Below are 57,671 nucleotides of genomic sequence, written 5' to 3'. Positions count from 1 at the left end.
CCACGGCCGGGATCGGCCATGTTGCCTTTGGAATGAAATTTTTTGGGAGACTGCCGTGAGCAAACGGCTTGAAGGCAAGGTCGCGCTGGTCACCGGAGGCACTTCGGGCATCGGCGCGGGCACGGTCGAGCGGCTTGCCGCCGAAGGTGCAAAGGTCATTTTCACCGGTTCGAACGAGGCCGCCGCGCAGAAACTCTGCGCTGCCACCGGCGCGCGGTTCGAAAAGCACAACGTGACCGACGCTGCGGCCTGGGGACCTCTGATCGACCGCATCCTCGAGGAGCATGGCCGACTGGACATCGCATTCGCCAATGCCGGGATCGAGGCGGGCGACGGAAGCGTCGAGGACATCACCATCGAGGCCTGGAACAACATCATGGGCGTGAACCTGACCGGAGCCATGCTCACGGTGCAGCACGCCATGCGCGCCATGGCCAGGAATCCCGATGGCCCGACCGGCTCGATCATCGTCAATTCCTCGATGAACGCGCACCGGGCGATGGGCAATTTCGTGGCCTATTCGGTTTCCAAGTCAGCAGTTCTCGCGCTGGTAAAGTCCTCGGCCGTTCACGCAGGCAACCAGAAATACAAGATCCGCGTCAACGCCGTCCTGCCGGGCGTGGTCGAAACCGCGATGATCAAGAACCTGATCGACAAGTCGGGCGACCCGGAAGCCACGCGTGCCGCTTATGAGGGCCTCTCTCCGATGGGTCGCATGGCCACGGTCGAGGAAATCGCCGGGCTCGTCGCCTGGCTGGCGTCCGACGAGGCCCGCTTCTCCTCGGGCAGCGAATTCACCATGGACGGTGCCAGCACTGCAGGGATGAACGGCGTATGAGCGATCTGGGTTCACAACGCCTGCAAGGCCGCGTCGCCCTCGTTTCCGGCGGCCTGCGCGGCATCGGCCTCGCCTGCGTCGAACGCTTCCTGGCCGAAGGCGCGGAAGTCGTCATTACCGACCTCGATGCGCCCGACAGCGAACTTGCCACCTCGACCGTCGAACGGCTCGGACAGGCGGCCAGCTACGTCCAGGCCAATGTCACCAAAAGCGAGGATTGGGAACGCGCGCGCGCCACTGTCGCCGAGCGCCACGGGAAGCTGCACATCCTGGTCAACAATGCCGGCACCGACCTGACCGGTCCGGTCGAAAGCCTGACCGACGGGGACTGGCGGCGCATCATGTCGATCAACGTCGACGGTGTCTTCATGGGCACCCGCGCCTTCGTCCCGATGATGGCCGAAAGCGGCAAGGACTTCAAAGGCGGCGCATCGATCATCAACGTCAGCTCGATCATGGGCCTTGTCGGCATGAGCGAGGTTTCCGCCTACAATGCCACCAAAGGCGCCGTGCGCATGTTCACCAAGGGCATCGCCGTCGAATTCGCGGAAAAGAAGATGCCGATCCGCGCCAACTCGCTCCACCCGGGTTTCGTGGTCACCCCCCTGCTTGCGCAAGGCTTTCAGCGCTGGGTTGACAGCGGCGTTGCCGAAAAGGCGCAGGACCTCGTCGACATGGTCGCCGGCAAGACGCCGATCGGCCGCCTGGCGGATCCTTCGGAACTGGCCAGCGCGGTATATTTCCTCGCCAGCGAGGACAGTTCCTACATGACCGGCGCCGAACTCGTCGTCGACGGCGGCTGGACCGCCCAGTAACCTCAACAAGGGGAGAGATAAGACCATGACCATCGCCCTTCCCGGCGTCGTCGCCGTCGTCACCGGCGCGGCCGGCGGCATCGGCCGTGAAATCGTCAAGGCCATGAAGGCCGCCGGCGCAACCGTGATCGCCACCGACTTGCGCGACAGTGCAGAGATCGAGGGCGCGGACCATTACCTCAGGCACGACGTCACCAGCGAGGCCGACTGGCGCGCGGTGGAAGCACTGGTGCGCGAGAACTATGGCCGTCTCGACGCGCTGGTGAACAATGCGGGCTTCTCCATCGTGACGAAGTTCGAGGACACGCCGCTGTCCGAATTCCACAAGGTCAACGCGATCAACGTGGATTCCGCGATCATCGGCACGCAGATCATGCTCGACCTGCTCAAGGCTGGCGGCAAGGCCCGCAAGGCCGGCGCGTCGGTCATCAATTTCTCGAGCGTGGGCGGCCTGCGCGGCGCGCCGTTCAACGCCGCCTATTGCACCAGCAAGGCCGCGATCAAGATGCTGACCAAGTGCCTTGGCGCCGAGTTCGGCGCGCTGGGCTACAACATCCGGGTGAACTCGGTGCACCCCGGCGGCATCGACACGCCGATGCTCGGTTCGATCATGGACCGCTACGTCGAAATGGGCGCCGTACCCTCGCGCGAAGTCGCGATGCAGGGCATTCTCGCCAATCATCCGATCGGCAGGATGGGTCGGCCCGATGAAATGGCCGGCGGCGTGGTGTTCCTCGCCAGCGAGGCCTCCAGCTTCATGACCTGCGACGAACTCGTGATGGACGGAGGCTTCAGCCAGGTCTGACCCCGGATCGCGATGCAACGGGAGCCGCCTGCACCATCGGCTCCCGCCCTGCAATGCCAAGTGAAGGATCCCGCGCAATGTCCCGCAAGCTGCCCGGCGTAATCGGCGTCCACCATATCGGCGTGTCGGTTCCCGACCTCGACAAGGCTCGCGAGTTCTATTTCGATATTCTCGGCGCAGTGGAAGAAGTCGAGCCGCTGAGTTGGGCCGACAATCCCTTCATCGACAGGATCGTGGGCCTCGAAGGCAGCGCCGCAAGGCAGTTCTTCTGCCGCCTCGGCAACGTCCAGATCGAAGTCTTCGAATACAGTGCCCCAAGGCAAGCCCCGCTCGCCCCCGGCCGCGGGGTCAACGAATATGGCTACACGCACTTTGCGATACAGGTAGAGGATCTGGAAGCCGTGCACGAACGCATCGTCGCGGCGGGCCTGCCGGTCCATGCGCCGCCCGACATGTCATCGATCACCGTCGATGCCGACGGGACCAAACACGGCTATTCGGGAACCTACTGCCGCGACTTCTTCGGCAACGTGTTCGAGATCCTGGAAATCCACGAGACGCCGGAAATCCTGCCGATCTAAAGCGACGAGCCCCCGTCGATGACGAATTCCGCGCCAGTGGCAAAGGCGCTCTCGTCGCTGGCGAGATAAAGGCACAGGGCTGCCACTTCCTCGGGCTTGCCGATGCGGCCGATCGGATGGCCGGCTACCCATTCGGCATAGAGGGCGTCGGGATTGTCCGACTGCGCCAGCACCTTGTCGAGGATCGGCGTATGGATTACGCCGGGGTGCACCGAATTGCAGCGCATGCCGTACTTCTCGCGGGCATAGTGCAGTGCGATCGACTTGGTCATGTGCGTAACGCCCGCCTTCGCCGCGTTGTAGGCGGCTAGGTAGTGCGCGGCACGAATGCTCGCCATCGAGGCGATGTTGATGACCGACCCGCCGGTGCGCTTCATCAGCGCGATGACGTGCTTGCAGCCCAGGAATACGCCGGCAAGATCCACGTCCAGCTCGTGCCGGAAGGCATCGAGCGCGAGGTCCTCGACCGAACCGATGGTGGTGATCCCCGCGCAATTGACCAGCACGTCGATCCGGCCATGAAGCGCCTCGACGCGTTCGAAGGCGGCGATCCACTGTGGCTCGCTCGTGACGTCGAGGCTGACGAACGCCGCCGCCCTGCCCAGATCATCGGCCAGCGCCTGACCGCCTGCCTCGTCGATGTCGGCCAGCACGACATGCGCGCCTTCCCGAACGAAACGACGGACAATCGCCTCGCCGAGACCGGAGGCCGCCCCGGTGACCAGTGCGACCTTTCCGGCAATCCTGGCCGTCCCGGACACGATCATGCCTCGATCGGAATGAGGAAGTCCATCGTGTAGCGCGTGGCCTTCCAGCCCGCATCGGTGCGCTTGACGTCGAAGTAGTAGCGGCCGTTCACGGTGATCCCGCCGCCCGCCTTGTATTTGCCCATGCCGATCACATAGGCACGGATCGACGCGGTATCGCCGTCATAGGCGGTGATCGCGAAGTTGGTCAGGTAATGGGCATGGGCGGACATCGCCTCGAAAGTGTCCTCGAAGAACCCGCGGATCTCTCCATGCCCGTTGAGGCTGGGGAAGTTGATGCCCGAAAGGTCGAACACCGCATCCTCCACGAAGACATCGAGAATGCCGTCGATGTCGTGCAGGCTGTCCACCGCGTGAGCGTAGGAGACCAGCAGGTCCTGAATGGCAAGGCGGTCCTCGATCGGGCAAGCGGTCATCTGCAGCAATCCTCTCAGGTTTGGTATCTTGAAAAGAGGGGCCGGAAACCCGTTCGGCGGCCGACCCCAAGGGGAATGTCAGGCGATCAGCGGCGCCCTTCGAGGTAATCGTTGATGACCTCGTGGAAGCGACTGATGCGGGTTTCCTGTTCGGCCAGGTAGGCCCGGTCGAAGCCCATCGATTGCAGGCCCTTCTGCTGGGTCACGGCCAGCGACAGGTCCTGCGACAGGAAATCGCCCTGCGCGATCGCGGCCTTCTTCTCACCGAACAGCGCGGTCTCGTGCTCGGCTTCCTCGTAGGGACGCATGCCATAGAGCGTGGCGACTTCGTCGGCGCCCTCGATCTCGGGGACCATGTACCAGTAGTCGAATGTCGACCAGTTGGGGTCTTCCGGATCGGGTTCGGTGCGGAACATGTGCAGGCCCTCGGGCGTCCCGGTCAGCGTGAGGTTGGGGAAGCAGGTGTGATGGAACTGGTCGGTCAGTTCATCGTCGCTCATCTTCGCGAAGTGATGATGCCCCCGCGCAGGCCCGAGCCGGCGCCGCGCTTCCTGCAGGGCCTTGCGCGCTTCCTGCGCCTTGCCTTCGAATTCGGCCGGGTCGAGATCCCACTCCTTCAGCACGTCGGCCCACAGCGGCATGACGTTGACCGAAGTCTCGTAGCGGCTGGAGGGCTGCAGTTTCTCGATCATGCGGTTGTGCCCCTGAGGGTACATCTCGAAGATCGTCGTCGAATAGTGGTCGTCGATCATCGGCTGGAACTGAGGATGCACGGCCGGGATGTGATAGGACTCGTTGAAGTTGTCCGAGGCGAACTTCCAGTTTGTGTTCACGCGCAGGGTCAGCCAGACGACGCGCTTCCAGTTCGCCAGATCGCGGTTGGCAAGCAGTTGCGGCACCGGATCGAGGTATTCCTGCAGCGGCAGCGCATTGGGATCGAAGCTGTAGAAGACGAAGCCGCCCCAGGTTTCGCAGGGCACTTCCTTCATCCGCAGCTTCTCGCAAGGGTTGCCCTGGGGAAAGTCCTCAGGGTCCTGCACTTCGTCGAGCGCGCCGTTAATGTTCCATTTCCAGTTGTGGTACGGACAGGTCAGGTGCTTGGCGACGCCGCCTTCCTCGACATTGACCAGTCGGTTGCCGCGATGCTGGCAGACGTTGAAGAAGGCGCGGATCGAGCCGTCTTCCTGCCGGATCATGATCACCGATTCATGGCGGAAGTTGTGCGTGATGAAATCGCCGGGCTCCTCGAGCTGGCTTTCGCGCCCGCCCACGTGCCAAACCCGCTTCCACATGTGCTCCCATTCGCGGTCTGCGAATTCCCGGGAGTAATAGCGGTCGCCGGTAATCGCATCCCCGCGCGCCCTGGGAAACTGGGCGGAAGGGTGCGTGGGATAAGTAGCGGCCTTTTCTGGGACTTCGAGGTATCTTGTCATGGCAGACTTTCCTTCTGTCCCGGTCTTCTCCGCTACGCACCGGGTCGGGTTTTCTTGTGTTTTGTTCTGGTTATTGCGCCTCGGCAGGAAATCCGGGGCGGATAGGATCGTTCACGCCGTCCCAGCCATCTGCGGCTGCGGCAACGCGCTCGAAGAAATCGGTCTGGATCGGGTTCTCTTCGATCAGCTCGATCATGCAGCCAATCGACTTGCTGGTATCGATGTAGCTGAAACGGAAGCCGCCGAACTCGCCGTCGACCGCAGTCACGAAGCCCTGGTCGATGTAGCTGGCGTAAACCGCGTCGTAATCGTCGGTATAGATGGCGAGATGGTGAAAGCCCCCCTCGCCTTTCGCGATGGTGTCGCGATAGGCGGAGGGGCTGTCGCAATGCTGCTGCACCAGCTCGATCTGCACACCGCCCGATTGGGCGATGGCGACCGAGAAATCGAGGCCCGCGGCTTTCTTGCCGCGATAGGCGTATTCGGAGACCTCGATGTGCGGGACGACGAGGAACGGCCCGATCCCGGTAGTCTGGGTCCAGCGCGTGCAGGCGGTCTCAATATCGTCGACCATCAGCGCCACCTGCATCACATGGCGCCCCGGGACACCGGGAGCGGGCAGTTTCATCGGATCAGTCCTTGTTCTGGACCATGTCGTTCAGCAGTTCGTGGAACCGCTGCACGCGCTTTTCCTGACCCGGCAGAATGCAGCCTTTGAAGCCGCGCGAATTGAGGCCCTGCTGCTGGCTGGTGCCGATCGACAGATCCTGGTCGGCGACATAGCCAAGGCTCACGCCATCGCCATAGACCGAGTGGCGGGCCTCGGCGTCATGCCGAAACGGCAACCTGCCGATCGGTGTATCGACTTCCTTCATGCCTTCGACCGGCGGATAGAGGCACCAGTGCTGGAACACGCACTTTTCCGGATCGGTGGGATGCGGTTCGGTGCGCAGGATCTGGCACTGCTCGGGGCTCATCGTGATCGTGAGGTTCGGGAACAGCGTGCAGTGGAAATAGTCCACCAGTTGCTGGTCGGTCATATCGTCGTAGTTCTTGTAGCCACGGCCCGGCCCGAGCTTGCGCTTGGCCTCGATGATCGCCTGACGCAGGTCGCCGGTGTGACCGTTGTACTCGGCCGGGTCGATGCCCCAGGCGGCCGCGATCTCGTCGAGCGGGGCGGGAACCTCGGTGGTGTGGAAGTCCTGCCGCGTGGTCGCCTGATGGCCCTTCATCCACATCGAGTTGTGGCCCGACGGGTACATTTCGAACAGTGTGTCGGGAAGGCCGTCGTTGATGAAGGTCGACAGTTCCGGGTGGATCGTCGGCAGGTGGTAGGATTCGTTGAAGTTGTCGCGGATGATCTTCCAGTTGAACTCGCAGTCTGCCGACAGGTTGAGCACGCGCACCCAGTTGTCGAGGCCGTAACCCTTCAGGCGCTCGGGGAACGGCGAGAGCCATTCCAGCAGCGGCGGGACGTCATCGTCCATGCACCAGAACACGAACGGTCCCCAGGTCTCGCAGCGAAGCTCGGACAGGTGCACCTGGCCGCAGGGGCTGCCGCCCTCGAAGTCGTCCGGATCCTGCACTTTGGCCAGGGTCCCGTCGAGATCGAAGGTCCAGTTGTGGTAGCCGCATACGATGCGCGGAACGCTGGCGGCATCGCCAAGGACGAGGCGGTTGCCGCGGTGCGGGCAGGAATTGTAGAAAGCACGGATCGAGCCGTCCTCCTGCTTCACCATGATCACCGATTCCTTGGCGAAGTTGTGGCGGATGATGTCGCCCGGCTCTTCCAGTTCGGCAAGGACACCGCCCAGGTGCCAGACCTTGGGCCAGAGGTGCTTCATCTCCTTGTCCATCCACTCCTTGGAGATGTAGCGGTCGGCGGTGATCGTATCGCCCCGAACCGGCTGATCGAATTCCTTGGAATAGCGTGAGATATTGGCCTGAACGTTCATGATCTGGGTCCTTCTCGATTCCCGGGGGCTGGCCAGCGGCATTGCGGGCCGAAATCGGGTTTGCGGCAAGCGGCAAGGTCGCGGATTTGCGCGACGGGGTCGAAGCCCGATGATTGCGTCTTATCGAGCAACCTTGCCTCTCCCATTTTCAGAAGCTGTAGCGGAAGGTCGCGCCATATTCGCGCGGCGTTCCGAGCGAGGCCAGCGTACCGATGCCGGCCAGACTCAGCTTCTGGTTGAAATATTTCTCGTCGAACAGGTTACGACCGTAGAGGCCGATCTTCCAGCCGGCATCGTCCGGCCCCCAGTTCAGGCTGGCATTGACCAACTCGACCGGTCCGACACGTTCCACAGGCAGGTTCGTGTAGCTGGTGAACTTGGAGCTGGAATAGGTGTACTGGCCGTTCGCGGTCAGTGTACCATTTCCAAGCGCCATCTGCCAGTTGGCCCCGAACGACGCGTTCCATTTGGGCGAGTTCATCAGGCTGTTTCCCGCATAGGAAGCGGGAACGAGACCACCCGTCGCCGGGTCCAGTATCTGGGTGTCGTATTCCTTGTACTTGGCATCGAGGTAGGCCAGTGCGCCGGTCAGGGTCAGGCCGTTGACCGGGGCCGCGGTGACTTCCAGTTCGAAGCCCTTGGTCTCGGCCTTGCCCGCGTTGGCGATCGAGGCCGAGTTCGCACCCGAAGGGTAGGTGATGTTCTGCACCACCTGCATGTTCTTGTAGAAGTTGTAGAACGCGGCAAGGTTCACGCGCAGGTGACGGTCAAGCAGGTCGGCCTTGAAACCGGCCTCGATCGTGTCGAGCTTTTCCGGATCGAACGGACCGATGTCCTCGGCCACGACGATGCGTCCGGTAAAGCCGCCCGACTTGAAGCCGCGCGCATAGTAGCTGTAGAGCATGACGTCGGGCGTGACCTTGTAGTCGAGCCCGACCTTCCAGCCGACGTTGTTCCATGCCTTCTTGCCGCTCGCGACGATCAGCGAGCCCGGGATCAGCGGATCGTCGAAAGTCGCGACGCCGTCCGGATTGATCGTATTGGCCGTCGTGGAGACCGCATCGGTCTTTTCGTGGCTATAGCGAATGCCGGCCTGCAGACGAAGGTCGGGCGTAATGTCCTGGTAAAGCTGGGCAAAGCCGGAGATCGACCAGTTGGTCTGCTCCTGCGTCTGCGGCTGGCCAAGGCCCGGCAGGAAGCCGTCGAGCTTGCCCTGCTGGTCCAGCGTGTAGTGCTGGCGGAAGTAATAGCCGCCCACGATGAGGCGCGTGGTGTCGGTGATATTGACCAGGTCGCGCAGCTCCTGGCTGAACTGGTGATGCTTGATCCGGCGATGCGTCTGCAGCAGCACCAACGTGGTCGCATCGTCATCCGAGTAGAGATCGTTGTCGTAATCGCGATAGCTGGTGATCGACGTCCAGTCGCCGATGCCGGTCGACAGGTTCTGCGTCAGCGTGACCGTATAGGTATTACGGTCGTTCGCGTCAGGCTGATCGTAGCTGAGGCCGCGCTTGAAATCGAAAGCCTTTTCGGTCTCACCGGGAACATAGAACAGTTCACCCGGGCCGGCGAGCAGGATGCCCGTCTGCGAGCCATTGCGGCTGCGCACGTATTCGCCGATCAGGGTCGCATCGTAATTGCCCTCGGCATACTTGAGGTAGCCGCGCAGCGAGGTGATGTTGCGCTCGCCGATGCGGCGATTGTCCGCGTAGTTGCGGAAGTAGCCGTCCATCGAATTGTGCAGGACGCTGATCTTGCCCGAAAGATTATCGGTGATCGGGAAGTTCAGCGCGGCATTGAGCTCAAGATGGTTGTAGTTGCCGTACACGGCTTCGAATTCGCCGCCCAGTTCGCCCGTCGGCTGCTTGGTCACGACGTTGATGACGCCGCCTGTCGTATTGGCGCCGAACAGCGTGCCCTGCGGTCCGCGCAGCACTTCGACCCGGTCGATGTCGAACAGCGAAAGCAGCGCTGCGGTGTTGACGCCGACGACGACCCCATCGACCACCACCGAAACCGTCGTGCCGACATAAGGATCGGCATCGTTCACACCGACACCGCGAATGGTAAAGACAGCCGAATCCGGAGAGTTGGAGAACGTGTTGATCTGCACGTTCGGAATCGAATTGGCCAGGTCGGAGACGTTGTTGACTTGCGCTGCGGCAAGGGTCTCGCCCGTGACCGCAGTCACCGAAATCGGAACGTCCTGCTGGCTTTGCGCCTGCTTTTGCGCGGTAACGACGATTTCTTTCAGACCGCCGGTGGAATCTTCGCTCTGTTGTGCATGGGCCGGCGCCTGCACGATGGCGGCGCAGCAGGTTCCCAGCAACAGATATGATAATGCCTTCTTCATGCCTCTCACTCCCCTCTCGTTCTTCCGCCCACACTTGTGATGCGTGGATTCGGAAATTCGGGGTGACCGAAAATAAACCGGCTCCCCTGCCGGTTTTTATGCTATACCTTGCGACGTCTGCTAACCTGCGACTTTGATTAGGTGCTGCTAGCAGGCCCTGCCTGGGCAAAATCCGGCGCAAAATTCGGGGGTGAGAATGACGATCGAAGCATTGCAGGACCGTATGTTGAGCGCCCTGCGACCGGATCACGTGTCCGAGCCGCCGACGAAATGGCAGCAGCGCAAGAGCGCCAAGATGCGGGAACGCCTCGTTTCGACCGCCGTCGATTGCCTCCTCGAGCACGGCTATACCGGCCTCACCACCGCCGCCGTCGCCACCCGCAGCGGCGTTTCACGCGGGGCCATGCACCACCATTTCCAGACGCGCATGGAACTGGTGAGCGCAGTCGTCGAACACGTCGTCTTCGAACGGATGCGCGCCTACCTGTCGGACTATTTCGACATCCTAGCCAACCGCCAGGGCGAAGCGATCATCGAACTGGCCTGCGAAGCGCACTGGCGCTCGGCACAAAGCCGGGAGTACGCGGCCTATCTGGAACTCACGGTCGCCGCGCGCACCGACGCAGAACTTGCGGCCATCTTCAATCCCGCCTCGCGCCGCCTCGACGAAGTCTGGACCGGCGAGATGATCGAGGCCTTCCCGCAATGGAAGGATCACTGGGACATGCTGAAACTGTCGCACGATTTCATCAGCGCGATGCACATGGGCATGGTCCTGCACAAACCGATCTACGACGGCACCGGGCGCATGGAAGTGCTGCGCCGCTTTGCTTCGCACACCATTCAGGAGCTTTACGACAGGCGCTAGGAGATCGATCGAAGCGCCCATTTTCTGCCTCGCTTGAAAAAACCGGCACCTCGACCCGCTTTCTCTCACATATGACAGGTGTCGCAAGGCTCAGTCCTCTTCCAGACTTCGAAGCATAACGAATCGAATTGGGAGAGAGGTCCCATGAACAAGCCGGCCGACTTCGAAGCCCCGCTCGACGGGCGCGATCCATCCAACCTGCGCGGCGATCCCATCACCGGCGATCGCTACTATTCGCACGAATTCATGCAGCGCGAATGGGGCATGATGTGGACGCGCATCTGGCACATCGCCGGACGTACCGCGGACATTCCCGAGGCCGGCGATTTCGTCGTCCATGACTTCATGAAGGAATCGGTGATCGCCGTCCGGCAGGAAGACGGCTCGGTTCGCGCCTTCTACAATTCCTGCGCGCATCGCGGGATGCGCATGGTCAAGGGCATGTCCTCGGTCGATGCGATTTCCTGCCCCTATCACGGCTGGCGCTATGGCATCGACGGCAAGCTGATCCACGCCCAGGACAGCGATATCGATTTCCCGCAGGGCAATCCTTGCGGGAAGCTCGGCCTCAAGGAACTGCGCTGCGAGATCTGGGGCGGCTTCGTGTGGTACACGATGGCCAAGGAAGGCCCCTCGCTCTACGAATACCTCGCGCCGATGCCCGAGGTGTACAAGAACTATCCGATGGACACCGCCGTGCGCGTTGCCTGGTATCGCATCGCGCTCAACGCGAACTGGAAGTTCGTCACCGACAATTTTTCCGAGAGCTATCACACCCGTACCGCGCATCCGCAGGTGCCGCCATGGATCGATCAGGACGTCGACACCGCCAGGCATGAGATGTGGCCCAACGGCCATGGCCGCACGGTGCAGCCGATGCGCCCGTCCCTGTCCGACCGACTGCCGGCAGACCAGCCGCACCCCTACAAGATGATCCTGCAGGCCTGGGGCATCGATCCCGAAGGCTACGCCTCTTATGAGGAAATGGCGATGCAGGGATGGCTCGATCTCAAGGCGGCCAAGCAGCGCGAATGGAAAGAGCGCGGCTATGTGCACTATGAGCACATGGACGACGAGGAGATCACCGACAGTCCTCACACGGTGATCTTCCCTAATGTGACGATCAGTTTCCTGCCCGACAACCTCGTCTTCTTTCGCAGCGAACCGCACCCCGAAGACCCGGAAAAGTGCTACTTCGACCTGTGGTGCATGGCCTTCCCGGTCGAAGGACAGGAAATGGTGGAATCGGTCATGGCCGGCCCCAAGCCGCTGCGCGAAGTCGCCGAGTGCGAACACCGCGATTTCGACAACGGCAAGGGCATCCCCGAATTAACCGGACAGATCGTCTTTCAGGACATGGAACTTGCCGAAGGCATGCAGGCCGGCATGCATTCGCGCGGCTATACCGACGCGTACCTGCCGGCCCAGGAAACGCGCGTGCGCTTCTTTCATGAAGTGCTCAATGACTGGCTCGAAGGAAGGAAACCCTGATGGCAAATGTGGCAATGACCGGAGCGGGTCGAGGCATCGCCCTCGAACTCGTCAAACAGCATTACGCGAAAGGCGACCGCGTCTTCGCGCTGGTGCGCAACCCGGCAGGGGCAAGCGAGCTGAACGCTCTGGCCGAAAGCTCCGGCGGACAGGTCACCGTGCATGAAATGGACGTCGGCAACGACGCTTCGGTCGCGGCCGGCGCTGCCTCCACCGGGGATACCCCGATCGACATTCTCTACAATGTTGCCGGTGTCCTTGGCGAACCCTCCCCGCAGCTCGAAGCCATGGACTGGAAGGACTTCGACGACACTATCGAAATCATGCTCAAGGGACCGATGCGGGTGATGCTCGCCTTCCTGCCGCGCATGAGCGAAGGTTCGAAAGTCATCAACTTCTCGAGCCAGCTCGCCGCGTCGACTTGGCCATATGGCGGATATTATCCTTATGTCGCAGCAAAGGCCGGCCTCAACCGGATGATGCGCTCGGCAGCCATCGACCTCAAGGACCGTGGCATCGTCATCGGCCTGCTTCACCCCGGCTACGTCCAGACCGATATGGGTGGCCCCAATGCCGAAATCAGTCCTGAAGAAAGCGCGAGCCAGATTATCGCCCTCGCCGAAGGCTGGACGCTCGACAAGTCGGGCGACTTCTACAAGTGGAACGGCGAACAACACGCCTGGTAAGGGGAACCGAAGCAATGGCCTTTACCGGCAATTTCGAAGACCGCGTCCTCATTCGTGAGACTATCGAGACTTATGCCCACGGCGTCATGACCAAGGACGCCGAGACCTGGGCTGCGACCTGGGCCGACGACGCTTACTGGGCCCTGCCCGAGTATCCCGACCTTGGCGGCTTCACCGGCAAGGAGGCGATCGTTGCGGGCTGGGTCGAGTCCATGAAGCACTACGGCCTCGACAACTGCACCAAGCCGATGATCTACGTCGCCCATCCCGGCGAGATCGACGTCGAGGGCGATCGTGCGAAATCGATCTCCTATACTTCGGAAATCTTCGAGGATCCGGCAACGAAGAAGACGCTTCGCGTGCGGGGCCGGTATGTCGACGAACTCGCGAAGATCGATGGCAAATGGCTGTTCACCCGCCGCGAATATACGACGATGCACACCGCCGAAGACTGATCGGCATCACCGATCCGGGCTTTCAGCCGACGGGAGGCAGGTCCGAGGCCGCTTCCGTCACGCTGAAGGTCCGGATGCGGGAGCGGTCGAAGAGCCTTTCCTCGTCCTCGACGATCATCGCGATCGTTTCCGGATCGCTCATCGCGGCAAAACAGGCATCGCGCGTGGCCTCGTCGGGAAAATCGATCTCCATCACCACATCGGCATCGCAGGTCTGGTCCACCCCGTCCGTGGGCGCAAGGAAGCGGCGGACATAGCGGGTCGCGTATCCAGCCAGCACCTTCTCGCCGATATGGCGATGGCTGTTCTCGTAATAGGCGCGAAAATCCTCACGGCTCATGCCCTCGCGGCGCTTGAGCAGGGTGATGACGGTCACGGTCATGCCAGCGTCTCCAGAAAACTGCGCGTCGCGTCGGCCACCGCTTTTGCCCGCAATGCCGGGTGGGAAAACGCCTCGCGCAGAGCCGCAGAGCGCAACTCGATCGACAGGGGGATCTGCGGCGGCAGTGCTTCCAGCATGGCCGCCAGTGGCAACACGCCCTCCCCGCATTGCTCGCGCAGATCGATGGCATCGATGATCACGGCATCGAAATCGTTGGGATCGGGCCGTACTGCCCGCGCATCGCACAACTGGGCATAGGGAAGTAACGCCCGGTCGATCGCAGCGATCTCGGCCACGGTGGTTCCCGAACGATCGACATGGATCGGATCGATCAGCACGGCACGCAACGGATGGGCCACCCGGTCGAGAATTCCCAGCGCCTGGGCCAGGTTCTTCACTTCGGTGAAGATCCCGAATTCCAGCGCCACGCGCATTCCCGTGCCCTCGGCATGGCGGCACAACGCCGCTAGATGCTCCACCGTCGCCGCGGCATCGGGATGAGAGGAAACGCAAAGGACGTTCTTCGCTCCCAGTTCCATGCCCACATCGAGTACGCGCTTGTGAACGTCGAGCGACGTGTCCGGCTTGATCCAGACAACCTCGACATCGAGCACGGGCAGGCCCGTCGCAGCCAGCGCAGCGCGGGTATCCCGCGTGGTCTGCTCGGTCCATTCGCCCGGCTCGACCCAGATGCCGACTTCGTCGAAGCCGGCTGCGCTGGCCGCCTCCACGACGTCGACCGGGCCGAACTCGGGAAGCACCCCCGAGGCAAGTGAAATACGGTGCATGAAATCCTCTCCCCGGTGGCCTTGCGCCCCACTGTTTACATCTGCGGTTCGGGAAGCGTCTCGTCGTCTTCGAGATACCAGTTCAGCCATTCATGGAAGAACTGGTTGCCGCGTTCGTTGCGGCCGAACGTGATGTCGTCATGCGCCCCGCTTTCGAGCCCCTTCTGGATCTCCAGACCGATCACGTAGTCTTCCTCGTACGTGACGTCGCGGAAGAAGTTCATCGCCGCCTCGACCTTTTCGCGGTCGGCCTCGTCCTGCACCGGCTCGCGGCGCAGATAGTTGAGGACGGTGCGGTTGCGATCCGGCGTCGGCCCGGGGAACAGCTGGGCAACCTGGGTGATTTCCGGCGCGACGAAGATCGAGACGTTGGGGAAGAAGATGCGCACGAAGTCGTAGCCGTTGTTCTCGCACTCGCCCCACTTGTCGCGCGGGACGTCCTTGAGCTGATCGGCGATCGAATGCTGCGGGAAGCCGATGCGCATGTTCGGGCCGAAGCCTTCGTAATGCATCGTGTTCGACGGCGTGCGCGGAAAGATCGTTTCCGGGTGCAGCGACTGAAAGTGATAGCCTTCAAGATACCCGTCGAAAGCGATCTTCCAGTTTGCGCCCTCGATCGTGCGGTTGCCCAGGTACGTCCAGTTGGCGAAGTCGAGCGCTTCGAAATCCTCGAGGTAACCGCGGAAGTAATTGTCGAGGTCCATCGGCGCATTGGGCGTCAGGCACACGAAGATCATACCGGCGCGTTCTTCGCAGGGCAGGACGCGCAGGCCCATCTGCGACTTGTCGACATCGCCAAAGGTGCTCGCCTCGGAAATCCCGATCAGGCGCCCGTCGGCACCGTAGGTCCAGGCGTGGTACTTGCAGGTGAAGCGCGAACAGTTGCCCTTGCCCTGGTCGGCGACCGGCGCCCCGCGGTGCGAACAGACATTGAGGAAGGCGTGCACCTGCCCCTGCTTGTCGCGATTGATCAGGACCGGAACGCCCATCGCGTCCATCGCCTTGTAATCGCCGGGATTGGGCAGTTCGGCCGTGAACGCCAGCATCAGCGGTACGCGCTTGAAGATCAACTCGATTTCAGCGTCGAACTGGTCCTTGTCAGTGTAGCTGCTCGACGGGACCTTCAGCGTCTTGTCGGTCATGAAGGTCTTCTTGTTCTCGACGTAATCGAGCATGATTTCGGCGACGTCGCCAAGGCGCTGGACGCGGTCCAAAGCTGTTCTCCCAATTTGATTCAACGCGATCCTGTGCGAGACGCCGATCCCGAACAAGCTGCTAGAGTTGCTAGGCCATGGGAAATAATGGCCCGATCGCTTGTCCGGCCCGGATCGCCGCTGCCGCAATCTTCTCTTGCTTCGTTCCCTTGCCTTTTGGACAGTTGGCCGCAAGGCGCAGCAAGGGCAGTCAGGTTTCATGGTTGAGAGGAAGAGCCCTCCCTGGGCATGGCTAGAGATCCCCCCACCCCACCTTGCCGCTTACGCCGGCACGGGGGTCTGGGACGAACATACCATCGCGCAGCAGGCGACGGCGCTGGCCGAAGCAGATCCCGACTTCGTCGCACTGCTCGACGGCGACGTCTCGATGACGCGGGCAGAAGCGGTTGCCGAAGCCGAGGCGCTCTCGGCCGCCATGCACGCGCGGGGCCTGAGGCCCGGAGACGTGATCGCCTTCCAGGTGCCGAACTGGCGCGAAGCGATGGTCATCAACCTCGCCGCCGCGATGTCCGGCCTCGTCATCAATCCGATCGTACCGATCTACCGCGATCACGAAGTGTCGATCATGCTGGGGGATTGCGGGGCGCGCGCGTTCTTCGTCGCTTCCTCGTTCCGCAAGTACGACTTTGCCGCAATGGCGCGCCGCATCAAGGGCAGCCTGCCCGAACTGCAGCACATCTTCACCGTGCGCGGAGAAGGCGCGGACGACTACGCCTCCCTGGTCGAGGAAGGCCGCGCCTTGCGCTTTGCCCGGCCGCAAGTCGATCCGCTCGGCGTCAAGATGGTGCTCTATACCTCGGGCACCACCGGCCGTCCCAAGGGCGTGCTGCACAGCCACGTATCCATAGCCCGAATCTTGCGGGAAAGTGCTGCATACTGGGGCCTCGTCGGAGGCGAAGCGACGCTTATGCCTTCGCCCGTCACCCATGTCTCGGGCTACGCCAACGGCCTCGAGGCGCCGTTCATCTGCGGCACGCGAACCGTGCTGATGGAAGCCTGGAACGCGCAGGAAGCGCTTGCGCTGATCGACCGCCACCAATTGGTCGGAACGGTCGCGGCAACACCCTTCCTCGTCGAATTGGCTGCCGCGGCACGGGCCAGCGGCAACCGCCTGCCCAGCTTCCGCTTCTTCGCGTGCGGCGGCGCTGCCGTACCGAACGACCTGATCCCGGCCGCCAATGCCGCCTTCGCCAATTGCCGCGCCTTCCGCGTCTTCGGCGCTTCCGAAGTGCCGCTCGTCACCTTCGGCTGGCCCAACGTGGAAAGCCTTGCGGCAACCACCGATGGCGCCATCGTCGATTACGAAGTGCGGATCGTCGATCATGAGGACAAGGACCTTCCGGACGGCAGCGAAGGCGAAATCCTTGCCCGCGGCCCCGCCATGATGCTGGGCTATGCCGACGAAACCCAGACCCGCGAGGCGATCACTACCGACGGCTATTTCCGCACCGGCGACCTCGGCGTGCGTTCCGATGAAGGCGCGATCACCATTACCGGGCGCAAGAAGGACCTGATCATCCGCGGCGGCGAGAACATCTCCGCCAAGGAGATCGAGGACGTGCTGCACGGCCATGCCCTTGTCCGCGAGGCCGCCGTGGTGGCGATGCCGCACGACCGGCTCGGCGAAGGCGTGTGCGCCTACATCATCGCCGAGGGCAGCGTTCCGACGTCCGACGATCTTGTGGCGCATGTGCTCGCCAGCGGGCTGGCCAAGCAGAAAATTCCCGAACGCTTCGAATTCCGCGAGGACTTCCCCCGCACCGCCTCGGGCAAAGTGCGCAAGGACATCCTGCGTGCCGACGTGAAGGAACGCATCGCGGCCCCTTCGGAAAATTGAGCCGGGGGCCGACGCGCCCGAGCGTCTGGATCGCTCCGCCAGGGACCTTGGCGTTGAACGCAACCCTTCCGTCGTCCCGGCGCAGGCTGGAACCGCGCGTGTTGCCCACAACCACACGAAAAAGGCTGGCCCCGGATCGAGTCCGGGGCAACGGCAAGAGTCTCAGTATCAGCCCCAGTTCGCCCCCGCCGCGTGGCGTCCGGCGCGGCGGCCGAAATAGCTGCCCGGACCAAGGCTCAGACCGCTCGCATAGGCCTTGCCGGTGCGCGGAATGTGCGCTGCACTCGCGCCTACCACGTAGAGGCCGGGGATGGCATTGGAGCGCAGGTCCAGCGCCCTGCCCTGCTCGTCGGTCTTGATCCCGCCGAGCGTGATGAACAGGTAGGTCGACTTGTCGAAACTGATGTCGAACGCGGCATAGGGCCCGGCGGTCAGCGGCTTGAGCCAGTCGGGATGCTTGTGGAAGCGACGGTCTTCCCCTTTCGCCGCGTCCTCGCTGTATTCGGCCATGGTCCTGACCAGCGATCCGGTCGGCAGGTTCAGCCCCGCCTCCATCTCTCCGACCGTTTCCCAGCCGTCGACGAGCTGGTGCTTGGCAAAGGGGTTTTCCGGGTAGGCGAAGACCTCGCTGTCGAGGATCAGGTACGCGGTCTGCCCCGGCTGTTCCATCACGAAATTGCCGAGCCGGCCGTGATAAACGTCCTCGGCCACGAAGCGCTCGCCGTTGCGGTTGACGATGATGCCATTGATCAGCTGGCCCGGCGGGTAGATCGAGCCGGTCGGGATCAGTCCGTCCATCGAAACCGCATAGCCGCCTGCCGACATGCCCAGCCTGACGCCCGCACCGTCATTGCTGGGGATCGCCAGCGGCTCGGAGGTCTCGGTCAGGAGCGGCAGGTGCTCGTCCAGCAGTTCCTTGCACAGGTTGTGGCTGCCGCAGGCGATGACCACTCCTCGCCGCGCCTTGACGAAGAACGTGCCGGTCGACTGCTTGACCTGCACGCCCATGACGCGCCTGTCCGCGTCCTGCACCAGCGCAATCACGGCGCTGTCGTAGATCGCCGGGATGGCCTCGTCGATGCAGCGCTGGAGCAGCGGCTTCATGCCTTCGGAGCCGGCATTCTCGCCCTGTCCTGCCACCTTGTGACCGCGAGGTGCGGGCTTGGCGACCTCTCGGTAGGGCCACGTCTTTTCATTGCCGGTCCACATCAGGCAGGTGGTGTCGAGCAGATAGACTGCCTTGCCCGGGAAATAGGTTCGCTCGAAGGGAACGCCCTGCTCTTCCAGCCAGTCGAAATGGTCCTTGCTGTCGCGGCAGAACGCCAGTGTCGCATTGGGATCGAGCGGATCGCAGCTTGCCATGAGGAAACGCGCCATGTCCTCGGCGCTGTCCTCGTAGCCGGCGGCATCCTGCACCGCTGTCCCACCGCCGAGATAGAAGATGCCCGAGGACATCGCACTGGCGCCCCCGCCACCCGAAGCGCGTTCGACGATCAGCACTTCGGCCCCGGCGCGATGCGCTTCCAGAGCCGCGCAAGTTCCCGCAACGCCCTGCCCGACGATGACGACGTCGACCTCGTGCTCCCAGGCGTCGACCGCATCGGGAGCGACCGTCGCGGGAATCTGCACTTCGCTCACTTGGCCGCCTGAGCCGCGGCCACCACCGCAGCCTCGATCTCGCTGTTCATCGGATTGCGCCGCAAGGTCAGGCCGCCGTTCACCTGCAGATTTTCGCCGGTCATGAAGCACTCGTCACTGGCGAGCCAAACGGCCGCGGCGGCAATATCGTCCGAAGTGCCGATCCGACCAAGCGGATATCCGGCCAGGAAGGCGTCGAACACGCCGGGGACTTCCTTGGCATGTGCGGTCATCGGCGTGTCGGTAAGTCCCGGCGAGATCGAATTGGCGCGCACGCCCTCGCTGCCGAATTCGTGGGCCACGCAGCGGATCACATGGTCCGTGCCCGCCTTGGTTCCCATGTAGGCGGCATGGTCGTTGAGCATGATCGTGGCAGTCGCCGAGCTGATCTGGATGATCGAGCCGCCCCCGCCGCCATTGCTGCGCATCATCTTGCGCAGCATCGCCTGACAGAAATGGAAAGGACCGATGTACTGAAGGTCAGTCATCGCCACCAGGTCCTCGTGCGTCGTGTCGAGGAACGGCTTGAGCAGGCCCCAGCCGGTCGCGTTGACGGCAATGTCGATACCGCCAAGCTTCGCCTGCGCGGCATCGGCCAGGGCATTGACGCTGGCCTCGTCGGTCAGGTCGCAAGGCACCCATTCGCAGCCGGTCTCTTCGGCAAACTGCTTGAGCACGTCTTCCTTGCGCCCGGAAACGAGCACGCTCGCACCTTCCTTCATGAAGCGGCGGGCAATGTGCTGACCCATGTTGTCGGGGCTGCTGGCGCCCAGGATGACCGCTCTCTTGCCTTGCAGTCGTGCCATGGCTCTCTCCTTGATCGTCTTGTCCAGCAGAGAGCTAGCACGCGCGCCGGACCTGCATTCCTGATCAAAAGTGTAGTGGCCCCCATGATCTCCAGCGGCGAAAGGAAGCATTCGCGAAGAAGCCGGGCACGCATGTCCGGCATTGGCAGAGGAGCTGATCACATGGATCTCGGACTGAAGGGCAAGAAGGCCATCCTGCTGGGCGCCAATGGCGGCATCGGCCGCGTCGTCGCCAGAACACTGGCTGCCGAAGGATGCGACGTCGCCATCTGCGGTCGTTCGCAGGGCAAGGTCGACAACGTAATCGGCGAGATCCAGTCGCATGGCGTCAATGCGTACGGCGAAGCGCTTGACGTGACCGATCCGGCCGCCGTGCCTGCTTTTGTCGAGAAGGCAGCCGACACCCTGGGCGGCTGCGACATCTTCATCAGCTTCACCTCGGCCAACCCCGGGCAGGACACCGACGAAGGCTGGCAGACCATCCTGAATGCCGACATCCTGCCGATGCGCCGCGGCATCGCTGCTGCACGTCCGTTCCTCGCCAAGTCCGAAGACGGCTCGATCGTGTGCATCAGCTCGACCGGCGCGGTCGAGGAATTCATGGGCGTGCAGCCCTATAACTCGATCAAGGCCGCTGTGATGAACTACTGCGCCGCCATGTCCCAGTCCTTCGCGGCAGAAGGCATCCGGGCGAACTGCATCACACCCGGCCCGGTCTGGACCGAAGACGGCCCCTGGGCGCACATCAAGGACGCCATGCCCGACTTCTACAACCAGATCGTCGGCGCCATTCCCGCTGGCCGCATGACGACCGGGGAAGAGCTCGCCAATGCAATCGTCTTCACCGCATCGCCTGCCTGCAAGGCGATGACCGGCGCCAACATCGTGATCGACGGCGGCTTCACCAAGCGCGTCCAGTTCTGATCGATAATCCTCCCTAACCGGATACTTACGGCGGGCTCCCTTTCGGAGCCCGTTTTTTTGGTCCTGAAAAATCCGGCAGTCTTGCCGGTAAATCGATGAAATCGCCCGTTTTGAGCGACTCCCTAGCAAAAAGAACAGGCCCGTCCAGCGCCCGTTCTTGACCTGAATCAAGCGCGGCGGTGCCCGATTATGGGATCTGTCTCTCCAAGACATGCGGAGAGGCACCAATGGCAGATTTCGATTCTCGCGAAAGTTTCAACAAGGCGCGTTGCCCAGGCCCCGGCTGGGAGGACATCCTGGCCGCAGACGATGTGGCCCCGCCCGCCTTCGTCGCGCAGGACCAATACCGATACCTCGGCTCCGAAGCCATCGACGCATCGCGCTACTACGACCCGGAATTCTTTCGTGCGGAGACGGAAAGGATGTGGCCGCGCGTGTGGCAATTCGCCGCGCGCGAGGAAGACCTGCCCGAGCCGGGCGACTATGTGACCTACGAGAACGCCGGTCGTTCCTACCTGATCGTGCGTCAGGAAGACGGCAGCGTCAAAGCGTTCCACAACGTCTGCCTCCACCGGGGCCGCAAGCTCAAGACCCACAGCGGCAGCGTCGAACAGTTCGTCTGCCCGTTCCACGGCTTTTCATGGAACACCGACGGCAGTCTGCGCAACATTCCCTGCCGCTGGGACTTCGGCCATCTGACCGACGAGAAGATGCAACTGCCCAAGGCCCACATTGGCCAGTGGGGCGGCTACATCTTCGTGCGCGAAAGCGATGAAGGGCCCAGCCTCGAGGAGTTCCTCGAGCCGCTGCCCGAGTTCTTCAAGCGCTGGCGCCACGAGGAATGCGTGACGGTCGCCTGGGTGGGCAAGGTCGTGAAGGCGAACTGGAAGATCACCATGGAAGCCTTCATGGAAAGCTATCACGCCTACGTCACGCACCCCCAGCTCATGCCTTTCACAGGCGACGCCAACGCCGCCTACCATGTGCTCTCGCCTCACGTGAACGTGAACTACACGCCCTTCGGCGTGGTGAGCCCGCATGTGTCCGACATGAAGCTTTCCGAACAGTGGATCGTCGACGAGTTTCGCAAGTTCAACGGACGCTCGGCCGACAACTACGAGGAGAACAAGGACGGCCACGCGATCGACCTGCCCGAAGGCAGGACCGCCCGTCAGGCGCTGGGCGACGCGATGCGCCAGACTTCCGAGAAGATGTTCGGCGGCGACTACTCGCAGGTTTCCGAAAGCGAGCTGCTCGACGCCCTGGTCTACAACGTCTTCCCCAACTTCGCGCCCTGGGGCGGGTTCATGCCGAACATCGTCTACCGCTGGCGGCCCTGGCCCGATCAGGACCGCTGCCTGATGGAAGTGCGCGTGATCGCCCGCGTGCCCCAGGGCCAGCCGCGCCCGGCCGGGGTGCCGATGCACATGCTGGGTGAGGACGAAGACTGGTCGGATGCGCCTGAACTGGGCGTTCTGGGCGCGGTCGTCGATCAGGACATGACCAACATGGAGCTGACTCACGAGGGCCTCAAAGCCTCGAAGAACCAGCGCGTCGAACTGGGCGACTACCAGGAAGTGCGCATCCGCCACTTCCACCAGACGCTCGACTCCTATCTCAACGACTGAGGGAGCCCCCACGATGACCGACCTCATGGCCAAGTACGGCGATGCCGCAGAGCGCATGCTGCACTTCGTCGAAACCCGCACGACCGACCAGGCAAGCGATGTCTTCCACGTGCCCGTAGCCAACTACCTCGACGAGGATCGCTGGGAGCGCGAGAAGGAGCGGATCTTCAAGCGCCTGCCGCTGATGCTGGCGCTTTCTATCGAGCTGCCGCAAGTCAACGACTACAAGGCCATGGACGTCATGGGCCTGCCGGTCGTGATCACCCGCGCCCGGGACGGCAAGGCCCGCGCTTTCCTCAACGTATGCAAGCACCGCGCGGCCAACCTCGCGCCGGAAGGCAAGGGCAACTGCCGGGCCTTTTCCTGCCCCTATCACGGCTGGACTTATGCCAACGACGGCAAGCTCATCGGAATTGCCGAAGCCTCGACCTTCGGCGAGGTCGACCGCTCCACCCTCAACATGACGCAACTGCCCTGCGACGAGGTGGCCGGCATGATCTTCGTGATCCTGACGCCGGATCTGGAGATCGATGCGCGCGCATGGCTGGGCGACATGTACGAACACTTCGCCGCCCTCAAGCTGGAGACCTGGTACTATCACAAGTCCAAGATCATGCGCGGCGCCAACTGGAAGGTCGCCTACGACGGCTACCTTGAGGGATACCACTTTCAGGCTGCGCACACGAATACCGTTGCCACCCGCTCGCCCTCGAACCGGGCGATCTACGAAGGTCATGGGCCGCATATCCTGATCGGCTTCCCGCAGAACGCGATCACCGGCCTGCACGAGCTGCCGCGCGATCAATGGGGCGCGCAGGAGAACAGGGGCTACGATTTCATTCGCATGCTCTTCCCCAATTTCGCGCTCTTCCTGGCACCCGAGATGTGCCAGTTCGCCCAGCTCTTTCCCGGAGCAAAGGCGAACGCAAACGTCACGGTGATGAACTACGTGTTCCCGACCCGGCCCGAAACCGAGGAAGGCATGAAGGCGCTGGACGAGATGTGCGACTTCTTCTTCGACGTAGTGGAAGAGGAGGACTATTTCCTCGGCCTCAAGGTCCAGAACGGACTGGAGAGCGGCGCGATGACCCATCAGGTCTTCGGCCGCAACGAACCGGGTAACCAGTTCTTCCACAAGTGGGTCGACTACTACCTCGACGAGACCGGTCAGACCCCCGCACCGGTCATGAAGGCGTGAGGTAGGCTGGAGGGGCGGCCTGGAGGAGAGCCGCCCCTCCTTCTTTCAGGCGATCTTGAGGACCAGCTTTCCGGTATTGGCGCCGCTGAACAGGCGCATGAAGGCATCGTAGGCATTCTCCAGGCCTTCCTGGACGTCCTCGTCGATGCGCATTTTGCCCTCGGCCAGCCACTGCGCCATTTTCGCGCCGCCTTCGGCAAAGCGATCCGCATAGTCGGCGATCAGGAAACCGTGCACAACCGCGCGGCGGGCAAGCACCTGCCACAGGTTGCGCATCCCGATCTTCTCTTCGGAATTGTATTCGCTGATCAGGCCGCACAGGACGATGCGCGCATGAAGCGCGAGGTTGAACAGTTCGGCCTCCATGACCATACCGCCGACATTCTCGAACACGACGTTCGCGCCATCCGGCGCCGCCTTGGCGATTTCGGCCGCAAGCGTCTCGACATCCTTGCCCTTGTAGTCGATCGCGGCATCGAACCCGTAGTCCTCGATCAGGCGGCGGCACTTGTCCGGACCGCCGGCGATGCCCACGACACGGCAGCCCACGATCTTGCCGATCTGCCCGACTGCCGAACCGACCGCACCGGCCGCGCCCGAAACGAGGATCGTCTCGCCCGGCTGTGGCTTGCCCGCTTCGAGCAGGCCGAAGTAGGCCGTCAGGCCCACCGCGCCCAGCGCCGAAAGGAAGTTCGAGGGCGATGCAACGGCAGCGACGTCGACTGGCATGGTAAAGCCCCCCGGCATCGCGACCGAATAGTCCTCGATTGCGTTGAGACCCATGACCCACTGCCCCGGGGTGAAGTCCGGGTTGTCGGAGGCATGAACGATGCCCACGGTCGTTGCCCGGACGGGATCGCCAAGCGGGATCGGGGGCATGTAGCTGGGCGCATCGTCCATCCAGCCGCGCTGGGCGGGGTCCAGCGAGACATAATGGTTGCGCACCACGATCCCCCCCGATGGCGGCGCGGGTATGTCCGCGCTGACCAGCTCGAAATCCTCGGGTACGGGCGTTCCTTGCGGCCTGCGTACAAGCAGGAAGCGCCGATTGGCTGCCATGGCATCGATCTCCTTCGGTTGGATCACTGGGTCGACCTTCACATCATCGCACGCACCTGTGCAAATTGGCAGGTCGGCAAGAGCTTGATTATCCGACATAGTAAAAAGGAATTTACGGCCAAGAAGAATTCGGCCCAAGGGAGGAAGTACTGATGGCATCCGCTACAATTCGCGGAGCGTGGTTTGCTGCGCTCTCGACCACGGCCCTTACCTGCATCACCTTGCCCGCCTTCGCGCAGGAAAGCGCCGACCAGGGCGTGGAAACGACGAACCCCAACGAAATCATCGTTTCGGCCCGCCGCCGCTCCGAAACGCTGCAGGATACCCCGATCGCGATTACCGCCGTCAATACGGCGATGCTCGAGAACAAGGCCGCCGTGAATATCGGCGATCTGCAGGGCGCGGCCCCGGGCCTGCTCATCACCCAGCAGAACTCGGGCGCCCAGGCGGCCAACATCTCGATCCGCGGCCTGACTTACGCCGACATCGAGAAGTCGCAGACCCCGACGGTCGGTGTCGTCGTCGACGGCGTGACGATCGGTACCAACACCGGCCAGTTGCAGGATGCCTTCGACATCGCCCAGATCGAAGTTCTGCGCGGCCCGCAGGGCACCCTGTTCGGCGCGAACACCATCGGCGGCGTCATCAACATCACCCGTACCAAGCCGACGATGGAACCCGGCGTAAAGGCCGAATTCACTTACGGGCGCTGGAACACCTGGGCGGCCAAGGCAATCGCCAACTACGGCGACGGCGAAACCTGGGGCGTAAAGGCGTGGTACTTCCACAACGAGACCGATGGCTTCTACCATAACGCCACACGCGACACGAGCGACGGCTGGAGCAAGGGCGACAGCTATGGCGCCAGCGTGCTGTTCCAGCCGACCGGCTCGGCCTTCGACGCGCAGTTCACCATCGAGAACGTGGTCCAGAAGTTCAATCCGGTCGTCAGCAACCTGACCAACAGCTCGGAACTGTTCTGCGGCCTGATCCCGGCCGAGGAATGCAACCGCAACAACACGACCGACCTTTACACCACCTTCGGTTCGGCTGCGGTGAGCACCTATCACGCTCCCGACGCGACGCTGCAGATGAACTACGATGCGGGCGCGGTAAAGCTGACCTCGATCACCGGATGGCGTCACAGCCGCGAAAAGCAGACCCAGGACTTCGACGGTTCTTCGGTCGACCTCTATTACGCCGACCGCCGCCAGCACTACACCCAGTGGAGCCAGGAACTGCGCGCCGCCGGCAATCTGTTCGATGGCTTCGACTACGTCGTGGGCGGATACTACTTCCACTCCAAGTACGACCTCACGCAGTACACCCGCTTCTTCGGCTTCGATGAGAGCGTGCCGGCGGACGAGTTCGACAGCAACCCGCAGTTCGTCAACGGCAAGACGACGAGCTATGCGTTCTTCGGCGACTTCAACTGGGCCTTCGCCGACAAGTGGCGCCTGTCCTTCGGTGGCCGCTGGTCGCACGACAACAAGAAGCTGACCAATGCCTTCGAACTGTCGGGCCTGATCGGTTCGGGCGATGCCAACTTCACCAAGTTCACCCCCAAGATCGGCATCGACTACCGTCCCAACCCGGACACCATGCTCTACGCAAGCTGGTCGCGCGGCTATCGTTCGGGCGGTTTCAGCCCCCGCGCAGCGACGGCTGAAACGGCGAGCACTCCGTTCCAGCCGGAAACCGTGGACGCCTACGAAGTCGGCGCCAAGGTATCGCTGTTCGACCGGATGCTGGACATCAACCTCGCCGGCTACGTGTCCGACTACAAGAACATGCAGCAGAACCTGACGGTCCCCGGCGGCCCGACCGGCAACCAGACGATCACCGGCAACGTTCCGGGCGGTGCGATCATCAAGGGCATCGAGCTTGACGGTTCCTTGCGGGTCACTCCGGAATTCCGGATCACCGCTTCGGGCGCCTACATGAAGTCGCACTTCCGCAACTTCATCACCGACGGCGTCCTTGGCACCGACATCGTACCTTTCGACTACTCGGCCAACCGCCTGATCTACGCGCCGAAGTTCACGATGTCGCTCAACGCCGACTACGAAGTGCCGACCAGCTTCGGCAAGATCGTCGCCACGGCCGGCTGGCGCCACATCAGCCCCTATGACGAACAGATCTCGGCTGCCTCGCTGACCCCGGTCACCGACGGTTCGGGCAACGTCACCCAGGTCATCGTCAACGGCAACGACCCGCGCGTGCGCACCACCACGCAGGATCTCGTCGACAGCAGCCTGACCTTCAACTTCGATCTCGGCGACACGGAAGCCTATTTCCGCGTCTTCGGTCGCAACCTGACCAACGAAAAGACCACCACGCACGCCTTCACCGTCGCGGGCCTCTTCTCGTTCGGCATGGCGCTCGAACCACGGACCTACGGCGCGACGATCGGTATCAGATACTGAGTCCACGACACGCCCCGACAGGCGTAAGTTCATAAGGGGGACGCGGGGAAGCCATGGGGTTTCTCCGCGTCTTTCCACAATAGAGGAGAGTAGAACGATGGGCCGCCTTGAAGGAAAGATCACGCTGGTAACCGGAGCGGGCTCCGACCGCGGGCTTGGCGGGGCAACCGCCAAACGCTTCGCCGAGGAAGGCGCCTTCGTCTACCTTACCGACCTTGACGTGACGGGGGCCGAAGCCATCGCCGCAGCCATCCGTGAAAGCGGCGGCCAGGCCGAGGCGCTCGCCCAGGACGTCACCCGCGAAGCGGACTGGGACCGCATCTTCAGCAGGATCGAAGACGGCCACGGTCGCCTCGACGTTCTCGTGAACAACGCAGGCATCGCCGTGCTCAAGCCGATCGCCGAACTGACGGCGGCGGACTGGGAAAAGCAGAACAGGGTCAATCTCGACAGCGTCTTCTACGGCACCCAGCGCGCCGTGGCGCTGATGCGCAAGGTCGGCCATGGCGGCTCGATCATCAACCTGTCCTCGATCGCCGGCCTGGTAGGCGTGCAGATGTGCGGCGCCTATGCCGCGGCCAAGGGCGGCGTGCGCCTGTTCTCCAAGGTGATAGCGCAGGAATGCGCGGCCCAGAACATCCGCTGCAACTCGGTACATCCCGGCATGATCGAAACCGCGATGCAGGACGTCGCGCGCAAGGACAATCCGGAAGGTTTCAAGCAGATCGTCGCGGGCATTCCGATGCAACGCATGGGCGAGCCGCTCGACATCGCCAACATGAACCTGTTCCTCGCCTCGGACGAGAGCCGCTACATCACCGGATGCGAATTCGTGGTCGACGGCGGCGTCACCGCGATGTGAATCGATGGTGCCCGGGGCCGGCCATCCCGCCCTGCCCCGGGTATCCTTTTTCCGTCAAAGCTTGACGATGGCCTTGCCGATGTTCTTGCCGGTCAGCATGCGCTCGTAGGCGACAAGGACGTGTTCCAGCCCCTGCGTCTCGTCGAACCGCGTCGACAGCTTGCCCTCGTCCATCCACTGGCGCAGTTGCGGCATGAACTCGGCCCCGCGCTCAAGGAAATCGGGGATGAAGAAGCCCTCGACACGCAGGCGCCGCATGAGGATCTGGTCGAAGCGCGCAGGCCCCGGCATCGGCGCGTCATTGTCGTAGCCGGCCACCAGACCGCATATCGCCACGCGCCCATAGTGGGCCATATTCGGCAGAACCGCATCGAGGATCGGCCCGCCGACATTGTCGAAGAAAGCATTGATCCCGCCCTCGACCGTCGCCAGCCGCCCTTCGACGTCTTCGCTGCGATAGTCGATCGCCATATCGCAGCCGAGCTCCTCCAGCAGATAGCGGCACTTGTCCGGCCCGCCGGCTATGCCGACGACCTTGGCGCCCAGATTCCTGCCGACCTGGCACGCAAGGCTGCCGGTCGCGCCGGCCGCGGCGGAAACCGCCAGCCATTCGCCCGGCTTGACCGCGGCCACTTCCCTGACCCCGACATAGGCCGTCCAGGCATTCATCCCCAAGGCGCCGAAATGCTGGCGTGGATCGGCAATCGTGTCATCGACGATCTCCAGCCCCGCCAGCGACGGCGTGAGGGTGGCATAATCGGCCCACTGCCCGAAACCGCGCACCAGAGCGCCCTCGGGAAAGGCGGGATCGCGGGTTTCGCACACCCGACCGAGGCACAGCCCGACCATTTTCGAGCCCAGTGGCAGCGGCGGCTGATAGCCATCGGTGCGCGGGCTCATCCACATGCGGGTGCCCGCGTCCATCGAAAGATAATCGACGGCAATGCGCACTTCACCGTCGCCCAACGGAGCAAGCACTTCCTCGCAAAGCGTAAGGTACTGGGAAAAATCAGTATTCCCGTGCGGATGGCGATCAAGACGCCAGTAATGGCAGGTTGTCATTCAGGTCTCCTCATACTGCGCACGGTGACCGTTGCAAGAAAGGCACGGAACCTCATCAAATTGATAGGCCTATCAGTTTGGCGAGGACTGCAATTTCGCTTCGGGAGATAGATACCGAACAAACGATTTATAAAAATGGGAGGTACCTGATATGCAATTCCCCAAGTCCATTCTGCTTGCGTCCACGGCATTTGCCACCGTGTCCATTGCAGGGCCCGCCTTCGCCCAGGACACGACCGGCAACGAAGAGGCCACCAAGAACACCGGCCTTAGCGAAATCGTCGTCACCGCCCGTAAGCGCGTTGAAAGCGCGCAGGACATTCCGGTCGTCGTGACCGCGATCTCGGCGCAGACGCTTGAACAGCGCGACATCACCAGCATCGAGAAGATCGCGGCCGCCACGCCGAGCCTGACCGTCGGCCACGCCTCGAACGGCTCGGCCGCACAGGTCACGCTGCGTGGCATCGGTTCGTCCTCCACCTCGATCGGCATCGAGCAGTCGGTCGCCACGGTCGTCGACGGCGTCTATTACGGCCAGGGCCGCATCCTCGAGGAAGGCTTCTTCGACCTCGCCGGCGTCGAAGTCCTCAAGGGCCCGCAGGTCCTCTTCTTCGGCAAGAACGCCACTGCAGGCGTGATCTCGATCAAGACCGCCGACCCGACCCCCGACTGGGAGTTCAAGGCCCGCGCCAGCTATGAATTCAAGGCGCAGGAAGCCGAGCTCGAAGGCGTCGCTTCCGGCCCGCTGGCCGACGACCTGGGTATTCGCGTCGCCCTGCGCGGCAGCAAGGCCTGGGGCGGCTATTACAAGAACGTGTCGCGCGACTACGACCTCGCGCTGCTCCCGTTCACTTCGACCCCGACCAGTTCGGACCAGCCGGGCAATCGCCAGTTCCTCGGCCGCGTCACGCTGAAGTACGAACCGACCAGCGAGATCACCAATACGCTCAAGGTTTCCTACAACTACAACAAGGCGAACAACTCGAGCTACAACTACGTCGCCTATAACTGCCCGACCGGCTTCACCGCGCTTTCGGGCGATGCCTGCGGCCTGAATTTCCAGACCCACCAGAACGACATGCCGGCAGAGGAAGCGACCAACTTCCCCTATGCAGGCGACGGCAAGCTCTACAACAAGTACCGTTCGGCAGCGATCACCAACACGTTCAACTATGAACTCGGCACCGTCACGCTGACCAACGTCACCAACTACAACTGGAACAACAACCGCTGGCTGTGCGCCTGCGAATTCCAGGCCAATCCGTTCTCCGTGTGGGCCACCGAAAACTCGAGCTGGAAGGCGTTCTCGAACGAAGCGCGCGCGCTCACGCACTTCGACGGCCCGCTCAACGTGATGGTCGGCCTGCTCTACCAGAAAACCAAGCGCGACTTCGAGCAGTTCGTCAGCTTCAGCCTTTCGGACATTCCGGAAGCCGGCCGCTTCCAGTACATCGACGCGTACAAGACCAGCTACACCAAGGGTGAGACGATCTCGGGCTTCGGCCAGGTAACCTGGAAGCTGACCGACAACCTCGAACTCGACGGCGGCGTGCGCTACACCCACGAAACCAAGAAGAGCGCCTTCTCACAGCCTTACGTCAGCCCCTCCTTCGCTGCCGCGTGGGTACAGGGTCGCACTACCGTGGGCGATCAGACCTTCACCAACTGGTCTCCGGAAGTCTCGCTGACCTACAAGCCGATCCAGGACGTCATGTTCTATGCCTCCTACAAGACCGGCTACAAGTCGGGCGGCTTCTCGAACGGCGGCATCGACTCCGCCTTCGGCGATCCGGCGGTCGACCTGCTGTTCGATCCGGAAACGGCAAAGGGCTTCGAAGCCGGTGTGAAGTCGACACTGCTCAACAACCAGCTGCGCCTGAACCTGGGTGCCTACAGCTACAAGTACAAGAACCTGCAGATCGACTTCTTCAACTCGTCGATCATCGCCTTCCAGACCCTGACCGCCGACGCGCGTACCAAGGGCGTCGAGCTCGATTTCGAATTCGCGCCCTATGCGGTTCCGGGCCTCAACGTGCACGGTAGCCTCAACTACAACGACGCCAAGTACGACAGCTTCCCCGACGCCCCCTGCTATGCGGGCCAGACGCCGGACGAAGGCTGTAACCTCACCGCAGACGGTGCGGGCGGCTATCGCGTCCTCACGGCGGCCGAGATCACCGGCGGTACGCCCGGCGTTCGCCAGAACCTCAACGGAATGGTACTGGGCATGGCCCCGCACTGGACCGGCTCGGTGGGCTTCAACTACGACGCCCCGGTTGGCGGCGGTTTCAAGGCGGGCCTTGGCGCCAACATGCGCTACAGTTCCTCCTACCTAGTCCAGGGCTTCGGCGTCCCGCATTCGCGCAACAGCTCCTATGCCACGCTCGATGCCGGCCTGCGCTTCGGCGCAGAAGATGACAGCTGGCAGCTGGCGGTCATCGGCAAGAACCTGACCAACAAGCAGTACATCAACGGCGGCGTCGACGGTCCGAACACCGGTTCGGGCACCGGCACCCCGGGCGGCGTGCATGCCGACCAGCTCGGCTTCGGCGCCGAACCGCGCACGGTCACCGTGCAGGTCACCACGCGCTTCTGATCGCAGGGCCGCTTGCGGGCGGCCCTGTCGATCGAAAGACACAAAAAGGCGGGGGCCGATGGCTCCCGTCTTTTTTGCGTGAGGGCCGTTTACAGACAAGGCACGAAGAATTGTCCGCAATGCACGAAACCCCGGCGGGGTCTGGCTGGTTGTCCAAGGGAAACACGGAGATTCCCCCATGCCCAGCATCAAGTCCGCCAAGGTCGCCGACGTTATCGTCGAAACGCTCCAGCAGGCCGGTGTCCGGCGATGCTATGGCGTTCCCGGCGACAGCCTGAACCACGTCACCGACGCGATCCGGCGCAGCGACATGCGCTGGATTCACGTCCGTCACGAGGAAGCCGGCGGCTTCGCCGCGGGCGCCGATGCCATGCTGACGGGCGAACTGGCCGCCTGCGCGGGTTCATGCGGACCGGGTAGCCTGCACTTCATCAACGGCCTGTTCGAAAGCCACCGCAACCGCGCGCCCGTCGTGCTGATTGCCAGCCAGATCGTTCGCGACGAACTGGGCTTCGAGTTCCCGCAGGAAGTGGACTTCCGGCAGGTCTATGCCCCGTGCAGCGTCTTTTGCGAGGAGATCCGCACACCCGCGCAGGCCCGCCGCAAGACGGCTATGGCGGCGCAGGCCGCACTGGCGAAGAAGGGCGTCGCCGTCCTCATCGTGCCTGCCGACGTGTCGCAGGCCGATGCGCCCGACGAGCCGCCTTTCCTCGTCCATCGATCACAACCGCGGACGCTGCCCTCGCAAGCCGAACTGCAGACCTTCGCCGATGCGCTCAACGACGGCGGACGAGTCGCGATCTACGGAGGATCCGGCTGCGAGGCAGCGCACGAACAGGTCCTGGCCTTGGCCGCGAAGCTCAAGGCCCCTGTCGCCCACACCTCGCGGGCCAAGGACTTTCTGGAACACGACAATCCCAATCTCGTGGGCATGACCGGCATATTCGGATCCGAAGCCGGCTATCACGCGCTGATGGACTGCGACACATTGCTGCTGCTCGGCTGCGATTTTGCCTGGCGCCAGTACTACCCGGACAAGGCAACGATCCTGCAGATCGACATAGACGGCACGCACCTGGGCCGACGCCACCCGGTCGATCATGCCGCCGTGGGTGATGTAGGCGACACGCTGGAAGCGCTGCTGCCGCTGATCGACGAATGCGCAGACCGCGACTTCCTCGACGAATGCCTCAGGCATCGCAAGCGCGCGGTGAGCGAGCAGGAACGCCATGTGAAGGCCGACGACGATCGCGCCATCCATCCCCAGTACCTGACCGAAACGATTGCCCGCCACGCCGACGCCGATGCGATCTGGACCGCCGACGGCGGATCGCCGATGGTCTGGTGCCTGCGTCACGTTCCCTCCACGGGTCGCAATCGCACCGTCGTCTCGCTGACCCATGGCACGATGGCCAATGCCATGCCGCAGGCGCTGGGCGCCAAGGCCGCCTTGCCCGACCGCCAGGTGATCTCGCTGTCGGGCGACGGTGGCCTGTCGATGCTGCTCGGAGACCTGCTCACGGCGATCCAGGAGGACCTGCCGATCAAGGTCTGCGTATTCGACAATTCCTCGCTCGGGTTCGTGGAACTGGAGCAGAAGGTAGAGGGCCTGCTCGATGCCTATACGAACCTGAAGAACCCGGACTTCGCCCGCCTTGCCGAAGTCATCGGCTTCTGGGGCCGCCGGGTCGAGAAGGCCAGCGACCTCGATACCGCGGTCGCGCAATGGCTCGCCCATCCGGGCCCTGCCCTGCTCGATGTCGTCACCGACCGCTACGAACTGGTCATGCCGCCCAAGGTCGAGGCGAAGCAGGTCTTCGGCACGGCACTCTATTCGGCCAAGGCGGTGCTGTCCCGCCGCACCGGCGATGTCGTCGATCTGGTCAGGGGCGCACTATCCTGACTTGCGCAACGCACGCTCTCCATGCGTGCCGAAACGAAAAAGGCCCGGGATCATCCCGGGCCTTCTGCTTAATGCGACGGATCGCCTGCCTCAACAGCCCTTGGGCGCGTGCTGGCGATGGATGTTGCGGAACGAACGGCTCTTGAACAGCCACTTGCCGTCGATCTTTACGCAGGTGTCCTCGTAGACACCGCGATCGCGCATGGTCGTGCCGTCCTGATCGTAGACCTCGGAAGTATAGCTGCGCATGACTGCCGTATTGCCTTCGACCTCGATCGAACCGGGCCATGCCTCGAACATGATGCCGGGGTAGGACTTCATTGCCTCAACCCACATCGCGACGATGGCCGCACGGCCCACAGTCGTGCCGAGTTCGGGATAGTCGGGCAGCGACCATTGCGCATCCTCGGCCCAGGTCGCGCCCCAGGCTTCGGCGTCGCAGCGCGTCACCGCGTCGGCATACGTCTCCAGCAGTTCGCGAATGGCGAGGCGGTCCTCGAAGGGGCCTGTATAGGGCATATCCTGTATCTCCCGATTGATGCTCTGTTCGAAACGCGAGCCTAACGGGTCAGGCCCGCATTCCTACTATGGCTAATGCGAGGGCACGGCGCGGACAGGACAGGACCGGTCAGGTCACGACCGGGCGCTCGTCCGGTCCGGGCGCGTGATCCGGCAGGGAGACCTCGATCATGCCGTTCTCGACGCGCAGGGGAAAGCGGCGCAAGTCGGCATAGGCACCGCCGATGCAGCGGCCGGTGGCCACTTCGAAGCGCGCACCGTGCAGCGGACACATGATCGCCCCGCGCCGCACGCGGCCGGGCGAGAGCATCGCCGCCTGATGGGTGCAGCGGTCGTTGACGGCATTGAAGCCGTCGTCTGTCTTCACGACCAGGACGCTCCAGCCATCGACCTGTGCCGACAGTTTGCCTTCTTCGGGAAATTCCGCCTCGGCCACGATGCCGTGCCATACTTCGTGTTCGCGGGTATCACTCATGCAATTCAAATCCTCACCATGGTCTTGCCGATCGTGCGGCCAGACATCAGGTCGATAAAGGCTTCCGGCAGCTTTTCAAATCCATCGCGCACATTGGCCAGCGGCTTGAGCTTGCCCTGGGCCACCCATTCGTCAAGTTCGGCCTGCGCCTGTTCAAGTACGTCGAGGTGATCGTAAGTCAGGAAGCCCTGCATCCTGATCCGGTTCACCACGAGCTGCCACAGGGTTTTGACGCCATAGGGATGGTCGGCATCGTTGTACTGGCCGATCATTCCACACACCGGCACACGCCCGTGGGTGCGCATGAGTGGCAGCATGGCCTCCAGCGTCTCGCCGCCGACGTTGTCGAAATAGACGTCGACCCCTTCGGGAGCCGCCTTGCGCACTTCCCCGGCGATGTCGGGCGTCGCGCGGTAGTCGATCGCGGTATCGAAGCCCAGGTCGCGGATGACCTGCGCCTTTTCGTCGGAACCGACGAGACCGATGACCTTGCAGCCCTTGGCCTTGGCGATCTGTCCCACGGTCGAGCCCGTAGCTCCGGCGGCCGCGCTGATGACGACGGTCTCGCCCCGCTTGGCCTCGCCCACGGCGAACAGGCCGACCCATGCCGTCAGCCCTACGGGGCCCAACGCGCCCATGTAATGATGCAGTTCGGTCCCGGGCTTCCGGTGGACCACTTCCAGACCCAGCGCATTGTCGTCGAGCACGAAGTATTCCGACCAGGTGCCCAGCGCCCGTACCAGCGTGCCGACGGGATACTTCGGGTTGTTGGACTCCACCACTTCGCCCAGCGACATGCCGTTGACCGGCGCGCCCAGCGCGACCGGTGGCAGGTAGCTCGGCCGATCATCCAGGAAACCGCGGATCGCCGGATCGAGCGAGCCGACCCGCATGGCGACGAGGAACTCCCCATCCCCCGGCACCGGCATGTCGGTTTCCGCCATCTCGAAATCTTCAGGCGTCGGCATACCTTCCGGCCGCCGCGCGAGCAATATTTGCCTAACCTTTCCCATCGTTCCTGCTTAGCCGCCCGAAGCCGCACCGGGAGGCTAGCGGAATCGCTAGGTCGACCACGCCTTCCATCTGCAGCAGGTTTCGCCGGAACAGGGCCGGACGCCCGCTGCTATCCCAAACGCTAGGTTCGCAGCCCCGGGTTTGTACGCAGTCTGAAAGGTGGAAGAGGAGAATGAGGCCATGAGCATGACCCCCCAGGAAATGATCGATTTCGTCGACAATCTTTATGCCGCCACCGGTGTCGGTGACTGGGAGACGGCCTCCTCGATGCTCACCGACGACTTCGTCGCCTACGAGGCGGACAGCCTGCCGATGGCCGGGGCCTATCGCGGCAAGAACGCCCTGAAGGACCTCTATGCGAAAGTCATGGGCATGTGCGAAGTGGCCGGCCTCGACATCATGGAGACGACCGCGGGCAAGGACAATGCCGTAACCATCCTTTCGATCCGCTTCGCCGACCCGGACCTTGCGCCTGCGGAAATCTGCGAGGTCTTCAAGTTCCGCGACGGCAAATGCTGCGAAATCAAGCCCTACTACTACGATCCCTCGGCCTTCCATGCCGCGGCGAAGGCCAAGGCAGCGGCAAGCGCGGCCTGACCTCAACGGACCTGCGAGCGAACGGACGTCACGGCGATGAAGGCAGTCTACTACTTCGAAAACGGCGGGCCGGAGGTCATGCAATATGGCGACCTGCCCGATCCGGAGGTCGGCCCCAAGACCGTGCTCATCGCGGTCGAATGGGTTTCGATCGAAGGCGGCGACCTGCTCAACAGGCTGGTGACGCCGCCGCCCGAGACGCCGTTCGTACCCGGGTACCAGGCTGCGGGCACCGTCCTTGCGGTCGGCTCCGAGGTCACGCGCTTCAAGGAAGGTGACAAGGTCATCGGCTTCGACTGGCACGGCAGCCATGCCGAGCTTTTCGCAGTGCCCGAACACTACACCTATCCCGTGCCCGAAGGGCTGGATATGCGGCAGGCGGCGACGATCCCGGTACCCTTCGGAACCGCGCATGACTCGCTGTTCCAGTTCGGACAGATGCAACCCGGCGAATTCGTTCTGGTTCAGGGTGCAGCCGGCGGTGTCGGGCTGGCCGCCGTGCAGCTAGCGAGCCAGGCAGGCGCGGTCGTGATCGGCACGGCGTCCAGCCGCAAAAGGCTGGAGCGAATCGTGCCCTTCGGCCTTCACCACGGCATTGATTACCGCACAGAGGACATCGCCGCGCGCTGCAAGGAGATCACCGGGGGCAAGGGGATCGACCTGATCCTCGACCTTGCCGGCGGACAGGGAAAGAATGCCCTGATCGGCGCAATCCGCCCGCATGGCCGCTATGCCGTGATCGGCGCCGCTACCGGCAGCCTGCCCAGCTTCGGGTTCTTCGAACTGATCCGCAAGGCGATGCATGTCTATGGCATTTCCTTCGGCCGCGAGATGCACACCGAGCGCGCCCATGCCCTCCTCGCCGACATCGCCCGGCGCATGGTGGAAGGCAACCTGCAGATGCCGATCGACGCCGAGTTCGACCTGTCCGATGCCGTCGCCGCGCATCGCCACGTCGCCGAGGGCCACCCCTTCGGGCGTGTACTGATGAAAGTCGGCCGCTAGGCGCAGGCGCGCCGTCCGTCCCGGGCGGCCCGGCGCAAGCGACCGGAACCGGACCGGCCAGCCGCGGGTTCCTCCAGGGAGAACCTGAAGCGGAGCCCCCACGATCATGAGCGCCCTGACTTTCGCCGACTGCACGGCCCCGGGCATTACGCGCCGGGCCTGCGGCAAGGGCTGGATCTTCTTGGACCCGCAGGGCCAGCGGATCGCGGAGCACGCCGAGATCGAAAGACTCAAGGCGATAGCGCTGCCGCCCGCCTACACCGATTGCTGGTACAGCCTCGATCCGAACGCGCACATCCTTGCCACCGGGATCGATGCGCGCGGGCGCAAGCAATACCGCTATCACCCCGAATATCGCGAGCGGCAGGAGGCCCTCAAGTTCGACAGCCTACGCGAATTCGGCGCGGCCCTGCCCGCCATTCGCCGCCGCGTCGAAGCCGACGTGGCACAGCGTCGCATCAACCGCGAGCGCGCGCTCGCCTGCGTCGTGCGCCTGCTCGATTCCACCGCCCTGCGCATTGGCAACGAGTGCTACGCCAAGGCCAACCGGACGTTCGGCGCCACCACCCTGCGCCACCGCCACCTGCGGCTGGAAGGCAAGACCATTCGCCTGCGTTTCAAGGCCAAGTCCGGATAGCAACGCGAACTGGCCCTTACCGACCGCAACCTCATGCGCTTCATCCGTCAGGTGCAGGACCTGCCGGGCCAGCACCTCTTCCAGTTTCTCGACGAATCGGGAGACCCTGCGCCGGTCAGTTCCTGCGACGTAAACGCCTACCTCTCCGAAGCGGCGGGCACGCATTTCACGGCGAAGCACTTTCGCACCTGGGCGGCCAGCGTCACCGCCTTCGAGGCAATCGTGACCGACCGCGAGCCGCCGACCATAAAGTCGATTGCCGGCATGGTCGCCGATGTTCTGGCCAATACCCCGGCAATCGCGCGCAAGTCCTACATTCACCCCGAAGTCTTTGCCCTTGTCAGCGACGAGGACGCGCGCTCCGCGTGGTGCAGTAAGCGCCTGCCAAGAAAGACCAGATGGCTGCTGCCGGCCGAACGCGGCTTCCTGACCTATCTGCAAGCGAGCGAGAGCGCCTGAAGCCCAGCCGTCCTCGCTTCGTCGCATAGGGACGGCTTCCGCAAGCCTGCAGCATTGCAAAGGATGTGGCGAGAACATAATAAGAACGCATGCAAAAGACCTCGATTCTCGGGCGCCTCGAAATCCTGGCCGACGCAGCCAAGTACGACGCCTCGTGCGCGTCGTCGGGCTCGGTCGAGCGGAACAGCAGGAACGGACGCGGCGTGGGCTCGACGTCGGGCGGCATGGGCATCTGTCATGCTTATGCGCCGGACGGTCGCTGCATTTCGCTGCTCAAGCTGCTGCTGACCAACCACTGCATCTTCGATTGCCACTACTGCGTGAACCGCAAGAGTTCGAACGTCGAACGCGCACGTTTCACGCCCGAGGAAGTGGTCGACCTCACTCTGTCGTTCTATCGCCGCAACTACATCGAAGGGCTGTTCCTCAGTTCCGGCATCGTGCGCAGCCCGGATCATACGATGGAGCAGATCGTGCGCGTGGCGCGCACGCTTCGCGAGGTCCACGATTTCCGCGGCTACATCCACCTCAAGACGATCCCCGAGGCCGATCCCGAGATCGTCGCCGAGGCCGGAATTTGGGCGGACCGCGTCTCGATCAACGTCGAACTGCCCACGGCGGCCAGCCTCGCCCGGCTCGCTCCCGACAAGAACGCCCCGCGCATCGAAGGCGCCATGGGCGGTCTGCACAGCCGCATCGTCGATGCACGCGACGCCCGGCGCAAATACCGCTCCGCTCCGCGCTTCGCGCCGGCAGGCCAATCCACGCAGATGATCGTCGGCGCCGATGGCACATCGGACACGCAGATCATCGACAAGGCGAGCAGGCTCTATGGCCGGTTCGGCCTGCGCCGCGTCTATTATTCGGCCTTCAGCCCCATTCCCGATGCCAGTGCGGTCCTGCCCCTGCAGCGACCGCCCCTGATGCGCGAACATCGCCTCTACCAGTCCGACTGGCTGACGCGCTTCTACGGTTTCGCCCCGCACGAAGTCAGCGAAGCGGCCGATGCGAACGGAATGCTGCCGCTCGACATCGATCCCAAGCTGGCCTGGGCGCTCAAGTTCCGAGACCGCTTCCCCATCGATCTCAACCGCGCGCCGCGCGAGGCGATGCTGCGGGTGCCGGGTCTGGGCGTAAAGGCCGTGGATGCCCTGCTGGGCGCACGCCGCCATCGTTCGATCAGGCTGGACGATCTTGCCCGCGTCACCAATTCCCTGCGCAAGCTGCGTCCCTTCGTCGTGACGAGCGACTGGCGCCCCGTCGCCATGCTCGATCTGGCAGACCTGCGCGCGCGCCTGGCCCCCAAGCCGCGCCAGATGGAACTCTTCGGATGATCGGCGCGCGGCTGGAGGATCCGGACGATTTCGACGCGTGGCGCGACATGGCCCGCGCCTCCGTTGCGCGCGGCATCCCGCCAGAGGAGATCGCCTGGAGCGAAGGCGAGGACAGCGCCGACCTGTTCTCGCTCGCCGAACATACCGCGCCGCGCAGTTCCGGTCTTCCGGAAGCTTCGTCCGTCCCGGTGCGCGCCTCGCGCGCCTTTCTGAGCCTGGCGACCAGTGTCTTCATGCACAGCGATCCGTCGCGGCTCGATCTGCTCTATCGCACGCTTTGGCGGTTGCAGAAGCACCCACGGCTGATCGAGGACACCACCGACGCCGATGTCGCGAACCTGCGCCGCCTTGCCCAGCACGTCCGCCGCGACATACACAAGATGCGCGCTTTCGTGCGCTTCCGCCGGGTCGATGACGATACAGGCGACGAACGCTATATCGCGTGGTTCGAGCCGGAACACCGCATCGAGCTTGCCAACGCAAGCTTCTTCATCGAGCGGTTCACCAACCAGCACTGGTCCATCCTCACCCCGCGACTGAGCCTGCATTGGGACGGGACGGAACTGGTGCGCGGCCCTGCAGCCACGCGCGCTCAGGCCCCCGCCGCCGATGCCGCGGAGGACCTTTGGCGCGGTTACTACCGGTCGATCTTCAACCCGGCACGCCTCAAGACCAAGGCCATGATCAAGGAGATGCCGCGCCGCTACTGGCACAACCTGCCCGAAGCGCGCGACATTGCCGACCTGATCGCCGGCGCGCAAAAGCGCGAGACCTCGATGATCGCGCAAGGCACGGAACTGCTCGCCGAAGAGCCGCCGGTCGATCTCGGCGCGCTTGCCGAGGGTATCGCGCGGTGCCGCCGGTGCCAGATCGGCTGCAACGGGACTGCGGCAGTTCCCGGCGAAGGTTCTCCCGGTGCCCGCCTGATGATCGTGGGCGAGCAGCCGGGAGACAACGAGGAAATGGCCGGGCGCCCATTCGTCGGTCCAGCCGGAGAAGTCCTCAATGCCCATCTCGCAGCCGCCGGAATTGACAGGCAGGACGCTTACGTCACCAATGCCGTCAAACATTTCAAGTTCACCGCGCGGGGCAAGCAGCGCCTGCACCAGAACCCGACCGCGCGAGAGATCGACACCTGCCGCTGGTGGCTGGATAAGGAGCGTGCATTGGTGCACCCCCGCATCGTCCTGGCGCTCGGCGCCAGCGCCGTTCGCGGTCTTACAGGACGCACGCCGTCCATCGGCCGCGAACGCGGACGCCTGCTGTCACTGCCCGATGGCGTTCCCTTTCTGCTGACGGCACATCCCAGCTACCTGCTGCGGCTCGACGGCGCGGCGCGAGAACGCGAGGAAGCGAACTTCGCATCGGACCTTGCCGCGCTGGCCTCGCACCTTCGCGATCCGGCAACTCGCGACGCTCATTCGGCCTAGCTCGGACAAGTCCCGGCTTTTGCCTGCTAGTCCGCCCGCTTTCCGGCATACCGGTCGGTCGCGCGGATGAGCCGGTCGAGAATTCCCGGTTCGGAATAGGCGTGCCCCGCCCCTTCGATGAGGTGGAAGTCGGCCTCCGGCCATGCCTTGTGCAGCGCCCAGGCATAATGGGCCGGACACGGCATGTCGTAGCGACCGTGGACGATCGTGCCCGGGATTTGCCCGAGCTTGTGCGCATCGCGCAGCAGCTGCCCCGGCTCGAGCCAGCACGCGTTGACGAAGTAATGCGTCTCCAGCCGGGCGAAGGCCAGAGCGAAATGGCCGTCGTCATGCTGCGCGGACATCGCCGGGTCGGGCAGCAGCGTAATCGTTTCTCCTTCGAACATGCTCCAGGTCCGGGCGGCCGCGATCCGGTCCTCCATCGGCCCCGTCGTCAGGCGACGATGGTAGGCCCGCAGGATGTCGCCGCGCTCCGCCTCGGGGATGGGAGCGATCAGGCGCTCGTACTTGTCCGGGAACATCTGCGAGACGCCGCACTGGTAGAACCAGTCGAGCTCCGGCTTCGAACACAGGTAGATGCCGCGCAGGACCAGTTCGCTTACCCGTTCGGGATGGGTCTGCGCATAGGCCAGCCCGAGGGTCGAACCCCAGGACCCGCCGAAGACGAGCCACTGCTCGGCGCCGACAAGCGCGCGCAGCCTCTCGATATCGGCCACCAGATGCCAGGTCGTGTTGTCCTCAAGGCCCGCATGGGGCGTCGACCTGCCGCAGCCGCGCTGGTCGAAGAGCAACACATCGTACAGCTCGGGGTCGAACAGGCAGCGATGCGCGGGCGCTATGCCGCCGCCGGGCCCTCCATGTACGAACACGGCGGGCTTGGCTCCCGGCGTACCGCAGCGCTCATAATAGATGGTATGGCCTTCTCCCGTATCGAGCATGCCGGTTTCGTAAGGTTCGATGGGGGAATACAGAGTGCGTAGCATGGCCCCACCCTGCGCCATCCCGGCCCCAATGGATAGATCGCAAACCCCGCTATGCACACGCGGTCCACGATCCGGTTGCGCCTAGCCGGCCCCGCGCGCCGACTTGCCTGCAAGCCCGCGTGCGACCGGCCGCTCCAGTGGCAGGCCAAGGATCGCGAATGCCGCGACGATCGAACCAAGACCGATGGCAGCTGCCACCAGAGGCAGGCCGAAACCGCTGGCGAACAGGAACCCGGCCACGACCGGCCCAAGGGCCGCGCCGCCGCGCCCTATGCCGATGACGATGCCGGTCCCCCCTGCCCGCAACTGCGCAGGATAGGCTGCCGCGATCAGGGCATAGAGGCCCACGACGGCGGCGTTGGAGAAGAACCCGGCAATCGCCGCCGCCCGCTTCAGGGGATCGAGGCCGCCGGAAGTCAGGCCGAATGCCGCGATCATCACGAAACTGAGCACAAGGATCGCGATCATCAGCCTGCGCAGCGGCATGCGCGTTGCCAGTACGCTGAACAGGAGCGATCCGGTCATGCCGCCCACGTTCGCCCAGACGAGGACACCGCCCGCTGCGGAAGGCTCGAAACCGAGGTCGACCACGATCTTGGGGATCCACTTGAGGATGAAATAGAACGCGGTCATGTGGAAAAAGTAGGCCACGGTCAGCAGGATCGTGACGCGGCGCATGTCGCCCTTGAACAGCCCGGCCCGGTCTGCCTTGGCCACGACTTCGACCGGCGGCACCATCTCGACAACCCGGTGCCCCAGCCGCCGCAGCGACTTGTTGACCTTGTCCAGCGCCCGTTCCGGGCCGAACCGACGCATGGAAAGATCGATCGATTCCGGCAGGACCAGCAGGACGATCGGCAGGAAGACGATGGTCATGCCCGCGCCCAGCCAAAAGATGTCGCGCCAGGTTCCGTCGACAAGCAGGCTGGATGCGATGGCACCGCCGACGATCGCTCCCAGCGGATAGCCCGCCGCCATGATCGCGACGGCAGCCGAACGATAGCGCGCATTCGACGCTTCGGCGACGATGGCGTTGGTACAGGCCAACATGCCGCCGATCCCGAGCCCGGTGATCAGGCGGATAACCGCCAGTTCGACGATCCCGCTGGCCAACGCCGCGGCCGTCATGCCTGTGGCCATGACGAGCAGACTGACGATCACGATGGGAATGCGGCCCACGCGGTCGGCCACCATGCCGAGCAGGATCGAGCCGACCGACATGCCGATCAGTTCCATCGAGAGGATGATCCCCAGCGCTGCGCGGTCCACGCCCCAGTCCGAAGCGATCCCCGGTGCGGCAAAGCTGATCGAGAGAACGTCGAAGCCGTCCAGCCCGTTTAGCAGCACGCACAAGGCCACGACGACGATCTGTCGCCAGGTCATCCTCCCGGAATCGACGATCTCGCGCGGATCGGTTACGCCTGTTGCCATCTAAGTCTCTCTCCCGCCCGGGGCTGGTCCTGTTATCCGTCTCGTTCGGCCACCTTGCAGGTAGCAGCGGCTCAGATCGGGTAGTGACCGTCCTGGGTATCCACCGTGATCCAGCGAGTTTCCGTGAAGCTGTCAATTCCCTGCCTGCCGCCGAACCGGCCATAGCCCGATGCGCCGACCCCACCGAAGGGCATCTGCGGTTCGTCATGCACGGTCGGTCCGTTGACGTGACAGATCCCTGCACGCACCTGCCGGGCCAGATGCAACCCGCGCGGAATGTCGCGCGTGAATATGGCAGAGGACAGGCCGTATTCGCTGTCATTGGCAAGCGCGACGGCATGGTCGGCATCACGTGCCCGTACGATCCCCACGACCGGCCCAAAGCTTTCATCGCGGAACAGTTTCATATCGGGGGTGACCCCATCGATAACATGGGCCGGCATCAGCACGCCTTGCGCATCGCCGCCGACCAGCTGCCGGGCGCCCTTGGAGACGGCGTCCTCGATCAGGCCAAGGCAATGGTCGACCGTCTTGCGATCCACCACGGCACCGAGCGGGGTCTTGCCCTCACGCGGATCGCCCACGGCCATCGAGGCGGCTTTGGCCGCGAAGCGCTGCGCGAATTCATCGGCCACGGCATCGACGACGATGATGCGTTCAGTCGACATGCAGATCTGGCCCTGGTTCATGAACGCACCGAAGGCCGCCGCCTTCACTGCCTCGTCCAAATCGGCGTCTTCCAGCACGATGAACGGAGCCTTGCCGCCCAGTTCGAGCAGGCAGGGTTTGACGTGTTCGGCTGCGCGCTTGGCAATGATCCGGCCTACCGCAGTCGATCCGGTGAAATTGATGCGGCGTACTTCAGGGGCATCGATGAGCGCGCCCACGACGTCTCCGGCATCTGCCGGCGCATTGGTCACGCACTGGACCAGCCCTTCGGGAAATCCGGCTTCGGCGAAGGCTTCGACGATCAGCCGGTGCGTCTCCGGGCAGGTCTCGCTCGCCTTGAAGATGACGGCATTGCCGCAGGCGAGCGGCACCGCAATGGCACGCACGCCAAGGATCACCGGGGCATTCCACGGAGCAATGCCAAGAATGACGCCGACCGGCTCCTTCACGGCCATGGCCAGGCAGCCCGGCTTGTCCGACGGGATAACCTCACCTGAGATCTGCGTCGTCAGGGCGGCGGCTTCACGCACCATGCCCGCGGCCAGCATGACGTTGAACCGGGCCCAGCCCTCGGTCGCGCCGATTTCGCCCATCATGGCGTCCACGAACCGATCCGCCCGGGCTTCGAGAGCGTCGGCAGCGCGGCTGAGAACCGCGCGACGGGCGCTGGGGCCCATCTGCCCCCACTCCGGCTGCGCGGCAGCCGCACTGGCCGCGATGGCTGCCATCTCTTCCGCTTGCATCGCCTTGGCGGTCGTAGCGACCTTGCCGGTCATGGGATTGATGCGCTGAAATTCCATCGAACGTGTCCTCGAAACAAAAAAGAATGGCCCGGTCCTGCCGTGCAGGCAGGATACCGGGCCGCGGCGATCAGGAGAGACCGCCAGTCAGGGAATGATCAGAATTCATAGCCGACCTGCATGTACCAGGCACGCGGCCGGGCGTAGATCACTTCGGCATAGCCCAGCGTCGCAAGCGAGGCATTGCCCTGAACCTTGTAGTGTTCATTGAACAGGTTCTGGACACCGGCCTGGACCGTGAGCCCCTTGCCGTCCTGCGCCAGCGTGATCGATGCATTGGTGACCGCATAGTCGCCCTGTTCGATCTCGGGCACGCTACCGGTGATGAAGGTCGTCTTGGTCTGGTAGCTGACGTCCACGCGCGGGGTCAGGCTCCAGTTGCCCAGCATGACTTCGTAACCGATGCCCAGGTTGCCCTGGAACGAGGGCGTGAGCGGCAGTTCGTCACCCGGCGCGATCGTCGCGGTTGCGCCGGGGATTGCGGTAACCGAGCGGATCTGGTCGTCGAGGTGGCTCAGCCCCGCGTCGATCTGCAGGCCCCAGGCCGTGTGATAGCTGAATTCAGCCTCGAAGCCCTGCATGCGCGCCTTGCCCGCATTGAACAGCAGCGGCACCGGGCCCTGGCGGAAGATGAGCTGGATGTCCTTGTAGTCGGCGCGGAAGGCGGCAAGGTTCAAGCGGACGTCGCCCAGATCGAACTTTGCGCCCACTTCGTAGCTGGTCACCTTCTCCTCATCGAAGGGCACCGGCACAAAGCCCGCCGGCGGCGCGTTGTAGCGGGTGTTGAACCCGCCCGACTTGAAGCTGTTGGCGTAGGAGACATATGTGCTCAGCCAGGGCGCAACATTGTAGCGAATGCTCGCCGAACCGGTCAGCGCCGAGAAGCTCTTCCGATAGGGACGATAATAGATGTAGAGCGGCCCGCCATCGGGGATCGCCTCGGTCGGAAGCGGATCGGGGTCCGGCAGCGTTGCGGGGAACAGGCTGCTGACGTTGCCGATATAGGACTTCTTGTCCTTGGTGTAGCGCGCGCCGACCGACACTTCGAGATCGTCGGTCAGTTCGTAGGAGACTTCACCGAAACCTGCGACCGAGTCCGTCTTGAGGTCCGAGAGCTGCAGGTCGCGGCTGCCCGGCCCACCGGCAAGCACCGAGGAAATGACCGGCGGCGATGGCGGGAAAGCCAGCAGCACCGTGGCCCGCTCGAAGCTCTTCTCATTGTAGTAGAAGCCACCCACGATCATGTTCAGCCGATCGAAATCGAGCTGGAACTGGAACTCCTGGCTGAACTGCTCGGAGCTGGTGGTGAGGTCGGTGGTCAGAATGTCGAACGGCGTATTGTCGGCATCACGCACGCCGCGCGACTTCGTCTTGCGATAGGACGTGATCGTCTTGAAGCTCAACCAGTCCGACAGGGTCGCCCGTGCGGTCGCGGCCAGACCCCAGATTTCCGAAGTGCTGGTGACCGGTGCGGTACCGCCATTGGTGAACTTGCCCAGCGCCTGATAGTCATTGGCGCATCGTGAATCGTCAATCGATGGCACGAATGGTGCGCCGAAGCGCGGATCTCCGGGGGTCACCGGCGCGAAGGGAATGGTTGCCCCCGGACAGCCGGCCCCGACACTGACAATGGCCGGAACCGGTGCATTCTCGTTGATCCCTGCGAATACGAACGGCGCGCCGTTCTCATCGCGCTTGTTGTAATCGCCACGGATGAACAGGTCGAAATCGCTCGACGGCTCCCACTTGATCGAGCCACCTAGGCTCCAGGAATTGTCATTGCCCAGATCGCGTCCGTCGAAGACGCGCGTGACATAGCCGTCACGCTTGCGGAAACCGCCCGAAACGCGTGCCGCGACCGTTTCACCCAACGGCAGGTTGAGCGCTGCGAAGCCCTCGCGCAGGTCGTCGTTGCCGATCCGCACACGGCCCTTGCCGCTGAATTCGCCAAGCACCGGCTGCTTGGTGCGTACGAGGATGGCGCCGCCGATCGTGTTGCGACCGAACAGCGTGCCCTGCGGCCCGCGCAGCACTTCGACACCGGCGATGTCTCCGAAGTCGATGGCCCCGCCGACGGCCCGGCCGACGTAGACTTCGTCGATGTAGATGCCGACGCCCGGATCGACCGCGGCGGTCGGGTCCAGCTGGCCAATGCCACGAATGAAAACGACAGTAGCCGCGCTGTTGCCCGAGAGCTGACCAGCGGATTTGAACTGCAGGCTGGGGGTAACCCGCTCAAGGTCCTGGGTCTGCTGGATCTGCCGGCTTGCCAGCATTTCGGCGGAGAGTGCCGTGATCGCGACCGGCGTTTCCTGCAGGCTTTCCTCACGCCGCCTGGCGGTAACGACGATGATGTTCCCGGCGGCCTGATCTCTCCTGGCCTGTGCTTCCGCGTCGCCTTCCTGAGCCAACGCGGGTGTGGACAGCCCGACTGCCGCCAACGTCAAGCACGTCGACGCCGCATAGACTCCACGCATGATTTTTGAATGCACTCGCATGCCCTGCTCCCTCTAATTCGGGCTTTTCCGCCCGATGACGCGCAATTTCTGCGCCCGCCCACTATTCTTATTTATAGCTATCTTATATAGCAATATTCTGCAAGCACAAGGATAAATGGCAGTTGCCCGGCTTGACAGTGATTGCTTCGTTGTGAACGAGCTTTAACACCAAGACTTGACGCCATGTGCAGGGAGATATCGACAACGTGGCAGATGACGTCACCGACCCGCTGGAAATCCGGCCAGGTTACCAGCTGAAGCGCGCTGCGGCAGCGGCGATGAGCGATCTCAACGATCGCCTTTCCGTGCTCGACCTGCGTCAGGTGGATGCCTCGGTCATGCTGATGATCCAAGCCGAACCCAACGTGATAGCCAGCCACATCGGCCGCGTCCTCGACATCAAGAGCGCGAACATGGTGCCCTTGCTGCGGCGTCTCGAAGAACGTGGACTGATCGAGAAGGTTCCGCTCGACGGCAAGTCGCACGGGCTGCATCTGACGGCCGCCGGCGAGACCATCATGATCGAGGCCAACGCGATTCTCGACCGGTTCGAGACGGATCTGATGGAACGAATCCCCGCTGAACATCGCGAGCATCTGGCTCCTGCGCTAAGGGCGATCTGGCATAGCGACACCTGATCGCCCCCTCGCCACCTTAAGCAACCAGCATCAGCGCATCGAGCACTGACAGCCCCTGTCCTTCCTCGTAAAGCATGACGGGATTGAGATCGATCTCCAGGATGCGATCGTTGCCCTGCATGACCCTGCCGACCGTCTCGACGAGGCGCGCCAAGGCCGCAACATCACGCGGTGGGCTGCCGCGAAAGCCGCGCAGCAGGGGTGCCTGGGCAAGCCCCTGAATGGCAGCGGCGATCGCTTCGACACTCTCACCCGGGGTGATCAGCGTGACATCGCCGAGGACTTCCGCAGTCACGCCGCCGAAGCCGACCAGGACCACCGCGCCCCATTCGGGATCGCGCTTGGCACCTACGATCATCTCCGTGCCCGGCCGCCCCATGGCTTCGATCAGAACGCCATCCAGCGCGATCGAGGGATCGTAGGCCGCCACGGCCTCGTGCATCGTCGCCCATGCCTCGCGAACCGCAGCCTCGCCCTCAAGCCCCAGCCTGACCCCGCCGGCATCGCTCTTGTGCCCCAGAGCCGAAGCCTGCGCCTTCATCGCGACACGCCCGCCAAGGGCCACAGCGGCTGCCACGGCTTCGTCGGCGCTGGCTGCGAAGCGCCCCTCGGGAAAGGCAATCCCTGCAGCGGTCAGCATCTGCTTGGCGCGATATTCGGGGATCGTACCCGCTTCCAGTACGGCAAGGGGCAAGGGATCTGCCGGTTTGTCACTGCCTTGCACCGGGCGATGGGTCAGCCGTGCTATCGCCCGCAAGGCACGTTCCGTGCTCGGGAAGCAGGCAATGCCGGCAGAGCGCAACCGCTCAAGCCACTCGCGAGGCACTTCTGCACCTTCGTCCAGCCCCGCGAATACAACGGCCTTGCCGCTCTTTCGCCCTTCGAGAGCCTTGAGCACGGCAGGAAACTTCAAGGCACAGGTCGTCGGATCGGTCTGGATCAGCCCGACCAGGATGGCGCCGACGCGCTCGTCTGCCAGCAGCGCCGCGATGGTCTCGGTATAGATCTGCGGCTGCGACAGCCCCATGGCCGTGATGTCGAGCGGATTGGAGACCGGAACGAACTCGGGCAAGGCAGCCCGGAGTGCAGGACTATCGGCATCGCCAAGCGGCGCCAATGAGAGGTCCAGTTCTTCGGAGAGGTCGAGCGTAAGCGCCTTGAACGCACCGGATTCGCCCAGCACCGCTGCCCCCGCTTCCGGCAGGCCCGGCGAGCGCACCGCGATCTCGGAAACGTCGGCCAGCTCTTCGAGGGTCTCCGCCATGATGACCCCTGCCTGCTCGACCATCGCGCGCATGACCTTGTAGTCGCCCGCCATGGCCCCGGTATGGGTCGCCGCGCTTTCCCGCGCGGCGCTGGACCGCCCCGGGTGCAGCAGGACGACTTCCTTGCCGGCCGCGCGCAACCGCTCGACCACCTGCAGAAAGGCGCGCGGCTTGCGGAAATGCTCGACGATCATGGCGACGACATGGGTGTGCGCATCGTCAACGAGCCAGTCGAGATAGTCTTCCACCCCGCTCGCGGCCTCGTTGCCAGTCGAAACGGTGTAGCTGATACCCAGTTCGCGCGACTGCAGCATCGTCGCCAGCACCGCAGCCATCGCGCCGCTCTGGGACACGACCGCGATCCCGCGACCCTGCGGGGGCAGGCAGCGCGTTTCGACGAAAGTCAGCGGCACCTTGTCGACGTGATTGACGCAGCCAAGGCAATTGGGCCCTTCGACGACAATGCCGTGCCGGTCCGCTATCGCGGCAATCTCGCGCTGTTCCGCAAGGCCCTCTTCGCCGTCTTCGGCGAAACCGGCCGAGAAGATGACGGCCGCGCCGATCCCGCGTTCGGCCAGCCCCTTCAGCGCCGGAAGAATGCCCGCCCGCGGAATGGCGAGTACCGCGCAATCGACGCCCTCGGGCAAGTCCTCGATCGCCGCGTAGCACTTGCGGCCGCCGATCTCGCTACGTTTCGGGTTGATCGGGTAGATCGCCCCGGAAAACCCATTGCGCTCGAGATTGGCCAGCATCGATGCGCCCAGCGCACCGGGCTTGTCCGATGCGCCGACGACGGCAACGGAACGCGGCCTGAGCAGCCTGTCGATATTCTTCGGGTGCTGCATGCCTCGCACCTCTCCCCAATATGTTATTGGTCCAGCTTGCTCTTGTCGAAGGCACCAAGCCCCGGCTTGTACGATTTCTCGTCCAGGAACTGGCGGGTCGCCTCCTTGCGGCTCTGCTTTCCGCCGAAATCGTTCAGGGCTTCCTGCGCGCGCACGAGATAGTCCTCGGCGTTATCGTAAGTCATCTCGCGCACCCGCCGGATCGCCCACTTGGTGGCACGAAGGGCATTGGTGTCCTTCTTCTTCAGACTGTCGCAGACTTCCTGCACGCGAGCCTTGAGCTTGTCGTCCGGGAGGCACTCATTGACGAGGCCCCATTCGGCCGCCTGCTCGCCGGTCAGGTTCTCACCCATCATCGCATGGTACATCGCCTTGCGGAAGCTGAGGAGTTCGGCCGCAACCTTGCTCGCCCCGCCGCCGGGTAGGATCGCCCAGTTGATCTCGGACAGGCCGAACTGCGCGCTCTGCGCACAGAAAGCCAGATCGCAGGCGAAGAGCGGACCGTAGCCGCCGCCGAAGCACCAGCCGTTGACCATCGCGACCGTCGGCTTCTCGTACCACCGAAGCCGCTCCCACCAGCCGTAAGCCTCCCGCTGGGATTGCCGGATGGCACCGATGCCCTTTTCCTCGTTCATGCGGAAGTATTCGAGCAAGTCCATGCCCGCCGACCAAGCAACGCCCTCACCGGTCAGGACGAGGACCTGAACGTCGTCGCGAAATTCGAGATCCTCGATCACGCGCATCATCTGGCGGTTGAGCTTGGGGCTCATGCAATTGCGCTTGTCCGGGCGGTTGAAATAGACCCAGGCGACACCGTCCTCGATGTCGCAGCGGACGGTTTCCTCTTCAGGACGCGGATCGGGTTGTGATGGCGTGGCCATGGATCTTCTCCCTAAGCTGGCCGGATACATCGACCTAATATGCCGAGATTCTTACGCCCATTTTTTGCTATGTTCAATAGCTATTTTGCATTCAGGATTCAGAAGCGCGCGGGCCGCCACCAGCAAGAAAGCAAACGGTACAAGGTGCAAAAACACCTGCGCACGCCTGGCAGCCAACACCCCCTTCATCCTTGAGCGCAGAGAATGCGCCGTGAGACGAGTCCATGTGCGGGACCGGATAAGTCAGCAAAAGACGCCAGAGGACGGGATCTCCAGCCTGAACTTCCGCACCGTCATTCATGACCTCCGGGATTGTCCCAAGGACGATCGCCACGAGTGCCGAGCGTTCTGCTATCTTGCGTGCGAATCCCACCTTCACAGCGGATCGAGCATCGATACAGCCCCTCCCCGATCTTGCACCGCCGGAAGCTCTTTGCGAGCCTTACCCCAGGTCGCGCCGGCACAGGAAACTTGCCAGAGCCTCGTGCGTTTGAACGGGGAGTTCGTCCACGCAGAAATGGCCGCCCGGCAGTCTTTCAGCTACCAGGTTCTCGCAGCGCTGTAGCCACTCTGCGGGGATGTCGAAGAGTTTGGAAATCGGCCCGATCGCTCCGGACAGTATCATCGCCGGGCAAAAGGCTCTTTCGCCGTGCCGCGCCCGAGCCAGCGAGACAATTCTCGTAAGAGCCGTCCGGATCTGCACCAACGATGCGTTCGGGGAGAGGTTCAGGCTGCGAATGGAATTGCCAATGCCAATTGGCATGGCGATCTGATTGTTCTGATGCCCGCACCTGACGGCGACAGGCACGATAGCGAGCGACGCCAAAGAGGCCACCACCTCTTGATTGTCACCCTCACCTAACCCGGAATACTGTGCGCCATGAGCGCATACTCATTGAGGCTTCGAGCGCCGCACGTGCGCGCCGGCACCGACGCTCAAAGGCCCCAGGTGCAATTGCGCAATCAAACGCAACCGCGAGCCGCCTGTGCCCGCGAGGAAAACAAGCAAGAGGATCGGGGATGGCCAAGCCATCCCCGATCTCACTCATCTCAGAAATTCAGCTGATATTGCACACCGATCTGGCGTGGCCGGCTGACAACGCCGCGCGGCAGGCGCTGATAGCTGCCATCATCAAGCAGTTCCTGCCTTTCGAAGCCAGCCGAAGGCTGGTTACCGAAATTCAACCGCTTATCGAACAGGTTTTTGACAAAGACCATGACCTGGGAGTTTCCGAAGCTCAGGCCAATATTGCCGTTGACCATATTGATCGGCTGCCTGGTATAAAACCCGCTGTCGCCGTCAGAGACTTTGACGGAGCTGGTGTAGCTGTAGTCCGCAGCCATGAACAACTGAAGGGAATCGCCAAGCGGCACTTCATAATAGCCAGAGATCGTACCCGTCCATTTCGGCACCAGAGGAAGCGGAGTGTTGGGTTCCTGTGGAACCACACCCGGTTCCTGAAGAACGCCATCCGTATAGCCCAGGCCCACCTGAAGCGTGAAAGGTACTCCGGCGAAGGGGCGGCCCGACAGCTCGAACTCACCACCGCGAATACGGGCTTTACCCGCATTTGTCGTTACCGGCAGCGTGCAGGTCGGCAGGAAGATGCTCTGCTGGATGTTGGACCAGTCGATCTGGAACCCAGCTACCGAAGCGCTGAGGCGACCATTTGCCAGACTGCCCTTGGCGCCAACCTCGTAGCTCCACAAGGTATCGGATTTATACTGCCGCAAGTCTTCCGCATTGACACCCAGGTTCTCAAGGTCGGTCGAGCAAATATCGGGCAAAGCCTGCTCTGTTCCGCCTACCCGGAAACCCTTTGACGCAGATGCATAGATATTGCCCTGGTCACCGATCTTGTAAGAAATAACAGCCTTGGGGATAAGTCCTGTCTGGCTATTCTTGAGTGCCGGATTGACGGAAATTCCATCAGGCGGGAACAGATAGCCCATATCGACGCCTGCATCGGTCTTCTGTCGGATCCAGTATTTCCGCAGGCCCACCGTGACGGTCAGCTTGGGAACGAGCTCGTAATAGAGCTCGCCGAACAAAGCCACATCGTTGTTGTGATTAGCGAGATTACTAGTACCAAGATAATCGGGTTCGATCCCGGCATCCGCAAGTCCCGGAATCCGAACCGGCGGCATCTTCGTGCGCAAGTACTCATGCTGGTAATAGACACCGACTATGCCCGACAGATGGGGAAGAATGGCTCCGTCATCGAACGTGAGACGATCCTCGTGCGTGAAAAGACGCGTCGTGGCATTCGTATCCCCGTAAATGGCCGGATTTCCGAGATCGATATCAGGCTCGGCTTCGGCAAGATACAGATTGCTTCCCTCTGTATTATCCTCCCGTTCCTTGATCCGACGCGCGAAATAGCTCGTGGAGGAGACCACAGAGAAGCCTTCACCGGCATAGTTCAGAACGATTGAGCCGATACCCCAGCGATCTTTCGAATACTCCTGCACATCGCGGTCGCGATCCACGGTGTAGGAAACCGGCTTGTAACCCGGCAATGGGAAATAAGTGGCAGGGAACCCGTGCAGTTTGCTCGCCTGCCCGATGCCGTTGATGCTTGCCTCAAGCGAATCGGTCAGCTTCACCCGCAAGGTCACCGACCCTGTCGCGATGTCGTTGCGCCCTTGCCCCTTTTTGGAGATCAGCTCACCGGACTCTCCGGGAAACCGCCTCGTAATGAAGCCGGACTCACGCGTGTAGCCGAAGGCAACATCAAGCGCGATCCGATCAGGCACCAGAATGAAATTGGCCTGGGCGTTTCCATCGAAGTCAAAGCCACCGAGCTTGGTGCCGCCTCCCTGAACCTGGACCGCGCCCGAATTCTCGGTCAACGAAGGCTTGCGCGTGATGAACCGCAGGTTCCCGCCCATCGAACTTGCGCCAAACAGTGTCCCCTGAGGACCTTTAAGCACTTCGATGCGGTCGAGGTTGAGGGTCAGCGGGCTGACCGACGAAGGGACCGGCGTGTCATTGATATAATAGGCCGTCGTCCCGGAGCCGGCGACACCACGGATCGTGGTTTCACGGCTGCCGCCCCAAAGCAGGTCCCCACCCAAGCCATACTGGAAGCTCAGATTGGGAATGCGGGTGGCATAGTCCGTGAAATTCTGAATGTTCTGGGTTTTCAGGAAGTCGGAGGAATAGGCTGTGATCGAAGCGGGAACATCGATCAGCTTCTCGTCCTTGCGGCGAGCCGAAACGATGATCTCGTCCATCTCGATGGGCTCCTGATACCCGCCCTTTTGCGCGCCACTATCCTGCGCATGGGCAGCACTTACAGGGAGCACGAAAGCAGATCCTGCAAGGAGAAGCGCGCCATAGGACGCCAGTCGCGAAACTGTTACTGGTGTAGCGCCGCCTTCAAGCTGTACCGGCCAAGCTTTCAAGTTTGTCATATTCCTCCACATTTCCCTGTGTATGCTTCTTATGACCGTTCGCACCGATCAGCGGCCATCCGGCCCCTTTCGGCAGTCGGGCAGCAGCATTGGAAATCCCTGTTTCAAGTCCGCCCGAACCAGCCAAAACCGACTGCGAACTGTCAGATTTCACCCAGATCGACAGCGCCGCGCATAGTTCATCATAAGCAACGCTGCCGTCGTATTGGCGCAGTTTGTTGCATCGAAGTAAATATCAGACCGGCCCCTGAAACTGTTCGGAAACGTTTCGTTTCGACGCGTTACGTTAATTTATGGGGCCGCCGCAGCGCCCTCCTGGACGCGATGACCTGTAAAAATCTGGCAGGAAGCATCGGGAATTTCGGCCAGAATCCGCAAGCCCTTCGGCGCGACGCAAACGATCTGCGCGTTGATTAACGGTTTCACGACCGCTTCGCACTTTCGACCCCTACCGCGCAGGACTAGATTGGATAGCACATCGCTACCGCCGGACCCCGCAAGCCAGAATCATTCCCGGCGACCGGCAGGTCGATTGACCGGCAGACCGGAATGCGATCGATCAAAAACTTGACAAACTTCGGCGCGATCGTTTGTCGAAGACAGGAGTTTCTTGAATGAATAGACTCAAAACGTGCGCTTCCGTTCTTGCTGCAGGCCTCCTCACGGTCAGCCTGCCTGCCATGGCGCACCATTCTTTTGCGATGTTCGATCAGACAAAAACCACTGATCGCAAGGGCGTGACTGTCGTACAATTTCAATGGGCAAATCCGCATGTCTACGTGGTCGTGAAAAGCGGCACGGAGACGTTTGCCCTGGAATGCAACAGCCCCTCCAACATGAAGCAAGCTGGCTGGAAGTTTAATACGCTCAAGGCCGGCGACAAGATCGACATTTCCTACTTCCCGCTGAGAAACGGAAAGCCGGGCGGAGCGCTCAAGGTCGCAACCCTGGGCGGCGGCAAGAAGCTGGATGCATGGTGATACGCTTTCCGGCCGCAGGCCTGATCAGCCATTTGCAGCCGGAATACTAGCTGTTGAAATGAAGATTAATTTTCTGACACGATAACAGGATCGAGGGGTCTGATGAACTTCAAAGAAATCGCAAGCCTTGCCCTATGTTCTGCCCTGGCGTTGGGCGGGGCAAATCAGGTGGCGATGGCTGCTTCTCCGGCTTCGGACCAGGCCACGAAGGCTGCCGGTGTCCAAGCGGAACCCAACATAACCGGTGTATGGGAGCGCGATCCCTTTCCGTTCGACGATGATGGCGACGAAACGAAGCTGGTCCCTCCCCCGGGCGGCGGCCCAGACCTCAAAGAGCCCTACGCAAGTGAATGGAAGGCCCTGCAGGAAAAGCGCCAGGCAATGCTCAAGGCTGGCACGCCACTTGTCGACGCCAGCACACAATGCCTTCCGGAAGGCACGCCCGGCATCATGGAGGCCATTTACCCCATCCAGATTCTGCAGAATCCAGGCCAGATTACCGTCCTTGCCGAGCTTTTCATGCAGACACGTCGCATCTATATGAATGCGCCCTTCCCCGAGCCAGACGATCTAGCGCCGTCATATTACGGATTTTCCTCGGCCCATTGGGAAGGTGATACCTTGGTCGTCCAGACGCGCGGCGTACAACAGAGCGTCAAATTCTACGACATTCCCCATAGCGATGCGATGACGGTGACAGAGCATTATCAACTCATCGGTCCGGATAAGCTGCGGCTCGATGTTTCTGTCGAGGATCCGGAATATCTGCAGAAGCCCTATACTTTCAGGTGGGAGTACAAGCGAAACCCCGACTATCGCATTCCGGAATATGTCTGCGATCATCGTCTCGACGTGATCAATCCGGACGGGACAGTGTCATTCGGCGGCGCTAAATAACACTCTTGGTTCCGCCCCATTAGGACCGGCATGGATGTTTGATTTCGCTTGAAATCCGGCTAGCGTGCAAAGGTTGCAATGGGGCGGAACGATGATGGGGAAATGACGATAGGAGAAAGCTCTGTTCCCGCCGATACGGCCCAGGCCTTGGCGGACGAAGGGCGTCGTGTCCGCAGTTTCATTGCCTCTAACCGGTCGGATACGCTGCTCCGCCTCTTCGATTTTCTATTGCAGCAATCGATTGAAGGCCGCTGCCCAAAAGAGACCGAGATTGCCGAAGAAATATTTCGGGTAGGCTCGAGCGAGCCTGGACATCAAGGTTCACGGGTCCGGGTTGGCGTCTATCGGCTGCGCAAGAAGCTCGACATGTTCTATGCTGACAAGTCGGGAGCACAGCTGACCATTCCTCCAGGTGAATATGTTTTTGTGCTCAAAACGCCAGGAGTTGAGAGCAAAAATGACTGGGCAGCGACAGACAAGCTGCCGATCGCCCGACATCGCTCCAGCCTCATTTTTGCTGCCATTCTGATATTATTGCTGGTGAACGTGCTGTTCGCCTCATTCTATTTCGGCAACGCCCTTGACTCAAGCAATGGCCCTGCCCGCTCAAAGCTCTGGCAGCCTTTCAGCAGCAGCAAGAGACATACGTTCTTCGTCATTGGCGACTATTTCATGTTTGAGAGAGCGCAAGATGGAGACGAATTCAGCGAGGTAATTCAGGATCTATCGATTGGAGATGTCGATACATTCTACGAACATCTCAACAAGACACCCGAAAATCGGAATTACTTTATCAACGATGACCTCTATGCAGTAAGCTCGGATATTCTGGGATCCATCAGTAAACTGTCGTCTTACCTCAAAAATGTACCGCTACAGCCGACGACATCTTCAAATCTAAATCCCGACATGATGAAGTCATCGGACATCATCTATCTCGGCGCTCTTGATGCCATGTCACCTCTGCTGAGAAATCCCCTGCTCGAGGCCTCCAAATTTCGCTGCGGCAAGACATGTTATACCAAGGTGCATTGATCAGTACCCATGTGCCCATTGGCGCATTCCGATGGACATGATGCGCCAGGGCTGATCGACGAGCTTGTTCCAAGCG

Annotated in this window: 49 protein-coding genes and 1 pseudogene; 25 read left to right on the top strand and 25 right to left on the bottom strand. The window is 62.6% G+C overall.

What is annotated here, in order from left to right; translation table 11 throughout:
- The first annotated feature begins 55 nt into the window (after positions 1 to 55).
- From B5483_RS21115 to B5483_RS21100, 4 genes are all read left to right on the top strand, one after another.
- Entirely contained in the window at positions 56 to 838 is a 783-nt protein-coding gene (locus tag B5483_RS21115) for an SDR family NAD(P)-dependent oxidoreductase (protein ID WP_054948275.1), read from the top strand.
- Positions 835 to 1,653, top strand: coding sequence for an SDR family NAD(P)-dependent oxidoreductase (locus tag B5483_RS21110; protein ID WP_054948274.1), 819 nt, complete (start codon positions 835 to 837; stop codon positions 1,651 to 1,653). Before B5483_RS21115 ends, B5483_RS21110 begins: the two co-directional genes overlap by 4 nt.
- A 25-nt stretch (positions 1,654 to 1,678) precedes the next feature.
- Positions 1,679 to 2,458 (top strand): SDR family oxidoreductase, encoded by a 780-nt coding sequence (locus B5483_RS21105; protein ID WP_054948273.1) that lies wholly within the window; start codon positions 1,679 to 1,681, stop codon positions 2,456 to 2,458.
- 77 nt (positions 2,459 to 2,535) lie between these two features.
- A complete protein-coding gene (locus tag B5483_RS21100; RefSeq protein WP_054948272.1) occupies positions 2,536 to 3,039 on the top strand; it encodes a VOC family protein in 504 nt (167 codons plus the stop codon).
- On the opposite strand, the gene B5483_RS21095 is transcribed toward B5483_RS21100, so the two are convergent.
- The 6 genes from B5483_RS21095 to B5483_RS21070 all read right to left on the bottom strand — a co-directional run bounded on the left by B5483_RS21095 (position 3,036) and on the right by B5483_RS21070 (position 9,963).
- Entirely contained in the window at positions 3,036 to 3,806 is a 771-nt protein-coding gene (locus B5483_RS21095; protein WP_176168155.1) for a glucose 1-dehydrogenase, read from the bottom strand. The two genes, B5483_RS21100 and B5483_RS21095, sit on opposite strands and share 4 nt — an antisense overlap.
- Positions 3,803 to 4,222, bottom strand: a complete 420-nt coding sequence (locus B5483_RS21090; protein ID WP_054948270.1) for a nuclear transport factor 2 family protein — start codon at positions 4,220 to 4,222, stop codon at positions 3,803 to 3,805. The genes B5483_RS21095 and B5483_RS21090 overlap by 4 nt, the downstream gene beginning before the upstream one ends.
- 86 nt (positions 4,223 to 4,308) lie before the next feature.
- Complete coding sequence (locus B5483_RS21085; RefSeq protein WP_054948269.1) at positions 4,309 to 5,655, bottom strand: aromatic ring-hydroxylating oxygenase subunit alpha; 1,347 nt, start codon at positions 5,653 to 5,655, stop codon at positions 4,309 to 4,311.
- 70 nt (positions 5,656 to 5,725) lie between these two features.
- Positions 5,726 to 6,283, bottom strand: a complete 558-nt coding sequence (locus B5483_RS21080) for a VOC family protein (RefSeq protein WP_245829499.1) — start codon at positions 6,281 to 6,283, stop codon at positions 5,726 to 5,728.
- 4 nt (positions 6,284 to 6,287) lie between these two features.
- A complete protein-coding gene (locus tag B5483_RS21075) occupies positions 6,288 to 7,610 on the bottom strand; it encodes an aromatic ring-hydroxylating oxygenase subunit alpha (protein WP_079731881.1) in 1,323 nt (440 codons plus the stop codon).
- A gap of 148 nt (positions 7,611 to 7,758) precedes the next feature.
- Complete coding sequence (locus B5483_RS21070; RefSeq protein WP_054948267.1) at positions 7,759 to 9,963, bottom strand: TonB-dependent receptor; 2,205 nt, start codon at positions 9,961 to 9,963, stop codon at positions 7,759 to 7,761.
- A 196-nt stretch (positions 9,964 to 10,159) separates the two neighbouring features.
- On the opposite strand from B5483_RS21070, the gene B5483_RS21065 reads away from it, so the two are divergent.
- The 4 genes from B5483_RS21065 (at position 10,160) to B5483_RS21050 (ending at position 13,463) form a co-directional block, all read left to right on the top strand.
- A complete protein-coding gene (locus B5483_RS21065; RefSeq protein WP_079731874.1) occupies positions 10,160 to 10,831 on the top strand; it encodes a TetR/AcrR family transcriptional regulator in 672 nt (223 codons plus the stop codon).
- 144 nt (positions 10,832 to 10,975) lie between these two features.
- The gene (locus B5483_RS21060; protein ID WP_079731873.1) at positions 10,976 to 12,322 is read left to right on the top strand and encodes an aromatic ring-hydroxylating oxygenase subunit alpha; all 1,347 of its coding nucleotides are present in this window, start codon (positions 10,976 to 10,978) and stop codon (positions 12,320 to 12,322) included.
- Positions 12,322 to 13,008 (top strand): SDR family oxidoreductase, encoded by a 687-nt coding sequence (locus B5483_RS21055; protein WP_054948264.1) that lies wholly within the window; start codon positions 12,322 to 12,324, stop codon positions 13,006 to 13,008. The genes B5483_RS21060 and B5483_RS21055 overlap by 1 nt, the downstream gene beginning before the upstream one ends.
- A 14-nt stretch (positions 13,009 to 13,022) precedes the next feature.
- On the top strand, positions 13,023 to 13,463 hold the full coding sequence (locus B5483_RS21050; protein ID WP_054948263.1) for a nuclear transport factor 2 family protein: 441 nt from the start codon (positions 13,023 to 13,025) through the stop codon (positions 13,461 to 13,463).
- Positions 13,464 to 13,485: 22 nt separating this feature from the next.
- Here the strand turns inward: B5483_RS21050 and B5483_RS21045 are convergent, their stop codons facing one another.
- The 3 genes from B5483_RS21045 to B5483_RS21035 are packed head-to-tail and all read right to left on the bottom strand — an operon-like array spanning position 13,486 to position 15,847.
- A complete protein-coding gene (locus B5483_RS21045; protein WP_079731872.1) occupies positions 13,486 to 13,845 on the bottom strand; it encodes an EthD domain-containing protein in 360 nt (119 codons plus the stop codon).
- Positions 13,842 to 14,633 (bottom strand): sugar phosphate isomerase/epimerase family protein, encoded by a 792-nt coding sequence (locus B5483_RS21040; protein ID WP_079731871.1) that lies wholly within the window; start codon positions 14,631 to 14,633, stop codon positions 13,842 to 13,844. Before B5483_RS21040 ends, B5483_RS21045 begins: the two co-directional genes overlap by 4 nt.
- 35 nt (positions 14,634 to 14,668) lie before the next feature.
- A complete protein-coding gene (locus B5483_RS21035) occupies positions 14,669 to 15,847 on the bottom strand; it encodes an aromatic ring-hydroxylating oxygenase subunit alpha (RefSeq protein WP_079731870.1) in 1,179 nt (392 codons plus the stop codon).
- A gap of 199 nt (positions 15,848 to 16,046) precedes the next feature.
- Here B5483_RS21035 and B5483_RS21030 point away from each other — a divergent pair, with 199 nt between their 5' ends.
- Complete coding sequence (locus B5483_RS21030) at positions 16,047 to 17,684, top strand: AMP-binding protein (RefSeq protein WP_079731880.1); 1,638 nt, start codon at positions 16,047 to 16,049, stop codon at positions 17,682 to 17,684.
- 168 nt (positions 17,685 to 17,852) lie between these two features.
- Here B5483_RS21030 and B5483_RS21025 read toward each other — a convergent pair whose 3' ends face one another.
- Together B5483_RS21025 and B5483_RS21020 are read right to left on the bottom strand one after the other, a co-directional pair.
- Positions 17,853 to 19,322: an FAD-dependent oxidoreductase gene (locus B5483_RS21025; RefSeq protein ID WP_079731869.1), complete on the bottom strand. Its 1,470-nt coding sequence runs from the start codon at positions 19,320 to 19,322 to the stop codon at positions 17,853 to 17,855.
- Positions 19,319 to 20,128 carry an SDR family NAD(P)-dependent oxidoreductase gene (locus B5483_RS21020; RefSeq protein WP_079731879.1) on the bottom strand — a complete coding sequence of 270 codons (810 nt, stop codon included), beginning with the start codon at positions 20,126 to 20,128 and terminating at the stop codon, positions 19,319 to 19,321. Before B5483_RS21020 ends, B5483_RS21025 begins: the two co-directional genes overlap by 4 nt.
- A 162-nt stretch (positions 20,129 to 20,290) precedes the next feature.
- Between B5483_RS21020 and B5483_RS21015 the strand changes: the two genes are divergently transcribed.
- From B5483_RS21015 to B5483_RS21005, 3 genes are all read left to right on the top strand, one after another.
- Positions 20,291 to 21,052 (top strand): SDR family NAD(P)-dependent oxidoreductase, encoded by a 762-nt coding sequence (locus B5483_RS21015; protein ID WP_054948259.1) that lies wholly within the window; start codon positions 20,291 to 20,293, stop codon positions 21,050 to 21,052.
- 227 nt (positions 21,053 to 21,279) lie between these two features.
- Positions 21,280 to 22,680 carry an aromatic ring-hydroxylating oxygenase subunit alpha gene (locus B5483_RS21010; protein ID WP_079731868.1) on the top strand — a complete coding sequence of 467 codons (1,401 nt, stop codon included), beginning with the start codon at positions 21,280 to 21,282 and terminating at the stop codon, positions 22,678 to 22,680.
- A 13-nt stretch (positions 22,681 to 22,693) separates the two neighbouring features.
- Entirely contained in the window at positions 22,694 to 23,878 is a 1,185-nt protein-coding gene (locus tag B5483_RS21005; protein WP_079731867.1) for an aromatic ring-hydroxylating oxygenase subunit alpha, read from the top strand.
- Positions 23,879 to 23,923: 45 nt separating this feature from the next.
- Here the strand turns inward: B5483_RS21005 and B5483_RS21000 are convergent, their stop codons facing one another.
- Positions 23,924 to 24,937 (bottom strand): NADP-dependent oxidoreductase, encoded by a 1,014-nt coding sequence (locus tag B5483_RS21000; protein ID WP_079731878.1) that lies wholly within the window; start codon positions 24,935 to 24,937, stop codon positions 23,924 to 23,926.
- A 152-nt stretch (positions 24,938 to 25,089) separates the two neighbouring features.
- Between B5483_RS21000 and B5483_RS20995 the strand changes: the two genes are divergently transcribed.
- Positions 25,090 to 27,363, top strand: coding sequence for a TonB-dependent receptor (locus tag B5483_RS20995; RefSeq protein WP_054948256.1), 2,274 nt, complete (start codon positions 25,090 to 25,092; stop codon positions 27,361 to 27,363).
- Positions 27,364 to 27,460: 97 nt separating this feature from the next.
- Complete coding sequence (locus B5483_RS20990) at positions 27,461 to 28,225, top strand: SDR family NAD(P)-dependent oxidoreductase (RefSeq protein WP_054948255.1); 765 nt, start codon at positions 27,461 to 27,463, stop codon at positions 28,223 to 28,225.
- 54 nt (positions 28,226 to 28,279) lie between these two features.
- Here the strand turns inward: B5483_RS20990 and B5483_RS20985 are convergent, their stop codons facing one another.
- Entirely contained in the window at positions 28,280 to 29,287 is a 1,008-nt protein-coding gene (locus B5483_RS20985; protein ID WP_079731866.1) for an NADP-dependent oxidoreductase, read from the bottom strand.
- Positions 29,288 to 29,438: 151 nt separating this feature from the next.
- Here B5483_RS20985 and B5483_RS20980 point away from each other — a divergent pair, with 151 nt between their 5' ends.
- A complete protein-coding gene (locus tag B5483_RS20980; RefSeq protein ID WP_079731865.1) occupies positions 29,439 to 31,883 on the top strand; it encodes a TonB-dependent receptor in 2,445 nt (814 codons plus the stop codon).
- Positions 31,884 to 32,061: 178 nt separating this feature from the next.
- Positions 32,062 to 33,786, top strand: coding sequence for a thiamine pyrophosphate-dependent enzyme (locus B5483_RS20975; protein ID WP_079731864.1), 1,725 nt, complete (start codon positions 32,062 to 32,064; stop codon positions 33,784 to 33,786).
- Between the two features lie 90 nt (positions 33,787 to 33,876).
- On the opposite strand, the gene B5483_RS20970 is transcribed toward B5483_RS20975, so the two are convergent.
- The 3 genes from B5483_RS20970 to B5483_RS20960 all read right to left on the bottom strand — a co-directional run bounded on the left by B5483_RS20970 (position 33,877) and on the right by B5483_RS20960 (position 35,748).
- A complete protein-coding gene (locus B5483_RS20970) occupies positions 33,877 to 34,305 on the bottom strand; it encodes a nuclear transport factor 2 family protein (protein ID WP_079731863.1) in 429 nt (142 codons plus the stop codon).
- Positions 34,306 to 34,414: 109 nt separating this feature from the next.
- Positions 34,415 to 34,780, bottom strand: a complete 366-nt coding sequence (locus B5483_RS20965; protein WP_079731862.1) for a Rieske (2Fe-2S) protein — start codon at positions 34,778 to 34,780, stop codon at positions 34,415 to 34,417.
- Between the two features lie 5 nt (positions 34,781 to 34,785).
- Entirely contained in the window at positions 34,786 to 35,748 is a 963-nt protein-coding gene (locus B5483_RS20960) for an NADP-dependent oxidoreductase (RefSeq protein WP_245829497.1), read from the bottom strand.
- A gap of 226 nt (positions 35,749 to 35,974) precedes the next feature.
- On the opposite strand from B5483_RS20960, the gene B5483_RS20955 reads away from it, so the two are divergent.
- The 5 genes and pseudogenes from B5483_RS20955 to B5483_RS20935 all read left to right on the top strand — a co-directional run bounded on the left by B5483_RS20955 (position 35,975) and on the right by B5483_RS20935 (position 41,256).
- The gene (locus B5483_RS20955) at positions 35,975 to 36,391 is read left to right on the top strand and encodes a nuclear transport factor 2 family protein (protein WP_342743702.1); all 417 of its coding nucleotides are present in this window, start codon (positions 35,975 to 35,977) and stop codon (positions 36,389 to 36,391) included.
- Positions 36,392 to 36,427: 36 nt separating this feature from the next.
- The gene (locus tag B5483_RS20950; protein ID WP_079731860.1) at positions 36,428 to 37,396 is read left to right on the top strand and encodes a quinone oxidoreductase family protein; all 969 of its coding nucleotides are present in this window, start codon (positions 36,428 to 36,430) and stop codon (positions 37,394 to 37,396) included.
- Positions 37,397 to 37,502: 106 nt separating this feature from the next.
- Positions 37,503 to 38,492: pseudogene (locus B5483_RS20945) on the top strand (DNA topoisomerase IB).
- An 89-nt stretch (positions 38,493 to 38,581) separates the two neighbouring features.
- Positions 38,582 to 39,826, top strand: coding sequence for a putative DNA modification/repair radical SAM protein (locus B5483_RS20940; RefSeq protein WP_054948246.1), 1,245 nt, complete (start codon positions 38,582 to 38,584; stop codon positions 39,824 to 39,826).
- Positions 39,823 to 41,256, top strand: coding sequence for a UdgX family uracil-DNA binding protein (locus B5483_RS20935; RefSeq protein ID WP_079731859.1), 1,434 nt, complete (start codon positions 39,823 to 39,825; stop codon positions 41,254 to 41,256). Before B5483_RS20940 ends, B5483_RS20935 begins: the two co-directional genes overlap by 4 nt.
- Positions 41,257 to 41,282: 26 nt before the next feature.
- Here the strand turns inward: B5483_RS20935 and pip are convergent, their stop codons facing one another.
- The 4 genes from pip to B5483_RS20915 all read right to left on the bottom strand — a co-directional run bounded on the left by pip (position 41,283) and on the right by B5483_RS20915 (position 47,550).
- A complete protein-coding gene (pip, locus tag B5483_RS20930) occupies positions 41,283 to 42,239 on the bottom strand; it encodes a prolyl aminopeptidase (protein WP_079731876.1) in 957 nt (318 codons plus the stop codon).
- An 81-nt stretch (positions 42,240 to 42,320) separates the two neighbouring features.
- Positions 42,321 to 43,670 (bottom strand): MFS transporter, encoded by a 1,350-nt coding sequence (locus tag B5483_RS20925; protein WP_079731858.1) that lies wholly within the window; start codon positions 43,668 to 43,670, stop codon positions 42,321 to 42,323.
- A 71-nt stretch (positions 43,671 to 43,741) separates the two neighbouring features.
- Complete coding sequence (locus tag B5483_RS20920) at positions 43,742 to 45,139, bottom strand: aldehyde dehydrogenase (RefSeq protein WP_079731857.1); 1,398 nt, start codon at positions 45,137 to 45,139, stop codon at positions 43,742 to 43,744.
- A gap of 98 nt (positions 45,140 to 45,237) precedes the next feature.
- Positions 45,238 to 47,550 (bottom strand): TonB-dependent receptor, encoded by a 2,313-nt coding sequence (locus B5483_RS20915; protein ID WP_245829495.1) that lies wholly within the window; start codon positions 47,548 to 47,550, stop codon positions 45,238 to 45,240.
- A 293-nt stretch (positions 47,551 to 47,843) separates the two neighbouring features.
- On the opposite strand from B5483_RS20915, the gene B5483_RS20910 reads away from it, so the two are divergent.
- The gene (locus B5483_RS20910; protein ID WP_231634344.1) at positions 47,844 to 48,275 is read left to right on the top strand and encodes a MarR family winged helix-turn-helix transcriptional regulator; all 432 of its coding nucleotides are present in this window, start codon (positions 47,844 to 47,846) and stop codon (positions 48,273 to 48,275) included.
- 16 nt (positions 48,276 to 48,291) lie between these two features.
- Here the strand turns inward: B5483_RS20910 and B5483_RS20905 are convergent, their stop codons facing one another.
- From B5483_RS20905 to B5483_RS23310, 5 genes are all read right to left on the bottom strand, one after another.
- On the bottom strand, positions 48,292 to 50,385 hold the full coding sequence (locus B5483_RS20905) for an acetate--CoA ligase family protein (protein ID WP_079731855.1): 2,094 nt from the start codon (positions 50,383 to 50,385) through the stop codon (positions 48,292 to 48,294).
- Positions 50,386 to 50,408: 23 nt separating this feature from the next.
- Complete coding sequence (locus tag B5483_RS20900) at positions 50,409 to 51,266, bottom strand: p-hydroxycinnamoyl CoA hydratase/lyase (protein ID WP_054944200.1); 858 nt, start codon at positions 51,264 to 51,266, stop codon at positions 50,409 to 50,411.
- Positions 51,267 to 51,708: 442 nt separating this feature from the next.
- Positions 51,709 to 52,092, bottom strand: coding sequence for a hypothetical protein (locus tag B5483_RS20895; protein ID WP_139384105.1), 384 nt, complete (start codon positions 52,090 to 52,092; stop codon positions 51,709 to 51,711).
- A gap of 224 nt (positions 52,093 to 52,316) precedes the next feature.
- A complete protein-coding gene (locus B5483_RS20890; protein WP_245829493.1) occupies positions 52,317 to 54,503 on the bottom strand; it encodes a TonB-dependent receptor in 2,187 nt (728 codons plus the stop codon).
- A 145-nt stretch (positions 54,504 to 54,648) separates the two neighbouring features.
- A complete protein-coding gene (locus tag B5483_RS23310) occupies positions 54,649 to 54,837 on the bottom strand; it encodes a hypothetical protein (RefSeq protein WP_176168154.1) in 189 nt (62 codons plus the stop codon).
- 460 nt (positions 54,838 to 55,297) lie between these two features.
- Between B5483_RS23310 and B5483_RS20885 the strand changes: the two genes are divergently transcribed.
- The 3 genes from B5483_RS20885 to B5483_RS20875 all read left to right on the top strand — a co-directional run bounded on the left by B5483_RS20885 (position 55,298) and on the right by B5483_RS20875 (position 57,595).
- Positions 55,298 to 55,663 carry a DUF6152 family protein gene (locus tag B5483_RS20885; protein WP_139384104.1) on the top strand — a complete coding sequence of 122 codons (366 nt, stop codon included), beginning with the start codon at positions 55,298 to 55,300 and terminating at the stop codon, positions 55,661 to 55,663.
- 102 nt (positions 55,664 to 55,765) lie between these two features.
- On the top strand, positions 55,766 to 56,560 hold the full coding sequence (locus B5483_RS20880; RefSeq protein WP_079731852.1) for a hypothetical protein: 795 nt from the start codon (positions 55,766 to 55,768) through the stop codon (positions 56,558 to 56,560).
- Between the two features lie 102 nt (positions 56,561 to 56,662).
- Entirely contained in the window at positions 56,663 to 57,595 is a 933-nt protein-coding gene (locus B5483_RS20875) for a hypothetical protein (protein ID WP_139384103.1), read from the top strand.
- Positions 57,596 to 57,671: the final 76 nt, after the last annotated feature.

Origin of the sequence: Novosphingobium mathurense (assembly GCF_900168325.1) — a bacterium.
Taxonomy (GTDB): domain Bacteria; phylum Pseudomonadota; class Alphaproteobacteria; order Sphingomonadales; family Sphingomonadaceae; genus Novosphingobium; species Novosphingobium mathurense.
This window is presented reverse-complemented; position numbering and strand designations above follow the sequence as displayed.

What these genes read in the sequence shown, in the direction of transcription:
- B5483_RS20885 (WP_139384104.1), top strand. Translation starts at nt 55,298, where the DNA reads ATGAATAGACTCAAAACGTGCGCTTCCGTTCTTGCTGCAGGCCTCCTC.
- B5483_RS20875 (WP_139384103.1), top strand. Translation starts at nt 56,663, where the DNA reads ATGACGATAGGAGAAAGCTCTGTTCCCGCCGATACGGCCCAGGCCTTG.
- B5483_RS20880 (WP_079731852.1), top strand. Translation starts at nt 55,766, where the DNA reads ATGAACTTCAAAGAAATCGCAAGCCTTGCCCTATGTTCTGCCCTGGCG.
- B5483_RS21040 (WP_079731871.1), bottom strand. Translation starts at nt 14,633, where the DNA reads ATGCACCGTATTTCACTTGCCTCGGGGGTGCTTCCCGAGTTCGGCCCG.
- B5483_RS21020 (WP_079731879.1), bottom strand. Translation starts at nt 20,128, where the DNA reads ATGGCACGACTGCAAGGCAAGAGAGCGGTCATCCTGGGCGCCAGCAGC.
- B5483_RS20975 (WP_079731864.1), top strand. Translation starts at nt 32,062, where the DNA reads ATGCCCAGCATCAAGTCCGCCAAGGTCGCCGACGTTATCGTCGAAACG.
- B5483_RS20980 (WP_079731865.1), top strand. Translation starts at nt 29,439, where the DNA reads ATGCAATTCCCCAAGTCCATTCTGCTTGCGTCCACGGCATTTGCCACC.
- B5483_RS20890 (WP_245829493.1), bottom strand. Translation starts at nt 54,503, where the DNA reads ATGGACGAGATCATCGTTTCGGCTCGCCGCAAGGACGAGAAGCTGATC.
- B5483_RS21015 (WP_054948259.1), top strand. Translation starts at nt 20,291, where the DNA reads ATGGATCTCGGACTGAAGGGCAAGAAGGCCATCCTGCTGGGCGCCAAT.
- B5483_RS21105 (WP_054948273.1), top strand. Translation starts at nt 1,679, where the DNA reads ATGACCATCGCCCTTCCCGGCGTCGTCGCCGTCGTCACCGGCGCGGCC.
- B5483_RS21100 (WP_054948272.1), top strand. Translation starts at nt 2,536, where the DNA reads ATGTCCCGCAAGCTGCCCGGCGTAATCGGCGTCCACCATATCGGCGTG.
- B5483_RS21050 (WP_054948263.1), top strand. Translation starts at nt 13,023, where the DNA reads ATGGCCTTTACCGGCAATTTCGAAGACCGCGTCCTCATTCGTGAGACT.
- B5483_RS21065 (WP_079731874.1), top strand. Translation starts at nt 10,160, where the DNA reads ATGACGATCGAAGCATTGCAGGACCGTATGTTGAGCGCCCTGCGACCG.
- B5483_RS20920 (WP_079731857.1), bottom strand. Translation starts at nt 45,139, where the DNA reads ATGGAATTTCAGCGCATCAATCCCATGACCGGCAAGGTCGCTACGACC.
- B5483_RS20990 (WP_054948255.1), top strand. Translation starts at nt 27,461, where the DNA reads ATGGGCCGCCTTGAAGGAAAGATCACGCTGGTAACCGGAGCGGGCTCC.
- B5483_RS21045 (WP_079731872.1), bottom strand. Translation starts at nt 13,845, where the DNA reads ATGACCGTGACCGTCATCACCCTGCTCAAGCGCCGCGAGGGCATGAGC.
- B5483_RS21110 (WP_054948274.1), top strand. Translation starts at nt 835, where the DNA reads ATGAGCGATCTGGGTTCACAACGCCTGCAAGGCCGCGTCGCCCTCGTT.
- B5483_RS21060 (WP_079731873.1), top strand. Translation starts at nt 10,976, where the DNA reads ATGAACAAGCCGGCCGACTTCGAAGCCCCGCTCGACGGGCGCGATCCA.
- B5483_RS21000 (WP_079731878.1), bottom strand. Translation starts at nt 24,937, where the DNA reads ATGGCAGCCAATCGGCGCTTCCTGCTTGTACGCAGGCCGCAAGGAACG.
- B5483_RS21070 (WP_054948267.1), bottom strand. Translation starts at nt 9,963, where the DNA reads ATGAAGAAGGCATTATCATATCTGTTGCTGGGAACCTGCTGCGCCGCC.
- B5483_RS20925 (WP_079731858.1), bottom strand. Translation starts at nt 43,670, where the DNA reads ATGGCAACAGGCGTAACCGATCCGCGCGAGATCGTCGATTCCGGGAGG.
- B5483_RS20905 (WP_079731855.1), bottom strand. Translation starts at nt 50,385, where the DNA reads ATGCAGCACCCGAAGAATATCGACAGGCTGCTCAGGCCGCGTTCCGTT.
- B5483_RS20955 (WP_342743702.1), top strand. Translation starts at nt 35,975, where the DNA reads ATGAGCATGACCCCCCAGGAAATGATCGATTTCGTCGACAATCTTTAT.
- B5483_RS20970 (WP_079731863.1), bottom strand. Translation starts at nt 34,305, where the DNA reads ATGCCCTATACAGGCCCCTTCGAGGACCGCCTCGCCATTCGCGAACTG.
- B5483_RS21095 (WP_176168155.1), bottom strand. Translation starts at nt 3,806, where the DNA reads ATGATCGTGTCCGGGACGGCCAGGATTGCCGGAAAGGTCGCACTGGTC.
- B5483_RS20940 (WP_054948246.1), top strand. Translation starts at nt 38,582, where the DNA reads ATGCAAAAGACCTCGATTCTCGGGCGCCTCGAAATCCTGGCCGACGCA.
- B5483_RS20935 (WP_079731859.1), top strand. Translation starts at nt 39,823, where the DNA reads ATGATCGGCGCGCGGCTGGAGGATCCGGACGATTTCGACGCGTGGCGC.
- B5483_RS20900 (WP_054944200.1), bottom strand. Translation starts at nt 51,266, where the DNA reads ATGGCCACGCCATCACAACCCGATCCGCGTCCTGAAGAGGAAACCGTC.
- pip (WP_079731876.1), bottom strand. Translation starts at nt 42,239, where the DNA reads ATGCTACGCACTCTGTATTCCCCCATCGAACCTTACGAAACCGGCATG.
- B5483_RS20995 (WP_054948256.1), top strand. Translation starts at nt 25,090, where the DNA reads ATGGCATCCGCTACAATTCGCGGAGCGTGGTTTGCTGCGCTCTCGACC.
- B5483_RS20985 (WP_079731866.1), bottom strand. Translation starts at nt 29,287, where the DNA reads ATGACAACCTGCCATTACTGGCGTCTTGATCGCCATCCGCACGGGAAT.
- B5483_RS21080 (WP_245829499.1), bottom strand. Translation starts at nt 6,283, where the DNA reads ATGAAACTGCCCGCTCCCGGTGTCCCGGGGCGCCATGTGATGCAGGTG.
- B5483_RS21085 (WP_054948269.1), bottom strand. Translation starts at nt 5,655, where the DNA reads ATGACAAGATACCTCGAAGTCCCAGAAAAGGCCGCTACTTATCCCACG.
- B5483_RS21005 (WP_079731867.1), top strand. Translation starts at nt 22,694, where the DNA reads ATGACCGACCTCATGGCCAAGTACGGCGATGCCGCAGAGCGCATGCTG.
- B5483_RS21030 (WP_079731880.1), top strand. Translation starts at nt 16,047, where the DNA reads ATGGTTGAGAGGAAGAGCCCTCCCTGGGCATGGCTAGAGATCCCCCCA.
- B5483_RS21055 (WP_054948264.1), top strand. Translation starts at nt 12,322, where the DNA reads ATGGCAAATGTGGCAATGACCGGAGCGGGTCGAGGCATCGCCCTCGAA.
- B5483_RS21090 (WP_054948270.1), bottom strand. Translation starts at nt 4,222, where the DNA reads ATGACCGCTTGCCCGATCGAGGACCGCCTTGCCATTCAGGACCTGCTG.
- B5483_RS20950 (WP_079731860.1), top strand. Translation starts at nt 36,428, where the DNA reads ATGAAGGCAGTCTACTACTTCGAAAACGGCGGGCCGGAGGTCATGCAA.
- B5483_RS20960 (WP_245829497.1), bottom strand. Translation starts at nt 35,748, where the DNA reads ATGCCGACGCCTGAAGATTTCGAGATGGCGGAAACCGACATGCCGGTG.
- B5483_RS20965 (WP_079731862.1), bottom strand. Translation starts at nt 34,780, where the DNA reads ATGAGTGATACCCGCGAACACGAAGTATGGCACGGCATCGTGGCCGAG.
- B5483_RS21075 (WP_079731881.1), bottom strand. Translation starts at nt 7,610, where the DNA reads ATGAACGTTCAGGCCAATATCTCACGCTATTCCAAGGAATTCGATCAG.
- B5483_RS21010 (WP_079731868.1), top strand. Translation starts at nt 21,280, where the DNA reads ATGGCAGATTTCGATTCTCGCGAAAGTTTCAACAAGGCGCGTTGCCCA.